This window comes from Rhizobiales bacterium NRL2 (assembly GCA_001664005.1).
GTDB lineage: Bacteria > Pseudomonadota > Alphaproteobacteria > Minwuiales > Minwuiaceae > Minwuia.
Map to the genome: position 1 here is coordinate 511,486 of CP016093.1, position 46,015 is coordinate 557,500.

Below are 46,015 nucleotides of genomic sequence, written 5' to 3' on the forward strand. Positions count from 1 at the left end.
CGGCGCCGCGGCGTGGACGTCGAGCATCGCCTGGATCTGCTCGTCGGTGTGATTCTGGATCATGGTGTTCCAGATATAGCCGGCGTTGTTGACGATGATGTCCAGGCCGCCCAGCGACTGCAGCGCGCCCTGGACCAGGTCGTCGGCCATGCCGGCGGCGGTGACCGATCCCGCCAGCCCCGCGGCGCGGCCGCCCTGCGCCCTGATCTCGTGCATCACCTCGCCCATGGGCTCGGCGTCGAGATCGTTGACGAAGACCGCGGCGCCCTCCGCCGCCAGTTTCAGCGCCACCGAGCGGCCGATGCCGCGCCCCGCGCCGGTGACCAGCGCCACCTTCCCGTCCAGCTTTCCACCCATGTTCCGATCCTCCCCGATAGACATTGGCGGCGCCCTCGGACTTGATCCGAGGGCCCAGGTTTCATTGTTCGCTGAGTGCTCGGGTCAAAGCCCGAGCACGCTGTCCCTTTCCAAGGTTCAGCCCGCTTCCACCACCCCGCACCAGTCGGCGACGAACAGCGCCACGGTCTTGGTCACGTCGAGCGTCGATTTCAGGCTGACGCGCTCGTCGAAGCCGTGGATGTGCTCGGACTTCGGCCCGTAGACCAGCGCCGGTGTGTCGTCGTACAGCATCGCCACGCGGGCATCGAGATAGGCCGGCATGGTGGCGTCGCCCAGTTCGGCCGCCCGGACCTGCCGGTGCGCGTCGGCCAGGCAGGCCTCGGCGTCGGAGCCGGGCGGCAGCGCATAGCCTTCCGCGGCGAAACCGTTATAGGTCACGCTCGGCGGGTGGTTGGAAAGGAACGGGTCGTCCAGCGCCGCGCCGCGGACGGCGCTTTCCAGACGACGCTTGGCCGCCTCGACGGAGGTGCCGGGATAGATGCCGGCGCGCACGTCGAAGCGGCACCAGGCGGGCACCGACGAGGCCCAGTCGCCGCCGGCGATCTTGCCGATATTGATGGTGATCGGGTGCGTGGCGTCCTCGAAATGGGGGTGATCGCCCTTCTCCGCGTTCATTTCCGCCTCGAGTTCCTTCAGCGCCTGGATCAGCTTGTAGGCGGCGATGATGGCGTTGGAGCCGACGGTGGATTCGTAGACATGGGCGGGCCGGCCGCGCACCTCCACCTGGAACCAGAGCACGCCGACATTGGCGCGCACGAGCTGGTCGTGGGTCGGTTCGGTGATCAGGACGGCGTCGGCGTGATAGCCGCGCACCAGACAGGACAGCGCGCCGTTGCCGGTGCATTCCTCTTCGGTCACCGACTGCATGTAGACGGTCGAGGCCGGCTCGACACCGGCGCGGCGGAGCGCGTCGAAGGCGAAGAGGTTGGCGGCGATGCCCGCCTTCATGTCGCCGGAGCCGCGGCCGTAGAGCCAGTCGCCCTCGATCCGCGGCTCGTAGGGCGGCGTCGTCCACATGTCGAGCGGGCCGACGGGCACCACGTCGACATGCCCGTTGAGGATCAGCGAGCGTCCCTTCTCCGCCTTCGGGCGGTACGCCCCGACGACGTTGACCGCATTGTCGTAGGAGACGGTGACCGGCGAAAAGCCCGGATGATCCTCGATCTCGCCCACGTCGATGGACCAGCGGTCCATGGCCAGATCCCGTTCGGCGAAGGCGCGGTAGAGGAAGTCCTGCGCCGTGTGCTCCTGGCCGCGCTGGGAGGGGAAGCGGACCAGGTCCTGGGTGAACTTCACCTGCGCGTCGAAGCCCTGTTCGACCTCCGCCAGGATGCGTTCCTTCAGCGCCGCTTCGACCATCGTCTTCCGTCCTCCATCAAGTTCGCCATCCCCGGTCGGCCGCGGACCGGTCTGCGGTCGACCCGGGGATCGGGTGGTCCGAGAGTCTCCGTTGGACCCGATCCCCGCGTTGCGTGATACGCAAGCGGGGATGACGACATGCGATTCGTCGTATGCGGGCCTCCTAAACCCCCGCCAGCCAGCGGCGCGCGAGCTGATGCGCCAGCGACAGCCGGGGCGGCATGCGCAGCCCTTCGTTCGAATCGCAGTTCTCGATCATCTCGCGGACCTGGTCGCGGGTGAACCACTCCGCGTCTTCCAGTTCGTTCGGGTCGATCTTGATCGCGGTCGTTTCCGCCTCCGCGAAGCAGCCGATCATCAGGCTGGAGGGAAAGGGCCAAGGCTGGGAGGCGACATAGCGCACCTTGCCGACCCGGATGTCGGCTTCTTCCCAGATCTCGCGGCGGACGCATTCCTCGATCGATTCGCCGGGCTCCATGAAGCCGGCCAGCGCCGAATAGGAGCCCTCGGGGAAACGCGGCTGGCGGCCGAGCAGACAGTTGTCGCCATGGAAGACCAGCATGATGGTCACGGGGTCGGTGCGGGGAAAATGCTGAGCGTTGCACGACTCGTCGCTGCACTGGCGCATGTAGCCGGCGTCCCGCATTTCCGACGGCTGGCCGCAGACGGCGCAGAAACCGTGGCGCTGGTGCCAGTCGATCATCGAGCGAGCCTGGGCCAGGATCGCCGCCTCCCCGGTTGGCAGGCCAGGCGCGATGGAGCGCACGTCGATGAACTTGCCGCGCTTGTTCCAGGCGGCGTCACTTGGCGTCCTGCGCGTGTCCGCCTCGATGGCGAAGTGCGCCCGGTCGTCGCGCACGCCCAGCAGAATGGGCCGCGCGTTCTCCAGCAGGTCGATCGCTTCCAGCGGCGAGCGCCAGCCGATCTCGGCGCCGCCGTCCAGGTCGATCAGGGCGCGGAGACGCGACATGGGCAGGAAGCGGCTTTCCGGATCCATGATCCGTTCGCCAAGCCAGTCGCCGTCCTTGCGGCGGTTCTCGGCGCGGTCCATCGACGCGCCCGAGAAGACTATGGGGTCATCATATTCGATCGTCATGGCGGCGGAGATTGGCACGGAGGGCCGGGGGCGGCAACGCCGGAATGGGCATTCCGGGGCTTCGAGAATCGTCTATGTTCCCCGGCATGGCGGCGGGCGAAGTCACACCGATGATGGCGCAGTACCTCGAGATCAAGGAGGCGCACCCGGATTCCCTGCTGTTCTACCGCATGGGCGATTTCTACGAGCTGTTCTTCGACGATGCGAAGAAGGCCGCCGCCAGCCTCGACATCGCGCTGACCAGACGCGGCAAGCACCTGGGCGACGACATCCCCATGTGCGGCGTGCCGGTCCACTCCGCCGACCAGTATCTGGCGCGGCTGATTCGCGACGGCCACCGCGTCGCCGTCTGCGAACAGGTCGAGGACCCGGCGGAGGCGAAGAAGCGCGGCGCCAAGTCCGTGGTGAAGCGCGACGTGGTCCGCCTGGTGACCGCCGGGACGCTGACCGAGGATGCGCTGCTCGACGCGCGGCGCAACAACTACCTGCTGGCCGTGGCGCGCTCGGGCGGGCAGATCGGCCTCGCCTGGCTGGACATGTCGACGGGCGAACTGATGGCGGGCACGGGCGGGGAGGCGACACTGGGTGCGGATCTCGCGCGTCTCTGCCCGGGCGAGATCCTGGTGGCCGACAACCTGCTGGAACGGCTCGGGCCGGAGGGGCCGCTGGCCGGCTGGGACCAGGCGCTGACCGTGCTGCCGGTGGCAAGGTTCGACAGCACCTCCGCCGAGAAGCGGCTGAAGACGGTCTTCAAGGTCGGCGCGCTGGACGGCTTCGGCGCCTTCGGCCGGGCCGAGATCGCCGCCCTGGGCGCCGTGGTCGACTATGTGGAACTGACCCAGAAGGGCAGGCTGCCGCCGCTGCGTGCGCCGCAGCGCGAGGAACCCGGCGCGGCGATGGGGCTGGACCAGGCGACGCGGCGCAATCTGGAACTGGTGGAGACGCTCTCGGGCGAACGGCGCGGCAGCCTGCTGTCGGTCATCGACCGCACCGTCACCGGCGCCGGCGGCCGGCGGCTGGCCGCCGACCTTGCAGGGCCGCTGACCGACCCGGAGGCGATCGACGCCCGGCTCGACATGGTGCAGTTCTTCCATGACGCTGACCGCCTCCGTGAAGATTTCCGGGAGGCCATCCGCCGCGCGCCGGACATTGAACGCGCGCTCTCCCGCCTCGGGCTCGGCCGCGGCGGTCCGCGCGATCTCGCCGCCATCCGCGACGCGCTGGAAGCCTGCGGCCATGCGCGCGACCTGCTCGGCAAGGCCGGGCCGGCCGGCATCCTGGCGGAGGCCGCGAGCCTGGACGGCCACGGCGCCCTGGTCGACGTGCTCACCGCGGCGCTGGACAAAGACCCGCCGCTGCTCGCCCGCGACGGCGGCTTTATCCGTGAAGGTCACGACGCGGCGCTGGACGAGCTCCGGACGCTGCGCGACGAGGGCCGCCAGCACATCGCGGCGCTGCAGAAGAAATACGCCGATCAGACCGGCGTGAACGCGCTGAAGGTGCGCCACAACAATGTCCTCGGCTATTTCGTCGAGATCCCGCAGCGCCATGCCGAGCGCATGGACGGCACCTTCATCCACCGCCAGTCCATGGCCCAGGCCATGCGCTACACCACGACCGAGCTGGGCGAACTGGAGGGGCGCATCCGTTCCGCCGGCGACCGCGCGCAGGCGCTGGAGGAGCGGCATTTCGCCGAACTGTCGGACAAGGTGCTGGCGGAAAGCCGGAAACTCGCGCGGGCGGCGCAGGCGCTGGCGCGGCTGGACGTCGCCGCGGCTCTCGCCGAGCTGGCGCGGGCGGAGAACTACGTCCGCCCGACGGTCGACCGGAGCCTTGAATTCCGCGTCGAGGGCGGACGCCATCCGGTTGTGGAAGCGCTGGCGGCGGGCGAGCAGGCCGGCGGGTTCCAGCCGAACGACTGCGATCTCGGCCCCGAAACCGGTCGGCTCTGGCTGATGACCGGCCCCAACATGGCGGGCAAGTCGACCTTCCTGCGCCAGAACGCGCTGATCGCGATCCTGGCCCAGATGGGCGGCTTCGTGCCCGCCGCGTCGGCCCGCATCGGCGCGGTGGACCGGCTGTTCAGCCGCGTCGGAGCCGCCGACGACCTGGCGCGCGGGCGCTCCACCTTCATGGTGGAGATGGTCGAAACGGCGGCGATCCTGAACCAGGCCGGCGAGCGCTCCCTGGTGATCCTGGACGAGATCGGACGCGGGACGGCGACCTATGACGGCCTCGCCATCGCCTGGGCGACCGTCGAGGGACTGCACGAGAGCAACCGCAGCCGCGGGCTGTTCGCCACGCACTATCACGAGCTGACGGCGCTGGCGGAGAAGCTGGAGCAGGTCACCTGCCGCACCATGCGGGTGATGGAGTGGCAGGGTACGGTCCAGTTCCTCCACCAGGTGATCCCCGGCGCCGCCGACCGCAGCTATGGCGTCCAGGTGGCGAAGCTGGCCGGCCTGCCGCCGGCGGTGGTGCGCCGCGCCGAGGCCGTGCTGAAACGGCTGGAAGAATCGGGGCAGGGCCGCAAGGCCGTCTCCATCGCCGAAGACCTGCCGCTGTTCGCGGCCATGGCCGCCCAGCCGGAAACGCCGCAGCCCGGCGGGCCGTCGGCGGTGGAGCAGGCGCTGGCGGAGATCCTGCCCGACGACATGAGCCCCCGGGAGGCTCTCGACGCGCTCTACCGGCTGAAGGGACTGGCGAATGGCGACGGATAGCGGCGAAGGCGCGCTGGTGCTGTTCTCCGGCGGACAGGATTCGGCGACCTGCCTGGCCTGGGCGCTGGCGCGTTTCGGGCGGGTGGAGACGGTGGGCTTCGACTACGGTCAGCGTCACCGCGCCGAGCTCGACGTCCGCCGCGAGGTGCGCGACGGCGTCGCCGCGGAGATGCCGGAGGGCGAGCACCGGCTGGGCGAAGACCACATGGTCGACCTGGGCGTCCTGGGCGAAATCTCGGAGACGGCGCTGACCCGCGAGAGCGAGATCGCCATGCGCGACGACGGCCTGCCGACGACCTTCGTGCCGGGGCGCAACCTGATCTTCTTCAGCTTCGCCGCGGCAGTGGCATACCGCAGGGATCTGCGCCGCATCGTCGGCGGCATGTGCGAGACGGATTACTCGGGCTATCCCGACTGCCGCGACGACGCGATCAAGGCCATGCAGCTGGCGCTCAATCTGGGCATGAACCGGCGTTTCGTGCTGGAAACGCCGCTGATGTGGCTGACCAAGGCCGCCACCTGGCGGCTGGCGGAGGATCTGGGCGGGCGGATGCTGGTGGAGGTGATCCGGGAGCGGACCCTGAGCTGCTACATGGGCGACACGGAAACCCGCCACGACTGGGGCATGGGCTGCGGCGACTGCCCGGCCTGCGACTTGCGCCGCAGGGGCTATCGGGAGTATCGAGGCGCCGCCGACCAGGCGTGAACCGCCGGAACCGAGTTGAACGAGACCGCCGCCATGGAAAACCGCCGCCGGATCGAAGGCTACCTGTTCCTGATCGCCTTCGGGCTCTGCATTCCCGCCGCCAACTGGCTGATCGGCAATGTGGGCACGGTCTGCGTGCCGAACGGGCCGTGCCTGATCCCCGTGGCGCCGGGGGTCGAGGCGCCGAGCGGCGTGCTGATGATCGGCCTGGCGTTGGTGCTGCGGGACATGGTGCAGCGCCGTCTCGGCGTCGGCTGGGCCTTCGGCGCCGTGGTCGCCGGCGCGGCGCTCTCGGCTGTCTTCGCGCCGCCGGCGCTGGTCATGGCCTCGGCGCTGGCCTTTTTCATTTCGGAAGCGGCCGATCTCGCCGTCTATACGCCCCTGCAGAAGCGCGGGCTGATCCTGGCGGTGGTGGCCAGCTCCCTGGTGGGCCTCGTGATCGACAGCGTGATCTTCCTGCAGGTCGCCTTCGGCAATCAGGACTATCTGCTGGGTCAGGTGCTGGGCAAGGCGTGGATGGTGCTGATCGCCATCCCCTTCGTGCACCTGCTGCGCCGCCGCGACGAGAAGCTGGGCATCGAGGCGGCCTGAGGCCACCGCGCCGCTATTCCACCTCGTGGCCGCGCTTCGGCACCAGCACGGTGCGGCGGTAGCTGATCACCAGCGTGCCGTCCTGCTTGAAGCCCCGGGTCTCGACCGTGACGATCCCCTGGGTCGGGCGCGAGGCGCTCTCGCGCTTCTCCAGCACCTCGGACTCGGCGGTCAGCGTGTCGCCATGGAACACCGGCGCCGGCATACTGATGTCGGTCCAGCCCAGATTGGCGATCGCCTTCTGGCTGACGTCGGAGACCGACATGCCGGTGACGATCGAGAGCGTTAGCGCCGAATTGACGACGGGGCGGCCGAATTCGGTCTTCGCCGCATAGGCGTGGTCGAAGTGCAGGGGGTGCTGGTTCATGGTCAGCAGGGTGAACCAGGTATTGTCGCTTTCGGAGACGGTGCGGCCGGGCCGGTGTTCGTAGATCATGCCCGTTTCGAAGTCTTCGAAGCAGCGGCCGAAGCTTTCCCGGCGGCGGTTCTCTGCGGCCTTGACTGATTCAACGCTCATGTGAACGGCTCCCCCGTCGATTTCGCACCGCGACAACTTGATTCAATTGCCGTTTGCGCCGATATTTGTGACAGAAATCAACACCCGCACAAAGGAGCTTCGGCCCCATGGCCCTGAAAGCCGACACTCGCTACTCCGGCCGCGCGCAGACGCAGACGCAGACGGCGGAGATGGATGCTGGCCTCCGCAAATACATGCTGGGGGTCTACAACTACATGGCGTCCGGCCTGCTGGTCAGCGCGGTGGTCGCCATGCTGGCGTCCAGTTCGCCGGCGGTCATGCAGACCATCTTCGGCTCCGGCCTCGCCTATGTCGTGATGTTCGCGCCGCTGGGTCTGCTGCTGGCGATGAACTTCGCCTTCAACAAGATCTCGACGCCGGTGCTGCAGGGCATGTACTGGGCCTTCGTGGCGCTGTTCGGCCTGTCGCTGTCGACGATCTTCCTCGTCTACACGTCCGCCGACATCGTCCGCGTCTTCTTCATCACCGCGGCGGCCTTCGGCGGCCTCAGCCTCTACGGCTACACGACGAAGAAGAACCTGTCGGGCATGGGCAGCTTCCTGATCATGGGCCTGATCGGCATCATCATCGCGATGGTGGTCAACATGTTCCTGGAATCGACGATGATGAGCTTCGTCATCTCCGTTCTGGGCGTGCTGATCTTCGCCGGTCTGACCGCCTTCGACACCCAGCGCATCAAGTCGACCTACATCCAGCACCGGATGGAAGGCGACGTGGCCACCCGCTCGGCGGTGATGGACGCCGTCGCGCTCTACCTGAACTTCGTCAACATGTTCATGTTCCTGCTGCACCTGTTCGGCGGCAACAGCGAGTAGACGACGCTACATATCGAAATGGGAAAGCCCGGTGGTCCGCCACCGGGCTTTTTCTTTATGCTGACGGTCGGGACAGGACAGGGGAGCCGTCAGCCATGCGCGTCGTCATCGCCATGATGAAGCACGAGACCAACACCTTCTCGCCGGTGGTGACCGACTGGGCGCGGTTCACCGGCTGGGGCAGCTTCCTGGGCGACGAGGCCCGGGCGCACTACGAGGGCACGGCCATGCCCTTCGGCGCCTATCTGGAACTGGCGAAGGCCCGCGGCTGCGAGATCGTCACCCCCGTCGCGGCCGAGGCCATGCCGTCCGGGCCGGTGCGGCAGGAAGCCTACGAGATCATGGCCGGCGCCATCGTCGACGCGGTGAAGGACGGCTGCGATGCGGCGCTGCTGGACCTGCACGGCGCCATGGTGGCGGAACACGATTTCGACGGCGAGGGGCTCCTGCTGGAGCGCATCCGCGCGGCGGCGCCGGACCTGCCGATCGCGGTGACCTGCGACCTGCACTGCAACCTGACCGCCCGCATGGTCGACAACTGCACGGCCCTGATCGGCTACAAGACCTATCCCCATGTCGACATGCACGAGGTCGGCGAGCAGATCGGCCGCGTGCTGTTCGATGCTCTCGACGGCAAGGTCCGTCCCGTCATGCGCTGGGGCAACCTGCCGCTGCTCTCCCAGACGCTGCGCCAGGGCACGGACGACGAGCCGATGAAGACCCTGATCGCCATGTGCCGCGACGCCGAGTGCCGTCCCGGCGTGCTGGCAGCGACCGTGTTCGGCGGTTTCGCGCTGGCCGACATGCCCCAGTCCGGCACATCGGTCGTCATCGTCACCGACAACGATCCGGCGCTGGCCGCGGAAATCCGCGACGAGATCCTGGAAGCCGCCTGGACGCGCCGGGCGGACTTCGTCTACGAACATCATCCGCTCGAGGAGGCCGTCGCCGAGGCGAAGGCGATGGAGCGGGACGGGCCGATCATCCTGCTCGACCATGCCGACAATGTCGGCTCCGGCGCGACCCAGGACGTCATGACGGTGATCGCCGAGGTGCTGAACCAGGGGCTGGAGGACGTCGCCGTCGCCGCCGTCCACGATCCCGAAGCCGTGCAGGAGATGCAGCGCGCCGGCATCGGCAGCACGGTGACCCTCAGCCTGGGCGGCAAGACCGACATGCCCTCGATCGGCCGGGAGGGCGCGCCGCTGGAAATCACCGGCAAGGTGAAGACCCTGACGGACGGCGAATGGGTCTGCCGCGGGCCGATGTACACCGGCGTGACCGTGCGCATGGGGCCGACGGCGGTGCTGGACACGGGGAAGATGCAGATCGTCATCGTCAGCCAGCATCATGAACCCTGGGACACCGGCGTCTTCACCTCGGTCGGCATCCAGCCCGAGCACAAGAAGTACCTGCTGCTGAAGTCGCGCATCCACTACCGCGCGGGCTTCGCGCCGCTGGCGAAGGCGACGCTCACGCTGGACGGGGTGGGGGTCACGACATCCGACAACAGCCTGCTCGACTACGAGCACGTGCGGAGGCCGATCTACCCGCTCGATCTGATCAACGAACGCTAGAGCCAGCCGCCCAGTTCGCGGCGCACGATGGTCTCCATCATGTCGACATGGACGTCCGAATCGTTGAGGCAGGGGATCGTGCGGAAGGCCGTGCCGCCCGCTTCCTCGAAGGTCTTGCGGCCCTCGATGGCGATCTCCTCCAGGGTCTCGACGCAATCGGCTGGAAAGCCCGGCATGACCGCGGCGACCGAGCGGACCCCCTCGGCCGGCAGGGCCGCCAGCGTCTCGTCCGTGTAGGGCTGCAGCCATTCCCGGGGTCCGAAGCGGCTCTGGAAGGTCAGGCGGAACTGGCTTTCGTCCAGACGAAGCCGCTCCCGCAGGAGGCGCGCGGTCTTCGCGCAGTGGCAGTGATAGGGATCGCCCTTCTCGAAATAGTCCTTCGGCAGGCCGTGAAAGGAGGCGACCAGCGCATCCGGGCGGCCACGGGCGGCGAAATCCGCTTCGATCGATTTCGCCAGCGCCTCGATATGGGCGGGATCGTCGTAATAGGGCGGGACGACGCGGATGGTCGGCTGCCAGCGCATGGCGCGGAGCGCCTCGCCGACCTTGTCGACGACGGTCGCGGTGGTCGTGGCGCTGTACTGCGGATAGAGCGGCACCACCAGGATCCGGTCGCAGCCCTGGTCCTTGAGCCGCGTAAGGACGTCCGGGATCGACGGATTGCCGTAACGCATGGCGTGATCGACGGCGACGTGTCCGCCCTCGAAGCGGCGGGCCAGCGCCTCGGTCAGCCGCCGGGTGTGGTAGCGCAGCGGACCCTCGTCGGTTTCCGCCACCCAGACCTTGCGGTAGGCCCGCGCCGTCTTCGGCGGGCGGAGGGTGAGGATGAACAGGTTGAGGATGACGAACCAGATGGCGCGCGGCACCTCGATCACCCGCGGATCGCCGAGGAACTCTCTGAGATAGCGGCGGACGGATTGGACGTCCGTGCCGTCGGGCGTGCCGAGGTTGACCAGCACGACGCCGATCCGGCCCTGATTGATCTCCGGATGCCCTTCGGGCATATGCGTCCGTTCCACCGTCATCGCGCCCTCTTCGTGATCGACATTGCCGCCCTTGCCGTCCCGGACGGGCCACCGGGACATTCTTACGCGCGCCGGAGAAGATCGGATGCCCGAGTTCGACGCCCTGTTCTGGATCATGGCGGGCTTCGCCGCAATGGCCGGGCTGATGCGGGGCTTCGCCGGTTTCGGATCGGCCATGGTGCTCTCCCCCCTGCTGGCGCACTTCTACAGCCCGGCGGCGGCGGTGCTGGCGATCGCGGTGATGGAAGTGGCGGTCAGCGTCCAGCTCGTGCCGAAGGCGCTGGCCGACGTGCAGTGGCGCTTTGTCGGTCCGGTGACGCTGGCGGCGCTCGTCGGCATGCCGCTCGGCGTCTGGGCGCTGGTGGCGGTCGATCCGGCGGTCATCGCGAAGTTCGTCGCGGGCGTCGTGCTCGTCTTCGTCCTGGTTCTGGCCAGCGGCTGGCGCTATCGCGGGCCGAAGCGGCTGCCCGTCACGCTCGGCGTCGGCGCGGCGTCCGGCGCGCTGCTCACGTCCACCAGCGTCGGCGGGCCGCCGGTTCTGATCTACATGATGGCCGGCGACGACCCGGCGCGGCGGGTGCGCGCCAACATCATCGTCTACTTCGCCATCCTGGAGGCGATCACACCTTTCGCGCTGTGGCTGGGCGGGGCGTTCATCACGGAGTACGCCGTGCTCGGCGCCTTGCTCTGCCCGCCCTACCTGGCCGGCGCGTGGCTGGGCGGCCGGCTGTTCCGTCAGTCGTCCGAGCGGCTCTACCGCCGTGTCGCCATGGTTTTCCTGTCGGCCATCGCGCTCTACGGACTTCTCGGTTGAGCGGCCGTGAATGGGCCGCTAATGTCCGCCGCCTGCAAATCGTCCAGCCATCGGGGAACCAGTCATGAGCGACGCCATCGCCGCGGATCAGTTGCGCCAGTTGATCGAACGCATCGAGCGCCTGGAAGAGGAAAAGGCCGCGATGGGTCAGGACATCCGCGAGGTCTACGCCGAAGCCAAGGCCCACGGCTTCGACACCAAGATCATGCGCCAGGTGGTGCGGCTGCGGAAGATGGAGAACGGCGACCGCCAGGAACAGGAAGCGGTGCTGGAGCTCTACAAATCGGCGCTCGGCATGACCGCCCACCACGAGGCGGAGCGGGACCAGGACTAGGACTAGGACTAGGACTAGGACTAGGACTAGGACTAGGAAGGCATCGGCTTCCTGAGCCAGTCCAGGCAGCCGGTGTCCGCCAGCAGGCCGTCGAGAGCCTTGTCGCCGGCGACCGCCGAATATCTGTCCTTCAGCACCTTCAGCGAGCGCGCGTGGTACTTCTGGGGCTGCTGGCGGAAGCGGCCCTTTGGCAGTTCCACCTCCAGCACGTTGTCGCCGCGGGCCAGCGCTTCGGCATTGGCGTCGCTCCAGGGCAGGAACCGTCCGCCGATCTCGCGCTCCAGCAGCGGCCGCAGGCCCTCCGCCGCCTGCTCGTAGCTTTCCCACTCACCGTCGTCGGTCGGATCCAGCATCCGTTCGATCCATTTCAGCGTCCCCGGCGCGATGTCCCGCATGAGCGACCCCGCGGTCGGGTCGGTCGAGGCCTCGTAGAGCTGGGAGAACAGCCCGAAATCGCCCAGGCAGGGCCGCGAACCCATCAGGAAGTCGCGGCCGTCCAGGCGGGCCTCCAGGAACTGAAGCTGCGACTCCAGCGAGGCCTCGATCTCGCCGGCCGTCTCCGCCGAGGAGCCGACGAAGCTCCGCCGCGGCATCATCCGTTCGACGATGGCCACGGCCCGGTCCTTGACCGCCTCGTCGCCGGCGTCGTCGCCCAGCATCTGCCGGGCGATGCGCAGCCCGGTGCTCTCCGCGTCCGCGGCGAAGGCCCAGCGGAAATGGAACATCGGCTTGTTGCCCCACTCGTCCGCATATTCCTCGATCAGGCGGGAGAGGAACTTCAGCCTCGGGTCCGCCGGGTCGGTCGGCGGCTCGGGATGGCGCTTCTCCAGCCTCTCGATGATCGGCGTGGAATCCTGCATCCCCTCGTCCTCTGGGGTCACCACCAGCGGGATCAGCGGCAGCGCGGCGTATTTCTCGAACTCGGCCATGTTGGCCTCGGTCCGCGGCGTCCAGACGTGCGGCAGGCCCTTGTAGCGGAACCAGGACCTGATCTTGACCGAGTAGGGCGAGAGTTCGGAACCGAATATACGATACGTCTCCGGCATGGCTTTGCGGCCGCTCCATTCCTGCTAGTTTGAGTGATCGAACGACTATAACAGCGCGGCCGGGGAGGGACAGCGTGAGCGACGCATACCGGATCATGGGGCAGAACGGATCGCCCTATTCCATGAAAATGAGAGCCATCCTGCGCTATCGGCGCATTCCCCATATCTGGATGCAGCAGACCCCGGGCAATGACCCCGAGACCGCGAACGTGAAGCCGCGGCTGATCCCGATGATGAAATTCCCGCAGGACGGCGTCTGGCGCCTCGATTCCACGCCCATGGCGTACGAACTCGAGGAACTGGAGACCGCGCGTTCGATCCTGCCGGCCGATCCGGTCCAGCGCTTCCTGTCGGATCTGATCGAGGACATGGCCGACGAGTGGCTGACCAAGGCCATGTTCCATTACCGCTGGCACTACGAAGACGACCGCGAATACGCCGCCTTCTGGATCGCCTGCGACAACACGCCCTCCGGCGAGGGCGCGGCGGCAAAGCGGCGTCAGTTCGCCGATTGGATCCGCGACCGTCAGGTCGGGCGTATGGCGCTGGTGGGCTGTACCGACGAGAACAAGCCGGTGATCGAGGAGAGTTTCCATCGTCTGCTGCACGCGCTGGAAACGCGGCTCGGCTACCGCTCCTTCCTGTTCGGCGGGCGGCCGTCGCTCGGCGATTTCGGCCTGTTCGGGCAGCTCAAGACCCTGTCGGACGATCCCACGGGCCGGGCCACGATCCGGCGCGAGGCGCCGACGGTGCTGCACTGGACCCGCCACGCCGACGACCTCTCCGGTCTGGAAGGCGAGTGGATGGACGCCGACGCGCCGCTGCCCGAAGCGGTGACGGGACTGCTCCGCCTCTGCGGCGAGGCCTATCTGCCTTTCCTCGAGGCCAATCTGCGCGGCATCGAGGATGGCGCGGAGGAGATCCGCCTGGAGATCTTCGGCAAGCCTTACGCCCAGACGCCGTTCCGCTATCAGGCGAAATGCTATACGCGGCTGAAATCCCTGCTGGCGCGGCTCTCGCCGGAGGACCGCAGGCGGCTGGATCCGCTTCTGGACGAGACAGGCTGTCTCGCGTTGCTGACGGACTAGATCCAGCGCAGCCAGCGGAGAAGGGCGAGTTCCACCGCGACCAGCGCCAGGAGGCTGCCCAGCAGGTACCAGAACCCCAGCGGATCGTGGGCGAAGGGGATGCCGCCGACATTGGCCCCGAACAGCGCGCCCACCAGGTTGAGGGGCAGGAACACGCCCGCGATCAGCGTCAGTGCGAAGGAGGTCCGGCGGGCCCTTTCCCTGAGTTCCTGATCGGAGCGCTCCTGCAGGATGCGGCTGTGGTCGCGCAGGACCGCGAGGTCGGCGACGATCCGCGCCATGGCGTGGCGCTGTTCGTTCAGCCGCACACGGCCGGCCCGGTCCAGCCATTCGGGATGGGCCGCGCCGGCGTCATCCAGCGCCCGCGCCTGGGGATGGCAGAAGCGGTGCAGCCAGATGGCCCGCCGCCGGAGCCGCGCCAGGTGCTGGGGTTCCGGATTGGCACCGGGAGACTCGATGCGGTCCTCGAGATCGTCCAGCTTGTCCGAGAGTTCGTCCACGGCATCGTTCAGCCGGGCGACGAGGCTCTCGATCAGGTGCAGCACGATCTCGCCCGCGCGCGCTTCCGGATGGGCGGCGACATGGCTTTGGGTCGCTTCGACGGCGCGGACGGGGCGGCGCGCCAGGGTCTCGACGCGGCCATCGGCGATCAGGATTCGCAGCGAGACCATGTCTTCGGGGCGGTCGCCGGTGTTGAAATTGATACCCCTGAGAACCAGCACGTCCGCCCCGGCGAAACGGTGGAAGCGGGGCTCGGCGTCGGCGACGAGCACCGCCTTCGCCGCATCACCGTCATACGCGGCGAGAGCGAGGTCGGGGCGTTCGCCCTCGCGCATCAGATGATGCCGCCAGACCGGTTCGCGGCCGGAGCCGCCAATGGCGGTCACCGGCGGATCAGCGGACGTAGATATGGACCTCGGGCGCCTGGGCGCCGGCGTTGGTGGTCGACGCCAAGGCGATCCGGTCGGCGGGCAGGCCCATGCCGGTCAGGACCTGGAGCACCTCGTCGGCCCGCTTGCGCGCCGTCGAGCGCGACAGTGCCACGTCGGCGGGCGAACCCTGGCTGGGCGAAACCGCGACCAGATCGAAATTGGCCGAGGGCTGCTGGTCCAGGGCGCGGCTGACGGCGGTATAGAGCGCCTGCTGGTACTGCACGTTCTGGCGGTCGAAGCGGATCACCACCAGGGGCCGGCCGGTTGCCGGCTGCGGGGTGACGTTGCGCGCGTTGAGCGCGGCGTTGGACGGCAGGTAGGCGCGGGAGGCGAGGCTGGCGCCGTAGAGTTCGCCGTTCTTGATCGCCAGGGCGAGGGCGCTGAGATTGCGCCGCTCGTTGCCGACATAGGCGGTCTGGCGGCTCACGTCCTCCGAGATCTCGTTCAGCAGGCGGTCGACGACGACCTGCGTCTTGTTGATGTCGTCCTCCAGCACCGAGAGGTTCTGGTGATCCTGATCGACGGCGCCGGAGATGCCGTAGGTGGCGCGGGCCGATTCGAGCAGGAAGGCGGCGAGGCTGGAATCGGAGGCCACGTCGTTGGCGAGCTGGTTCATCTCGGCGATGTCGCGGCTTACCTGATCGAGCTGGTCCTGCGCCGCGTTCCACTGCGCGATCAGCTCGGGATTGCCGGGCGTGGTGCCGACCTGCAGCCGCGCCTCGATGGCGCCGACCGAGCCGTGATAGTCGCGGGCGTTGTCGATGGTCGACTGGCGGATCTGCTGCAGCCGCGCGTTGCGCTGGTTGAGGCGGGTCTGGAGTTCCGCGAGTTCCCGGGCGAGCTGGTTCACCTTGGCGCCCACGACCGTGCCGGTGTCCGTCAGCGGCGAGGTGCCGGGCGCCCTGAAGACGCCGTCGCCGAGGGCCGGCTGGCCCACCGCCGCCGTCCCCGCGGGAGCCACGATGGGTGTAGCGGTCGGCTGCGTCGCGCGCGCCGGCTTCGCTGCGGTGGATTGATCGCCGGATCCGGCGAGGCTCGGCCAGATGTCGTCGGACGAGCAGCCCGCGATCGCGATCGCACCGCCCAATGCGAGGGCCCGCAGGCCGGTCATCAACATTCGTGTCTGTCCGCCTATCACTGTCGTTTCGCTAAGGCTTTGTCGACCATCTCGGTATCGAAACACCACCCACACTTGACCGTACTGCGAATCACACCAGATGTTACCGAAGGCGTCGACAGGCCACAAGAAACCCTTGTTGGCTAAGGGGCATAGCTTTCAAAAGCGCGCTTGCCAAGGGGAAAGGCATCGCGTATAGGTCCGGCCTCGCCCGGGCAGCGTCCGGGCGCACGGCCAACACGGCCCAGGCGCCGGTAGCTCAGCTGGATAGAGCACCAGACTACGAATCTGGGGGTCGGGGGTTCGAATCCTCCCCGGCGCGCCATTCTCCCGACATGCCAGTTCTGCCCTCCGGCCGGAATTCCATTGTGCCGTTCAGCCGCTCTTCGCGCGCTTTTCGGCGGTTTCGCTCAGCGGCCACTCCACGATGCCCGCCGCCGTCACGGCGCAGGCCACGAGGCTGGCGGCGAGCGGAACCCAGATACTGCCCGTCATCGCACGGAAACTCCTTCAGCCGCCGCCGCGCCAGCGGTGTCGCCGGCCCGCTTTCCATCCCTTGCCGCCCTGCGGCCCCTTGCCGTCGTGCTCGCGGGCAAGACAGCGGCGGAAGGCCGGGAGATGGTTGTCGCGGGATGCCGCCTGCAGGCGGCGCATGATGCGGGCCGCATCCGGGGCGTCGATCTGCGCAAGCAGCCGCGCGTACATCGCCTCGTTCTCGATCTCGGCCTTCACGCCCGCCCTGCACGCCGCATCGATCGAGGCCGGCGCCGAGATCCGGGCCGGCCAGGGGTCTTCGGGCACCGGCGCCGCGTGCCGGCGGAGCAAGGCGATCAGCGCCCGAGCGTGGCGTTCCTCGGCTTCGACAATGTTGACGAAGGGACGCACCGGCCCGAAGGCGTTGATCACCGCGCGATAGGTCGCGCGCGCCTTGTACTCGTCGTCCAGCGCCTCGTGGACGGCCCTGAGGGTCGCCGGGGACAGCGACATGACCCTGACCCCGGTCCTATGTGTTGCCGTTCTGGCTGCGCAAGGTGAGGAACATCAACGCCAGGTAGACCGCCGGGACGACGATCAGGACGAGGAACTCCGCGAATCCGGGGGCTTCGCATTCCGCCGACAGCATGCGCGTGGCGATGAAGATGTCGGCGATGATGATGATGATGACGCCGATGACCCAGGGCATCAGCCTCGGGCGGCTCTGGCCGTTCGCCATGTTGTTCTCCTTCGGGAAAGAGGGCGGCGCGGAAGCGATGCCCGCGCCGCCGGTCGATGATCAGGCCACGTCCTTCTTGGAGAAGTACCAGTCGACGTACTCGTAGCCCTCCTTTTCGCGCTTCTCCGCCGCTTCCTGGGTCTGCGGCGGCGGCACGATGACCTTGTCGCCGGGCTTCCAGTTCTCCGGCGTCGCGACACCGTGCTTGTCGCTGGTCTGCAGGGCTTCCAGCACGCGCAAGAACTCGTCGATGGAGCGGCCGTTGGTCATCGGGTAGTAGACCATGGCGCGCAGCGTGCCTTCGGGATCGATGATGAAGGTGGCGCGGACCGCCGACGTGTCGCTCGCGCCCGGCTGGATCATGCCATAGGCCTGCGCGACCTTCATGGACAGGTCCTCGATGATCGGGAACTGCATCTTGACGCCGAAGTTCTTCTCGATGGAGCGCACCCAGGCGATGTGCGCGAAGGTGCTGTCGATCGAAAGACCGAGCAGGTCGCAATTCAGCGTCTTGAAGCGGTCATGGTTCCGCGCGAAGGCCATGAACTCGGTCGTGCAGACCGGCGTGAAATCGGCCGGATGCGAGAACAGCACCAGCCAGCGGCCGCGATAGTCAGAGAGGGATTTCTCGCCATGGGTGGTCTTGGCCGTGAAGTCCGGGGCGGGTTCGTTCAACCGGGGCATGGCCGGCTGCATGGGGGCGGCTGAGTCCATCGGAAATTCTCCAGAAGGTCGAACCGGCAGGAACCGGCTATTTCACATATTCACACTGAGAAAGGATAAGGCTGTGGCCAGGCCACGGCTTGATTCAGGTCAAGCCGACGGAAAATTGACGGTCAGAGCTGTGATTCAGCCGCTCTTCGCGCGCTTTTCGGCCGTTTCGCTCAGCGGCCACTCCACGCTGACCGCGGTGCCGGCGCCGGGGCTGGAACAGATCTCCATGGCGCCGCCCATGATCTCCGCGAAGCGCTTGCAGATGAACAGGCCGAGGCCCGTACCGCGGGGGCCCTCCTGGGCCACATAGGCGCCGGGCTGCAGGAACGGCTCGCCGACCTTTGCCACCAGGGCCGGCGGCATGCCCGGGCCGTTGTCGCGCACGGTCAGCCGTACGCGGCCGCCGGGGCGGAGTGACCATTCCACGCGCACGCGCCCGCCCGGGCCGGTGTGCTTGCAGGCGTTGGCGACCAGGTTGTTGACGACCTGCGCCACGACCCGTTCGTCGGCCCGCGCCGTCGCCGGGAAGCCGGGCGCCGCCTCGACGGCGAGGTCGATATCCTTCGAAGCGACCACCGGTTCGAAGGTCGCCGCCAGGGCGCGCGACAGCGCCTGCAGGTCGACCTCCGTCTCGTCCAGGCGGTAGCGCCCGTTCTCCAGCCTGGCGGTGTCAAGGATGTCGCCGACCAGCCCCAGCAACAGTTCGCCGCTGTACTTGATGGCGTCGATGTACTCCCGGTACTTGCCGTGTCCGACGGGGCCCCAGGCCTCGCTCAGGATCATGTCGGAGAAGCCGATTATGGAGTTCAGCGGCGTCCTGAGATCGTGGCTGATATTGGCCAGGAATTCCGACTTCAACCGGTTCGCCTCCTCCGCCTGCTCCTTGGCGAGACGAAGCTCCTCCTCATGGTTCTTGATGTCGGTGACGTCCACCTGGACGCTGACGAAGCCGCCGCGGCGCATGGGCCGGTCCGTGGTCTTGATCCAGCGGCCGTCCTTCAGGCGGACGATGAAGGAGCCCTGCAGCCGGGCCCGGTACTCCGCCTTGCGCTGCAGATACGCATCGCCGCCGCCGAACTCGTCGCCGACGACGACATTGCCGCGCTCCACGTCGATGCGTCCGAGTTCGGCGAAGTGAACGCCGGGTTTCGCTTCCTCGGCGGTATAGCCGTATAGATCGCGGAAGTTCTGGTTGCAGGCGACGAGCAGGCCGTCGGCGTCGTAGACCACGATCGCCTCGGAGCTGTTCTCGACGGCCTCCGCGAACGTCGCGCCGGCGCGCGCGCGCTCCAGTTCGCGGGCGAGTTCGTCGCGCTCCCGCCGAAGCCGTGCGACGAGGTCGCTGTCAGCCGTCATGCGTCAGGTCGCTCCAGTCGTTCATCTCCCCGTCAAGGAAGATGGCTCAGGTTAACACGGAATGAACGGTTCCGGCGGCCGAACGCCGCATGCCGGCAACCCGGGCCGCTGTGCGTGGAAACAAGGCCCGCGCAGGCCCCGGCGGACGCCGCCGCCGGGACGGGCGCTTCACAGCGAGAAGCGGTAACCCAGGCCCAGGCCGATGATCAGCGGGTCGATGTTCAGTTCGGTGCGCTGGATTCCCGCGCCTGTCGTCAGTTTCACATTGGTGTCGAGATTGATGTACTTCACGTCCAGGTTCAGCACCCAGTTTCCGCCAAGGTCGTAGTCCATCCCGGCCTGCAGCGCCCAGCCGAGCGAGTTCGTGGCGTCGACCGAGGTCGCGCCGACGGCGCGCACGAGGTTCGAGTTCGCCGCCTCGTTGTAGAAGACGGTATAGTTCAGACCCGCGCCCAGATAGGGGCGGAACTCGCCGCCCGGATTGAAATGGTACTGCAATGTCAGCGTCGGCGGCAGCAGCCAGACGTCGGCGGCGTTGCCCACGCCGGCCAGCGCCCCCTGGCCCTTGATCTGGTGGCGGCTGGTCGCGAGGATCAGCTCAGCGGCGATGTTGTCGGTGACGAAATAGGTGAAGTCGAATTCCGGCGTCACGGACGTGCGGGCCGTCAGCGATCCACCGGGGAAGGCCGGCTGCACGCCGCCGGATTCGCCGGTCGGCGTCACGGCGATGCCGCGGAAGCGGACCAGCAGGTCGCCCGCCTCGGCCAGCGCCGGCGCGGCCGGCAATGCGGCGGAGAGGGCGAGCATGGTCAGCGCCGCCGCGGAGTTGATCAGTGCCTTCATCGGTCATTCCCCTTCTGGATGCACGTGAATTACGCGCGACCGATGTAGATTTGCCGATCCTCGGACCAACTATTTGATCTGGATCAAAAATCTCCGTGCACAATGGTCGCAGCCAGGCGCCGGCGCCTAGCGCCCGGCACGCCGCAACCGGGGATCGGTGGCATCGCGCAGCCCGTCGCCCAGCAGGTTGAAGCCGAGCACCGCGGCAACGATGCAGAGCCCCGGCCAGATGGCGAGATGGGGCGCGAGGTAGATCAGGGTCTGCGCCTCGGCCAGCATCCGGCCCCAGGAGGGGATCGGCGGCTGCACGCCCAGCCCCAGATAGCTCAGCGCCGCCTCGGCCAGGATGGCGATGGCGAACTCGATGGTCGCCTGCACCAGCAGGATGGCGGCGACGTTGGGGACGACGTGGCGCAGGGTGATGCGGAAGGTGGTGAGCCCCGTGGCCCGCGCCGCCAGCACGTAGTCGCTGGCCCAGACCTGGTTGGCCGCGGCGCGGGTGATGCGCGCGAAGATGGGCACGTTGATGAAGGCGATGGCCAGCACCGCGTTGGTCAGGGACGGTCCGTAGACCGCCGCCAGCATGATGGCGAACAGCAGGGCCGGAAAGGCGAAGGCGAGATCGGCCGTGCGCATCACCGCCTCTTCGGCGAGACCGCCCCTGGCCGAGGCCAGCAGACCCAGCAGCGCGCCGGCGCTGCCGCCCAGTCCCACCGAAAGCAGGGCGACGAGGACCGAGCTGCGCGCCCCGGCCATCAGCATGCTGAGCAGGTCGCGGCCGAGCTGGTCCGTGCCCAGCCAGTGCTCGCCCGACGGCGGCAGGAAACGCCGGGAGACCTCGATCGCCGACGGGTCGTGCGGCGTCCACAGCAGCGACAGGGCCGCGGCCGCGGCCACCAGCCCGACCAGCAGGGCGCCGGTCCAGAGGCCCAGCTGTTTCACGGCCCGCTCCTGGCGCGCCGCTCGCGCAGGCGCGGATCGATGACGACATAGAGGATGTCGACGGCGAAGTTCACGATCACCACCACGGCGGCGAAGAACAGGACCAGGCCCTGGACCACGAACAGGTCGCGGTTGGTGATGGCCTGAAAGATCAGCCGGCCCAGGCCGGGCAGATGGTAGACGTTCTCGATCACGATCGTGCCGGTGACCAGGTTGGCGAACTGCAGGCCGATGATGGTGATGATCGGCACCAGGGCGTTGGGCAGGACGTGGGCGCGCATGACGCGGCCGCGGCTCAGCCCCTTGGCGCGGGCGGTCGTGGCGTAGTCCAGCCGCATCACCTCCAGCACGCCGGAGCGCGTCACCCGGGCGAGGATGGCCGACTGCACAAGCGCCAGCGCGACTGCCGGCAGGATGAGCGCGGCGAGCGCCGCGCCGGGTCTTTCCCAGCCGGGAAAGCCGCCGGCCGGCAGCCAGCGCAGGTTCACCGCGAAGACGATGATCAGGATGATGGCCAGCCAGAAGGCCGGGATGGCGATGCCGAGCTGGCTGAGCGCCATGACGCCGATATCGCCGGCGCGGCCGTGGCGGGACGCGGCGTAGACGCCGAGCGACAGCGCCAGGACTATCGTCACCGCGGTGGCGATCAGCGCCAGCGGCGCGCTGACCGGCAGGCGTTCGACGATCAGCTCGGCCACCGGTACGCCGAAGCTGTAACTGTCGCCGAAGTCGCCTGTGACCACGCCGCCCAGCCAGTCCAGGTAGCGGGTCAGGAAGGGCGCGTCGAGACCGAGTTCCCGGCGCAGCGCCAGCCGGGCGTCCTCAGTCGCGTCCAGGCCCAGGATGACCATGGCCGGATCGCCGGGCAGGGCGTTCATCACCCAGAAGACGACGAACGATACCGCCAGCAGCGTCAGGAACAGGGTCCCCAGGCGGAACAGCAGGAAGCGGACCATCGGGATCTACCGGGCCGCGTCGGGGCGGCGGGCAGCGCCCGCGCCCGCCCCGCGCCGTTCCGGCGGCTTCAGTTCCAGCGCAGGTCCTTCAGCGGCGCGAACAGCACCGGCGAGGAGGCCCAGTAGCCGGAAAGCGCCTTGCGGTAGACGCCGAGCTTCGGCAACTGGAACAGGAAGCCGTGCACCGCGTCCTCGGCCAGGAAGCGCTGGCCTTCCTTCAGCAGTGCATCGAGCTTCGCCGGGTCGGTCTCGGTCCGGATCCGCTCATAGAGCGCGTTGAAGTCCGGATTGTCGTAGCCGTAGAAATATTCCGGCCCGCGCGCGAAATTGCCCATGTCGTTGGGCGAGGGGTGGGCGATGATGGTCATGTCGTAGTTCTTCTTCTTGTAGACCTCGCCGATCCAGAAGCCCCACTCGACCTGCTCGATGGCGACCGCGATGCCGGCCTTGGCGAGCTGGTTCTGGATGATCTCGGCCGACCGGCGGGCGTAGGGAAAGTGCGGCGTGCGCAGCGTGACCTGCAGATCTCCGGCGCCGGTTTCCGCCAGCAGCGCCTTCGCCTTCTCCACGTCATGGGGATAGCGGCCGGTCAGGTCGACATGGCTCCTGTGGTGCGGCGGGAAGAAGGAGCCGATGGCCTCGCCATAGCCGTAATAGGCGCCCTTGATGACCGACCCGCGGTCCAGCGCATGGTTGACGGCGCGGCGGACCCGGATGTCGTCGAAGGGCGGGCGGGAATTGTTGAGCGCCAGGATCACCTCGGCCTCGGTGGTGCCGACGACGACGTCGAACCGCGGATCGGCCTTGAACTGCTCCAGCACCTCCGGCGCCGGCATGCTGGGAAAGGCGTCCAGTTCGTCGGCCATTAGGGCGGCCACCGCGGCGGCCGCGTCGGCGATGAAGCGGAAGGTGACCCGCTCGATCGCCACCTCCGCCGCGTCGCGGTGGGCGGGGTACTTCACCAGGGACAGCGCGCTGCCCCGGGTCCAGTCCTCGAACCGGTAGGGTCCGGTGCCGACGGGGTCGGTCTTGTTCGCTGCCGCCGACTCCGGCGCGACGATCGCGGCGTCGCCCTGGGCGATGTTGAACAGGAAGAAGGCGTCGGGCTCCGACAGGGTGATGCGGACCGTGCCGGGGTCGACCGCCTCGACGCTCCGGATCGGCTTGAAGATGCCCTTGGTCGGATTGACGCTGTCCTCGGCCATGGCCCGGTCGAAGGTGAATTTCACGTCGGCGGCGTCGAAGGCGGTCCCGTCGTGAAAGGTGACGCCGTCGGCGAGATCGAAGGTGTAGACGCGGCCGTCCGGACTGATGGTCCACGCTTCCGCCAGCGCGGGAACGACCTCGCCGCTCTCGGTGACCGAAGTGAGCGATTCATAGACGTTGTGAGCGAAGATGCCGTCGATGGCGGCCGTGGCGTCGACCGTCGGGTCGAGCACCGTCGGCTCCTGCTGCATGCCGATGATGATGGTGTTCTTCGCCAGTGCGGCCGGCGCGGCGAGCGCCGCGGCCAGGCCCAGGACGAGGCCGGCCGATCGGTATGGAAAGCGGGTCATGGCGAGTGCTCCCTTGCCTGGTCGCGACGGCGGCATGCCGGCGCCGGTCATTCTCTGTCTCGGCTCAGCCCGAGGTTTCCGATGATGGCAAGCTCGAGCCAATCTCAATGGTGGTCGTGATCGTCTCCCAAGATCGGGTTGCGCGCGAGGAAAACCGCTATGAACGCGAACACCAGCGCCATGCCGATCGCGCCCACGACGACGATCAGCGGGTCGGACTGCCACTTCATCGCGGCGAAGGCCGCCAGCACCACTGCATCGAGCGCGATGGCCGTCAGCAGCACCCATCCCCTCGCGCCGATCTCCTCGCGCAGATGCCGGAACACGCCCCAGTGGATGATGATGTCCATCACCAGGTAGAAGAAGGCGCCGAGAGAAGCGATCCGGCTGAGATCGAAGAAGACCGTCAGAAAGCCTGCGATCACGACCGTGTAGACGAGCGTGTGGTCCTTGATCGCGCCCGGCATCCCGAAATGGCTGTGCGGGATCATCTTCATGTCGGTCAGCATCGCCAGCATCCGCGAGACCGCGAACACGCTGGCGATCAGGCCCGAGGCCGTGGCCACCAGCGCGAGCGCCACCGTCAGGTAGAAGCCGGTCTGACCGAGGGCGGGCTCGGCTGCTTCGGCCAGCGCGTAGTCCTTCGCCGCCACGATGCGGTCGAGCGGCAGGCTGGAGCCGACGGCGAAGGCGACAAGCAGATAGACGACGACGCAGATCGCGATGGACAGGACGATGGCCCGGCCGACATTGCGGTGCGGTTCGGTTATCTCAGCGCCGCTGTTGGTGATGGTCGTGAAGCCCTTGAAGGCGAGGATCGACAGCGCCAGCGATGCGACGAAGCCCCCTGCACCGGCATCTCCGCCCGTGGCCTCGAACGAGATGCCGCTCGCCCAGAGACCGGCTGCCCCGAACAGCGCGATGCCGCCCACCTTGAGCACGGCCATGACGATGGACAGAAGTCCGACCGAACGGTTGCCGGAGAGGTTCACGAGATACGCGAAGACGATCAGCCCGACGCCGAGAACGGGCACGAGGACGCTGTCCGGATCGCCGCCGAACGCCTGCAGCGTGTACGTTCCAAAGGTGCGCGCGACGAGGCTTTCGTTGATGACCATCGACAGCGCCATCAGGAGCGCGGCGCCCGCCGCGACCGTCGTCGGCCCGTATGCCTTATTCAGGATCATCCCGATCCCGCCGGCAGACGGAAAGGCATTCGACATCTTGATATACGTGTAGGCGCTGAACGCGGTCACGATGGCGCCGACGACGAACGAGAGCGGGAAGAGCGGCCCTGCAAGCTCGGCGATCTGGCCCGTCAGCGCGAAAATGCCCGCGCCGATCATCACGCCGGTGCCCATGGCCACCGCGCCCGGCAGGGTGACGCTGTTCTTCTCGTAGCCCTCCGCCATCACTTTCCCTTTGCTGGTCTGCGCCGCATCGCCACCCAGACAAGCGGCAACCCGGTCACAAGCCCGAGGCCGAGTACCGCCCATGTCGCCCGGCCGAGGTCCCCGCTGGCCGCCTCGCCGCCGAAATGGGCGAGCAGAAAGCTCGCCGGAATGACGCCGGCCAGTGTCGCAAGCGCGAAACGCCAGGCATGAAGGCGGCTGAGCCCGGCCGCGTAGCTGATCAAGTCGAAGGACACGAAGGGCATCAGGCGGCTGGCAAACACCGTGGCCGTCAATGCGGTCTGCGACCCGAGCAATCCTGCATCGACGCGGTCACCGAACGCCCGCCGCAAGACATCGTGCCCCAGAACCCGTGCCAGACCGAACGCGATCAGCGCTCCGAGTTCGGCGCCAATCACGACCTGCACCGTCCCCCAGAGATGTCCGTAAGCCGCGCCGGCAGCCAGGGCGATCGGCGCGCTCGGAATCGGGCTGGCCACGACCGCGACGGTCATGAGCGAGACGATCAGGACCGGGCCCCAGATGCCGGCCCGCGCGACCAGCGTTTCGAGGTGCTCCTCGTCCAGCAGGTCGCGTGCCGTAGTGAATACAGATGGCGCGAACAGCCAGACGCCGGCCATGGCGATCCCGAGGACTGCCAGCGCGGCAAGTATGCCGGTTCGCGAACTCATTTCAGATTGCGTCGACGGCCTTCGCCGGTGCGGCGAGCGCCGCCGAGAGGTCCGGGACGAGGCCGGCCGATCGGTACGTAATGCGGGTCATGGCGAGGGCTCCCCTGCCTGGTCGCGACGGCGGCATCGTGGCGCCGGCCGGCGAGACCAGTGTGAACCCGACGCCGATGGCAATCATAGCGCAAAAGCGCAGGGCCGGCTCCCGTTCCCGGGAACCGGCCCTGCGGGCCGCGCGATGATGTCCGCGCCGCTACTTGACGCTGTCGACGCTGTCGTCGGGCCGCATCTCGTCGGCGACCTCCGTCGAGGGCAGGACGTCCTGTCCGGGCACGTAGCGCCAGCCGGTCATGTAGCCGCCGCCCTCGCGCCAGCGGGTGATGCCGACCCAGGCGCCCATGGTCGACTGGTGGTCGACCTTGCGGTAGATGATGGTGCCGATCGGCGTCTCGACGCTGAGGCCGCGGAAGGCCTGTACCAGCAGTTCGGTCTTGGTGCTGCCGGCCGCCTCGATGGCCGCCTTGATCGACAGGATGGTGTTGAAGCCGACCAGCGAGCCGGTCATCGGGTCCTCGTCCCAGCGCGCCTGGTAGTCGGCGACGAACTTCTTGTGGGCCGGATCCTGGATATCGTACCAGGGATAGCCGGTCACGATCCATCCGCGCGGGGCTTCCTCGCCCAGCGGCAGCAGGTATTCAGGCTCGCCGGTCAGCAGGCCGACGACCGTCCGGTCCTTGAACAGGCCGCGCAGATTGCCCTCGCGGACGAATTCGGCGAGGTCGGCGCCGAACAGCACGTTGAAGATGCCGTCGGGCTTCGCCGCTTCCAGCGCGCGCACGGTGGCGCCGGCGTCGATCTTGCGCAGCGCCGGCCACTGCTCGCCCACGAACTCGACCTCCGGATTCTGCTCCTTCAGCAGTTTCTTGAAGGCGGCCACCGCGTCCTGACCGTACTTGTAGTTCGGCGCCACGAACGCCCAGCGCTTGGCCTTGCTGGCCGCGGCTTCCCGCGCCAGCATGGCCGACTGCATGTAGGTGGAGGGGCGCAGGCGGAAGGTGTAGCGGTTGCCCTTCTCCCAGACCAGCGCGTCGGTCAGGGGCTCCGAGGCCAGGAAGACCACCTGCTTCTGCAGGGCGAAGTCGCTGACGGCCAGGCCGATATGGGAGAAGAACGTGCCGGCCAGCAGATCGACCTTCTCGCGGCTCAGCAGTTCCTCGGCGATGGTGACCGCGTTGCCCGGCTTGCCGCCATCGTCGCGGCTGATGACCTCCAGGGGCCGGCCCAGCACGCCGCCCGATTCGTTGATCTGCTCCACCGCGAGCTGCCAGCCCTTCCTGTAGGGCTCGGTGAAGGCCGGCAGGGCCGAGTAGCTGTTGATCTCGCCCACCTTGATGGGTTCGCCTTCCTGGCCGACGGCGGCTGTGGACAGCCACGCCGCGGCGCCGATTCCGATCATCACGGAAAGTGCCGATCTGCGCGTGAGCATTAGGTCGCTCCCTGTTTCATTGTAGATGTACGCGGCACGATACCATTCACCGCCCGACAGGCGCGTATTTCGCCGTCTCGCGGCGGCAGGTTCAAGTATTTTCGGTCCCGAAGCAAGGTAGTGGCGGCGCGCGCCCCGACGGGATACTCAGCCGCGGTGGCCGAATATCGCCGTGCCCACGCGTACATGTGTCGCGCCGAAGGCAATCGCGACCTCGAAATCGGCGCTCATGCCCATCGACAACTGTTGCAGATCGTTCCGCTCGGCGATCTTTTTCAGCAGGGCGAAATGAGGGGCGGGCTCTTCATCCAGCGGTGGAATGCACATCAGGCCGGTGACCGGCAGGCCGTGGACCTCCCGGCAGGCCTCGATGAAGCGGTCCGCCTCGGCCGGCGGGACGCCCGACTTCTGCGCCTCCTCGCCGGTATTGATCTGGACCATGACCGACGGGCGGCGGCCCTGCTCGGCCATGGCCTTCGCAGCCGCCTTCGCCACCTTGTCACGGTCGATGGTATGGATGACGTCGAACAGCGCCACCGCGCCATCGACCTTGCGGCTCTGCAGTCCGCCGATCATGTGCAGCTCCAGGCCGGGATGAGCGGCCCGCAGCGCCGGCCATTTTTCCTCCGACTCCTGCAGGCGGTTCTCGCCGAACACCCTCTGACCGGCGGCGATGGCGGGTTCGATGCGCTCGGCCCCGAAGGTCTTGGAAACCGCGATCAGCGTAATTTCGGCCGGATCGCGGCCCGCCTCACGGGCCGCGGCGGCGATGCGTTCGCGGACCTCGGAAAGCCCGGTGGCGATGCTATGGTCCAGTTCCGACATGCGCCCGAGGATTGACGACGGTGTCCCGAACCGCAAGCCGAATTCCCCTGCCCGCGGTCATCATGCCGACCGATCTCGCGCGGCTGTCCGATCCGGCCGCGGCAGCGGCCCGCCTGCCGACCGGCGCGGCGGTGATCCTGCGCGACCGGCATCATCCGGAGCGGCGCGCCTGGGCGGAGCGCCTGCGGCGGGCCACGGCCGCGCGGGGTCAGATGCTGCTGATCGCCAACGATCCCGATCTGGCACGGGCGGTCGACGCCGACGGGCTGCATCTGGCGGAGCGCGAGGTGGGCCGTGTCGCGCCCTGGCGGTTCATCACAGCGGCGGCGCATTCGCTCGCCGCCATCCGCCGCGCCGAGCTTGTCCGGGCGGATGCCGTGCTGCTGTCCCCGGTCTTTCCCACCGCCAGCCATCCCGGCGGGCGGACGCTGGGCCTGCAGCGCGCACGCGCGATCGCGCGCGCCGCAGGCTTGCCTGTCTACGCCATGGGCGGCGTCGATCCGGGCAATGTGCGTCTACTCGGTCCCGCCTTCGCCGGCTTCGCCGCCATCGAGGCCTTCCTCCAGACCCAGTGACTGGGCGATCTCGGTCAGTTGCGCCTCCTCCAGGGTACGGATGCGCAGCGCCAGTTCGTTGGCGACGCGCGTCGCCTCCGGGCTGAGACCGGCGGTGTCGATGACGATCCGGGGGTGGGAGATGCGGGCCAGATCCTGCAGCTCGTCGGCATCGTCCCAGATCAGGTTGAAATAGGTGATGATCCGTTGCACCAGCGCCCAGCTCGGCCGGCTGCGATGACCGTGCTCCAGGGCCGAGAGGTAGGCCGGGGTGACGCCGAGCTCGCCGGCCATGGCGCGGAGCGAGACGCCGCGCGCCTCGCGCAGTTCCCGGACCCTCTGGCCGAAAGGGGTCACGGCTCCCGCCGCCGGCGCAGCAACACGTAGAGCGCGCCGTGCCCGCCATGGCCGGGCGTCGCCGCCGCCGTCGCCAGCACCAGCGGCGCCAGATCCGCCTGCTTCAGCCATTCCGGCACCCGTCGTTTCAGGATGCCCGGGGGTTCCGGATTGACGAAGGGACCGTCGGCGCTTTCCCGCACGCGGCCGCCCTTGCCGGTGATCACCAGCAGACAGCGCTTGCCGGCGGCGTGACACTGGCGGACGAACAGGGCCAGCGTCTGATGCGCCTGGGCCTGGGTCATGCCGTGCAGGTCCAGGCGCGCGTCGATCGGGTACTGGCCGCGCCGCAGCCGTTCCGCCGTCCGCCGGTCGACGCCGGCCAGCCGGCCGCGGCCGGGCGCAGCCGGACGTTCCGGCGGCACGGGCGGCGCAGAGGCAGGGGCAGGGGCGGGCCGCCGCTGCGGAGCCGGTTTCGCGGGTTGCTGCTTCTTCTTCGGGGGAGCCGCCGCCGGTTTGCTTGCCGCCGTGGCGGCCTCGGCTGCGCGGCGCGCCTCCGCCTTCAGCCGCTTCTCGGTGGAGCGCGACGGCTCGATCTCCCGGGCGACCAGCCGCCAGAGCTTCAGGTCGTCGTCGCTGAGACCCCTGCGGCGCGCCATGCGCTCACCCGCCGTCGTCGATCAGCACGATGTGCAGCCGCCGCGGCCCGTGGGCGCCCATGACGATCTTCTGCTCCACGTCGCCGGTCCGCGAGGCGCCGGAGATCATGTTGACCGTGCGCGGCATCCGGCCCTCGCCGAATCGTTCCCGGATCATTGCGAAGGCGTCTTCCATGGCGCGCACCACCTGACCGCGGCGCAGCACCACGACATGGTTGTCGGGCACGAAGTTGAGCGTCGCCGGCGTCGAGGGATCGGAGGTCATGACCAGGGTGCCCGTCTCCGCGATGGCCGCCGCCGCCGGGGTTACCGAAACCTGATCCTCGATGTCCGCGGCGCCGGTCTCCACGTCCAGCATGGGCGCGCGCGCCCATGGCAGGTCCGCCACCTCCGCTGCCGGCGCGAGACGCACCTCCGTCGGCAGGTTGTGCTGCTTCAGCCAGTCGGCGATGGCTTCCGGCGCCAGTTCGGCCGCGCCCACCCGGTCGACGGTGACGCCGAGCTCGGCGCACTTGGCGAGAAACAGCGCCAGCCGCTCCGGCTCCGGCAGATCGGCGCGCGCCGGGATCAGGCCCGGGCGGTGTTCGGCCATGCGTCGGGTGAGCGTTTCCGGGTCCTGGCGGCCGGGAAGACCGGCGGCCCGGTCGCGGACCTTGTTCAGGATCCGGTCGCGGCTGGACATCGTCGGGGCTCCTTCAGGATCGATGTCATGCCTGTATCCGCCAAAAAGGGGCGGACATGCAAGGCGGGGCCGTGAAACAATGACGGCAATGAGGGAGGAGTGAAGCATGGAACTGACCGTCGAATTTCCGTCCATCGCCTACCGCGAGGGCCCCGAGGGCGTCGCCCGCATGGCCAGGGCCATCGAGCGCATCGGCTTTGACCGCATCGACATCTTCGATCATGTCGTCATGGGCTACCCGGCCGAGGGCCGCGAGCCGTCGCCCTATCCGGCGAAGATGCCGATCCTGGAGGCCCTGACCCTCGCCGCGCATCTGGCCGCGCTCACCGAGCGCGTCGGCCTGGGCACGGAAGTGCTGGTGCTGCCTCAGCGCGACGCCGTGCTGGTGGCCAAGCAGATCAGCACCATCGACACGCTGTCGGGCGGGCGCATGCGTCTCGGCGTGGGCGTCGGCTGGCAGCCTTCGGAATACGAGGCGCTGGGCTTCGACTACGCCGACCGCGGCGAGCGGATGGACGAGGCGATCGACCTGGTGCGCGCCTGCTGGCGCGATGAGCGCATCGATCACCGGGGCCGGCACTTCAGGGTCAACGCCATGGCGATGGAGCCGAAGCCGCCGCAGGCGCCCGGCGTGCCGTTGTGGGTGGGCGGCAATTCCGGCCCCGCCTTCCGCCGCGTGGGCCGTGTGGGCGACGGCTGGCTGGCCAGCCGGGTGACGGACGCGGCCTATGCCGCAAGCGCCATGGACCGGATCCGGGAAGCGGCGGTGAAGGCGGGCCGCGACCCGGCGAAGCTCGGCTTCCAGTCCATGATCGCGCCGCCGCCCAGGGAAGGCGACGCCGCCGGCAAGGCGTTCTATGCCGACCACGAACGGGTCGCCGCCCGCGCCGCCGAACTGAAGGACATGGGCTTCGGCGCGGTGGCGCTGAACGCCACGGCGATCTTCCAGGCCGGGGCGCGCAGCGTCGACGCCATGGCCGACGAACTGGAGAAACTGCACGGCGCGATCCGCCGGGCCTGCGGCTGAGACCCGGCGGCGGCGCGGCGGCTACTTGTCGCTGTAGGAGGCGCCGAGGCCGGCGCGGGCGTCCGACTGGATGCCGTAGGGCGGAATTGGATAGCGCAGGCCGTTGGCCGACAGGTGGCCCAGCCCCTCGATCACCTTGGGCAGGAATTTCGGCGGAATGGCCATCAGCAGTTCATCCTCCATCACCCCGCCATAGCGCCGTTCCGCGAAGCAGGGGATCGACAGGCTCGGCTCGCGGGTCTTGAGGGCCCGGCCCCAGCTGTCGGCGCAGGAGCTCTCGCCGACGCAGCCCCATTCCAGCTTGCGGTAGCCGGCCCATTGCAGGCCGTTGATGAACAGGATCATCTGCGCCGGCGTGGCGTAGATCAGCGCGATGTCCGGCGGGTCGAGCCGGCCGGCGGCCAGCGGCGAGACGGCCATCGCCTTGTAGCGGCCATAGGGCACGACCTCCATCGCCGCCTGGTGGGCAGCCGTGTCGGTCTCGGTCTCGTACCAGACGCCCTTCATGCGCTCGCCGCCCAGCCACTCGTCGTCCTGCGGATGCAGGCCGATGACGGCGCCGCACTGGGCGCCGACCAGATCCTCGACGGTGATGCCGACGGTCCAGCCGAGGCGGGACGCCTGGCCGACGATCTGGTCGGTGGTGTGGATCGAGCCCGGGCGGCGGATGCGCTTGATCGCCTCCATCTCCTCGACGGTCTCGAACAGCTTCATGCCGATCGGCGTGGTGCGCAGGCGCAGATAGGTGTTCAGCCCGTCCAGAATGGCGTTCCAGTCGTAGCTTTCGGGCTCGGTGATGTCTTCCCAGGCCTTGGCAGGTGCGGTGTCGGCCATGATCGTCCTCCCCAATGACAAACGGCTTGTGTGGAAAGCATAGGCCCTCGGCGACGGTGGCGCGAGTCCGGCGGTCATGATGCGCCGGTGAATCGACCCCCTCCCGGCCGCAATGGTTCATGCCCGTTCCGGGGCCTGACCCCGGAACCCAGCGAAGAAGGCAGATCAGACTGGACCCCGGGATCAAGTCCCGGGGCGGGGTTCGAAGAAAAGCGATCTAACCGTCGAGCCGAGCCTTCAGCTCGGCGTTCTCCGCCTCCAGCGCGGCGAGACGCTCCAGGAGCTTGCCGTTCACCATCTGCAGCATCGCCTCGTCGTGGCGCGGTGTGATGTGTTGCGGGCAGTTGACGTCCCAGGCCCTGACCTCGAAGACCAGCGCCCGTTCGACTTTCGCCTTGTAGGCCGGGTCGGCCAGCCGCGCCTCCAGTTCCGCATCGCCCTCGACGATCCGCGCCTCGCCCCAGAGCTTCACCCGGCGGCGGTTGGCGTAGTCCATCAGGAAGATGAAGGCCTTCGGGTTGTCCGCCAGATTGCCCAGAGTGATGTATTGGCGGTTGCCGGCGAAATCGGCGATGGCGAGCGTCGCCGGTCCCAGAATCTTCAGAAAACCCGGCGGGCCGCCGCGGTGCTGGATATAGGGCTGGCCGTCGGCGCTGACCGTGCCGAGATAGAAGCTGTCGCGGGCGGCGATGAAGGCGGCGAGGTCGTCGTCGATTTCTGCGCGCCAGCCGCCCTTGTCCTCGATGCGCCGGTAGTTTGCGCGCGATCCGCGCGCCGCCTGCGCCGCCTTGACCGAAGGCGAGAAGGCGATGTCCGTCGAGGCCATCTTCATGGGGCTCGTCCTCTTCCTGCTTGACCGTCGGAGGCATGATCTAGGGCGGCGAAGCGGAAGCCGGAGCCTCGGCCGGTCACATCGCGGCGAGCGTGACCTTTCGGGGACAAACCGGCAGCCGCGATTGCCGCCGCCCGCGCAGCCCCCAGATCAATGTGACGACCCCGAACGAGAACAAGAACACGGGAGAGCGAAGGATGAGACGCTACAAACAGTTGGCCATTCCGCTGGCGTTCGCGGCGGGCCTGGCGATCCACGGCGGCGCGGCGGCGAACGTCGAGGCGGCGCCGGGCTCCCGGGCAGATCTGGAACGCTGCGCGGCCTTCTTCCGCGTGATGTCCGAGAACGCGACGCGGCTGGGCGGCGATACCGAGGAGTCCCGCCAGCTCGGCCTGATGTACCGGAACCAATCGGAATTGCTGGCCACCACGGCCGATGTGGAACGGCTGAAGACCGACGATACCGAACCGCCGGCGCTCGAGCGGCACTACACGCGGCTCTCGGCGGAGCTGGAACAGGCGCTCGCGCCGGACACGCCGGCCGGGGAGGCCCGCCAATGGGTTTCGGGCCGCATCGACGCATGCGATGTGGCGATGCGGGCCGCGGCGGACTGAACGGGCCGTCCTTCGACGCAGACGGACGGGCGGTTCCGATTGCGCCCGGGGCGCGCACGTCCCAGATTCGGATGCAGCATTACCGACCGCTGACCGGAGACGAGAATGATCATGCGACGCCTGTCCTGGATGTTGCCGGCCTTGGCGATGATGCTCACGGCCTGCTCGACCGGGCCGGATGGCCGGCTGCGCTCGACGCTGGGTCACACGGTTCTCGGCAAGCCGAAACCGGAGATCGTCGCCCCGGTGCACGAACTGGAGCGTTGCGCGGCATTCCACGAGCTCATGGCCGCGGAGGCCGGGTCCGGCGATCGCGCCGAGCTGAACGCCGGACAGGCCAGGCTGCTTGCGACCGCCGCGGAACTGGCGCGTCTGCAGACGCGCGAGGAAGGCTGGGACGGCGTGCCCTGGCGACGCGAGCGCCTGGCGGAGGAACTGGCGGCGCGGCGCGGCGACGGCACCGCGGATGCCTGGATCGCCGAGACCTCGGCGCAGTGCGAAGACGTGCTGGCGAAGGTGAGGTCGGCCGCGAAGACGACGGGGTAGACGGCGGCCGGAAACCCGGCCCTGCGGATCTTCAGCCGAAGGTCAGGTCGCCCTTCTCCAGCGGCGCGAAATAGGCGTCCACATCCGCATCGGTTACGCCCTCCAGCGTCGGCGGATCCCATTTCGGCGACTGGTCCTTGTCGACCACGGTCGCGCGTGTGCCTTCATAGAAGTCGTGGCCCGCGATGATGCGGTTCACCATGCGCCATTCCATGACCATGCAGTCGCGGAAGTCGCGGCGGGCGCCCTCGCGCACCTGGCGCAGCGCCACCTTGCTGGAGGTCGGCGACTTGGCGCGGATGGTCTTCGCCTGCTTCGCCGCCCATTCGCCGCCTTCGGACTCCAGCGCGGCGACGATCTCCTCCACCGTTGCGCCGGCGAAGCAGCGGTCGATCACGTCGCGGGCCTCGGCCAGCGGCGCCGCGCCCGGATCCTCGACGAAGCCGGCGATGGTCGCGCCGACATGCTCGTGGCTGCCGTCGGTGCCTTCCAGCGCCGTGGCCAGCGCTTCCAGCTTCGCCGCCGGCACGTAATGATCGGCGACACCGGCGTAGAGGCAGTCGGCGGCCTTCAGCCGCGCGCCGGTCAGCGCCAGATACTCGCCGACGCGCCCCGGGCAGCGCGACAGGAAGAAGGAGCCGCCGACGTCGGGGAACAGGCCGATCCCGGTTTCCGGCATGGCGAACATGACATTCTCGGTGGCGATACGGTGGCTGCCGGGGATCGACACGCCGCAGCCGCCGCCCATGACGATGCCGTTCAGAAAGCTGATCCACGGCTTGGGGTAGTAGTGGATGTCCGCGTTGAGGCGGTATTCGTCGTGGTAGAAGTCGTACGGATACTGTCCGCCCGCGCGGCCCTCGTCATAGAGCTTGCGGATATCGCCGCCGGCGCAGAAGGCCTTTTCGCCGGCGCCCTGAATCAGCACCGCCTTCACGCCATCGTCCCTCGCCCAGTCCCGGACCTGCGGATGCATGGCCACGACCATTTCGTGGGTCAGGGCGTTCAGCGCCTTCGGCCGGTTCAGCAGGATGGTGCCCAGCGCGCCCTTGCGCCCGAAGACGATCTCGTCATCCGTATCGGTCATCGTTTCATTCTCCCCCGACGCCTTCGCGCGGTTTCCCCTTTCAACCTGACGCCCTCGGACCTGATCCGAGGGCCTGTGTCGTGGCGGCTCCGGTTCACAGATCCTCCCCGGAACGGGGTCCGGGGCAGGCTCGTCGAGCCCGAGGACGACAGGTGATTCAATCGCTCGGCGGGCCGGCCAGCCCATCCATCCCCGGCCCGCCTGTTCATTAGCCGTCGAGCAGTTTCCGGCTGATCACCACGCGCATGATCTCGTTGGTGCCTTCCAGGATCTGGTGGACGCGGCAGTCGCGCAGATAGCGCTCGATCGGATGGTCCATCAGGTATCCGTAGCCGCCGTGCAGCTGCAGGGCCTGATTGCAGATGTCGAAGCCCGCGTCGGTGGCGAAGCGCTTGGCCATGGCGCAGGCCTGGGTCTTGTCGGGCGCGTCGGCGTCCAGCTTCGCGGCGGCGCCGCGGATCATGTAGCGCGCGGCTTCCAGCTCGGTCGCCATGTCGGCCAGCCGGAACTGCGTGTTCTGGAAATCGGCGATGGCGCGGCCGAACTGCTTGCGGTCCTTCACATAGTCGACCGTCCGCTCCAGGCAGGCGCGCGCCGCGCCGAGGGAGCAGGCGCCGATATTGATGCGCCCGCCGTCCAGGCCGGCCATGGCGATGCGGAAACCCTGGCCCTCGTCGCCGACGCGGTTCTCGACGGGCACGCGGCAGTCGTCGAACAGCACCATCGCCGTCGGCTGGGAATTCCAGCCCATCTTGCGCTCCTGCGCCCCGAAGCTGATGCCGGGCGCGTCCTTCGGAATGGCGAGGCAGGTGACGCCGCCCGCGCCCTCCTCGCCGGTGCGGACCATGGTGACGTAGACGTCGGCACGGCCGCCGCCGGAGATGAAGGCCTTGGCGCCGTTGATGACGTATTCGTCGCCCTCGCGCACCGCCTTCGTCTTCAGGCTGGCGGCGTCGGAGCCCGCGCCCGGCTCCGTCAGGCAGTAGCTGGCGAAGTGCTCCATGGTGCAGAGCTTCGGCAGGAACTTCTCCCGCACCGCATCGCCGCCGAAGCGGTCGATCATCCAGGCGGCCATGTTGTGGATCGAGACATAGGCGGCGGTCGACGTGCAGCCGGCGGCCAGTTCCTCGAAGATGATGGCGGCGTCCAGCCGGGTCAGCGCCGAGCCGCCATGCGCCTCGCCGACATAGATGCCGGCGAAGCCCAGCGCCGCCGCCTGGCGCAGCGTGTCCTCGGGAAAGATCTTGTCCGCGTCCCATTTCGCGGCATGGGGCGCCATCTCGGCTTCCGCGAAGCTGCGCGCGGCGTCCTGAAAGGCGAGCTGATCCTCGGTCAGCGCCTGCGTCATCTCATCCTCCCCGAATGCCGTCTCTCCCCTGCCGCCACGAAATAGTCGAGCCCGCCGGGGCGGTCAACGCGCGCGGGCGGGCGCCGGGAGATCAACGGGTCGGTGCGGATCTCGCGCAGCAGCTTGCGGCGCATCGCGGCGGCGAAGGCGTCATAGTCGGCCGCCACCTCCACGAAGGCGCCATAGCCGCCGATCACCTGCTCTCGGTAGTAGCGCTCGATACCGGGCTCCTGGCTCAGGATCGGCAGCCCGTTGATGACGATGCCGCCGGCGATGACGTCCTCGCGCGCGCCCTGGACAGCGGGCGCGTCGGTGTTGCGTCCGTCGCCCGATATGTCGATCACCCGCCGGCCGGCGGGCCATGGCAGGTTCTCGAACTGGCTGGCCGCATAGAGCAGGGCCTGACCGATGGCGGTGCCGCCGGCGGAGAAATAGCGCGGCGTCAGCTCCACGTCGCGGGCCAGCGTCTCGATCCCCTCCGGCGAGTCCACCGCGCGCCAGTCCAGCGCCTGACGGACCTGGCCGGGGCCCGACCATTGCACCAGGGTGAAGGCCACGCGGCCGCTGGGCCCCCCGGTGATCGCCCGCGCCACTTCCCCGTCGCGCAGGGCCTGGGCGATGCCGTCCATCTGCAGACCGAACTCGCCATGGCTGACCGAAGAGGATGCGTCGACCGCCAGCACGATCGCCACGTCGACGGTTTCGGCGCGGGCCGCGGCCCATCCGGAAAGAAGAACAGCGATCGCGATCAGAGCCGGGCGGATCATGCGCCGCACTCTAGCACGGCGCGGCGGCCGGGGCCTCGCCCAGTCGCCGCTCCACGCCGCGCAGCGCGAGCGCCACGGCGACGCCCGCGACACCGGCGGCGAGCGTCAGCCAGCGCGCGGCGGTGAAGTCGCCGCCGGCCATGGCCGCCATCCACGCCACCGCCGGCGGCCCCAGCAGGGAACCGAGATTGGTACACTGGACGATGACGCCGTTGGTGATGCCGACCTGGGCGGGGGAGGGGCTGTGCGTCGCCGCGCCGGCGAGCACCGCGCCGGGGATGGCGCCGCCGATGGCCGAGAACAGGCCCGCCAGGACCAGCCGGAACACCGGATCGAGGCCGCTGTCGTAGATCCCCAGGGTGAGCAGGCCCAGCGCCAGGCTGCAGGCGGCGATGATCTTCCAGCGCGCCGCGCCGCGGCTGAGCAGCACGCCGGCAGCGAGATTGCCGGGGATGTTGGCGGCCACTACCACGGCCACGCCGGCGCCCGCCGCCGCCGCGCTCAGGCCGACGCCCTGCAGGATGGTCGGCAGCCAGGTGAGTACGCCGAACCACTGCACCGTATAGAGCATGAAGGCGACGCCCATCAGCCAGGGCCCCGGCCGGCGGACCACTTCGGCCAGGCCGCGCAGCCGGCCCGTGCCCATCGGCCGCCGTCCGAGCCCGCGCGTCATCGTCAGGAAGACCGCGGCATAGATCACGGTCAGGCCGGCGTTGAACCACCAGACCGTGCGCCAGTGCTCCGGCGCGGCGATGAAGGGCGCCGCGGCCATCATCGCGGCGAAGCCGGCCGGCATGTAGGTGCTCCAGACCGACAGCGCCATGCGCACGTCGCGCGGGGCAGTCGCCTCCAGGATCAGGCCGGGGGCTGCGACCGCGATCACCACGAAACTGAAGGCCTCGCAGAGCCGGGACGCGAAGATCTGCGGCGCGCCGGCGGCTGTGGCGCCGAGTACGTTGCCCGCCAGCAGGACCGCCAGCGCCAGCAGCACCGCGCGGCGGCGGCCGGCATTGTCGGCAAAGACGCCGGCCAGAATGCCGGTCGCGACGGCGACGCCATTGATCAGCGACATGAAGAAGCCGGCGGCCACCAGGTCGAGGCCCAGGTCGGCGCGGATCGCGGCGATCATCGGTGGCGCCTTGCCGACCTGCGCGCCCAGCAGCATGCCCGCGCCCACCGCGGTCAGCACGACCGCCCAGCGCGTTGTCGCCGCCTTCTCCGTATCCGCCGCAGGCCCCGCCACGCGCTGTCTCCCGCCCGGTTGCGTCCGGCGGCAGCCTTGGCCGCGGCGCGCGTGAAAGGCAACCGGAATCGCGGCCGGGAGGCGGCAATGCAACCATCCCCTTCCGCGACGAAAATCTGTATGGTTCGCCGGTCAGGCTGGATCAGGAGGCTTGGAACATGACCGGCAGGCTGCGTCTCGGCGTCAACATCGACCACGTCGCCACCATCCGAAACGCCCGCGGCGGGGGCCATCCCGATCCCGTGCGCGCCGCGCGGCAGGCCGCCGAGGCCGGTGCCGACGGCATCACGGCGCACCTGCGCGAGGACCGCCGGCACATTTCCGACGACGACATCGAGCGTCTCAGCGCCCAGATCGACCTGCCGCTGAATCTGGAGATGGCGGCGACCGAGGAGATGCTGGGCATCGCGCTCCGCCACAAGCCGCACGCCGCCTGCCTGGTGCCGGAGAAGCGCGAGGAGGTCACCACCGAAGGCGGCCTGGACGTCGCCGCGCACCACCGGCACCTGACGCCGGTCGTGCGCAGCCTGGTCGACGCCGGCATCCGCGTTTCGCTGTTCATCGATCCGGAGCCGGTACAGCTCCACGTCGCCAAGGCGCTGGGCGCGCCGGTTGTCGAGCTGCACACCGGGGCCTATTGCGACGCCGAGGGCGCGGACCGGGAAGGCGAGCTGGCGCGCATCATACATGCCGCCGAATACGCTGCCGACCTGGGGCTCGAGGTTCATGCCGGCCACGGCCTGACCTTCGACACCGTCTCGCCGGTGGCCGCGATCCCCCAGGTCGTCGAGCTCAACATCGGCCACTTCCTGGTGGGCGAGGCGATCTTCTCCGGCCTCAACTCCGCCATCACCCGCATGCGCAGCCTGATGGACAAGGCGCGCGCCGCCGCCACGGGCAGCGCCAGCGCATGAGCAGCTCATGATCGTCGGCATCGGCGCCGATCTGTGCGACATCCGCCGGATCGAGCGCTCCATCGAGCGTTTCGGAAAGCGCTTTCTCGACCGCTGCTTCACCGCCGGCGAGCAGGCGGCCTGCGGCGACCGCGCCGACACTGCGGCCCGTTTCGCCCGCCGCTATGCCGCCAAGGAGGCCGCGGCCAAGGCGCTCGGCACGGGCATCGGCGAGTTCGCCGGCCTGAAGGAGATCGAGGTCGTCTCCCGTCCCAACGGCAAGCCCGACCTGATCCTCAGCGGCCAGGCGGCGGCGACCCTGGCGGGGCTCTGTCCCGCCGGCGCGGCAGGTTTTGCGCATCTGTCCATCAGCGACGAGGCGCCCTATGCACTGGCCTATGTAGTGCTGGAGGCGCGGCCGGCGGCGGCGGATCGCAATTGACTAACGGCCGCCTTTCAGCTTCAACACGGCGTCGCTCCGCCAGGCGTCGTCCGAACGACGCAATCCCCCGGCAAGACAAGGCGTTCTAATGGCTTCCAGATCCAAGGGTGGCTTCAAAGAGACCATCAAGACCGTCATCTATGCCGTGGCGATCGCGATGGTATTCCGTACCTTCGCCTTCGAGCCCTTCAACATTCCGTCGCGGTCCATGGTGCCCACGCTGCTGGTGGGCGACTTCCTGTTCGTCTCCAAGTTCTCCTACGGCTACAGCCGCCACAGTCTTCCCTTCAGCCCCGACCTGTTCGGCGGCCGCGTCCTGCAGAGCGCGCCGGAGCGGGGCGACGTCGCCGTGTTCAAGACGCCGCTGGACAACGAGACCGACTTCATCAAGCGGGTCATCGGCATGCCCGGCGACCGCATACAGATGCGCGAGAGCGTGCTGTACATCAACGATCAGCCGGTGAAGCGCGAGCGCGTGGAGGACTTCGAGTACATCGACGGCACGGGCCGGCTGCGGTTCATTCCGCAGTACCGCGAGACCCTGCCGAACGGCCGCAGCTATCTCACCCTGGACGAGAGCGCCCGCCGGCCCCTGGACAACACCGCCGTCTATACGGTGCCCAAGGGGCACTACTTCATGATGGGCGACAACCGCGACAACTCCACCGACAGCCGGGTCTCCGTGCGCAACAGCGGCGTGGGATTCGTGCCGGCGGAGAATCTCGTCGGCCGCGCCGATGTGCTGTTCTTCTCCATCGACACGGACTTCCGCTGGTGGCAGATCTGGAACCTGGTCACCAACATCCGGTACTCGAGACTGGGCGACGTGATTGAATAGACCTCCGGAGGCGATGGCAGAACTCGAGCGGGCCCTGGGCCACGCCTTTGCCGATCGCGGGCGGCTGCAGGAAGCCCTGACGCACCCTTCGGCGCTGCAGCGCGGTCGCGCGGAGCGCGGCGACTACGAGCGTCTCGAATTCCTGGGCGACCGCGTGCTGGGTCTGGTCATCGCCATGGCCATCTTCCGCGAATACCCGGACGCCAATGCCGGCCACATGGCGCGGCGCTACAACGAGATGGTGCGCAAGGAGACGCTGGCGGAAGTCGCGCTGGAGACGGGCCTCGCCGGGTACATCCGCATGTCGCCCGGCGAGCGCGAGACCGGCGGGCTGGAGAAGCCGGCCATCCTCGCCGACATCTGCGAGGCGGTGATCGGCGCGCTCTATCTGGACGGCGGCTTGCCGGCTGCGGAGCGGTTCATCGGCGAGCGCTGGCGCGTGCGCATCGCGGGGCTGGAGAAGGCGCCGAAGGATTCCAAGACGGCATTGCAGGAATGGGCCCATGCCCACGGCATCGAGCCGCCGGAATACGAACTCGTCGCCGCCCGCGGCCCCGATCATGCGCCCGAGTTCACGGTCAGGGCGCGGTTCGCGCGCGGCGAGGCCGAAGCCACCGGGTCGTCGAAGAAGGTAGCGGAACGGCGGGCGGCGGAAACATTGCTCGGCAAGGTGGAGAACGGCCGTGACGGCTGAGACGGAAGGCGACAGGCAGCAGGAGAGCCGGGCCGGCTTCGTCGCCCTGGCGGGCGCGCCCAATGCGGGCAAGTCGACATTGCTGAACCAGCTGGTCGGAACCAAGGTCTCGATCGTCAGCCCCAAGGTGCAGACGACGCGCGCCAGGGTCGTCGGCATCGCCCTGGAGGGCGCGGCGCAGATCGCCTTCGTCGACACGCCGGGCATCTTCCGGCCGAAGCGGCGGCTGGAGAAGGCGATGGTGGATGCCGCCTGGGGCGGCGTCGCCGACGCCGATCTGACTGTCCTGCTGATCGACGTCGAGCGGGGTCTCAACAGCAATGTGCGCGAGATTCTGGCGGGTCTCGACAAGCTGGGGCGCCGGATCTGGGTGGTGCTGAACAAGATCGACCTGGTGCGCAAGTACAGCCTGCTGGCGATGACGGCGGAACTGGGCCAGTCGGGTTTCGTCGACGAGGTCTTCATGGTCTCGGCGCTGACCGGCGACGGGGTCGCGGACCTCCGTGAGGCCCTCGCCCGGGCCATGCCGCCGGGGCCGTGGCTCTATCCGGAGGACCAGGTCTCGGAGATGCCGGAGCGGCTGCTCGCCTCCGAGATCACCCGCGAGAAGCTGTTCCTGCGCCTGCACCAGGAACTGCCCTATGCGCTGACCGTCGAGACCGAGAACTGGACGGAACGCCCCGACGGCTCGGTGCGCATCGACCAGGTGATCTACGTCGCCCGCGAGGGCCACCGCGCCATCGTCCTTGGTCACGGCGGCCAGACCATCCGCCAGATCGGCAGGATGGCGCGCGAGGAGCTGTCGGAACTGCTGGCGCGGCCCGTGCACCTTTTCACCTTCGTCAAGGTGCGCGAGAAATGGCTCGACGACCCCGCCCGCTACAGGGAGATGGGGCTGGAGTTCCCGAAGGGCTGAACGCGACGGCGGCGGGACCGGACGGTCATCACGCAGAAATGCGGTGAACCGGTGCGGCGCCGCCCCGTATGTTGGACGCCATGCCTCGCACCTACCGCCGCAGGTTCACCCACGCCTTCGATCACCCCGTCGAGACGGTCTGGCCGGCGCTCGCCGACACGGCGCGTTTCAACGAGGCTGCCGGGTTCCCGAAACACCGCATCCGCGAGGAGGAGCAGCCCGACGGCTCGATCCGGCTGTTCGCCGAGGGCGCGGTCAATGGCGTCGAGCTGGCCTGGGAGGAATTTCCCGTCGAATGGGTGATGGGCCAGTGGTTCTGGCACTGGCGCGTGTTCTCGAAGGGGCCCTTCGCCACCATCGGCGCCATGGTCACCTTCGAGCCGCGCGAAGACGGCCCCGGCTGTCTCTGTCACTACGAGGTGGGCGCGACGCCGCGCACCGGCTTCGGCTGGGTGATCCTGAACTGGGGCTTCTTCGCCCGCGCCGAGAAGGATTTCCGGAGCCTCTGCGGGCAGGTCGCCGAATGGGCCGAAGGGGTCGCAAGGGTGCCCTACCGGGTGCCGGGGCACGCGCCGTCGGCGGCGGAACGGATGCGGATCGAGGCCATGGTCCGGCGGCTGGAGGAGAGCCCCTACGGTCACGGCCTGGGGCAGACGCTGGTGGACTGGGTGCTGGCGGCCCAGGAGGTCGATCTGGTGCGTATCCGCCCGCTGGCGCTCGCCCCCCAGCTCGGCGCCGGACCGCGGGCGATGGTCGAAACCATGCTGCAGGGTGTGCGCGAGGGCCTGCTGCAGCAGCGCTGGGACCTGCTCTGTCCGCGCTGCCGCGGCGCCAAGCTCTCGGCCGACGGACTCGACAGGCTGCCCGAGCGCGCCCATTGCGCGGCCTGCAATGTCGACTACGAACGCGATTTCGCGCGCAATGTGGAGCTGACCTTCACGCCCGCCCCGGCGCTCCGTCCGGTCTATGACGGCGAATACTGCCTGGGCGGGCCGATGTCGACGCCGCACGTCATGGCGCAGGTGCGCCTGGATCCCCGGGCAGCGCGGGACTGGCCGGGCGAACTGCCGCCGGGTCCCTACCGCGCCCGGGAACTGCGCGGCGGTCCCTATGCCGAGTTCGAACATGATGGCGGGGCGCTGCCCACCGTGGCGCTGGCCGAGGATGCGGTGACGCTTGGCGCGCCGGCGCCGACGGGGCGCATCGCCTTCCGCAACGACGACAGCAGCCTCCGCTATGCCCTGATAGAGCGCCGCGACTGGGCCATCGATGCGCTGACGGCGGAGCGCGCGACGGCGCTGCATGCTTTCCGCGACCTCTGCGCCGCCGACACACTGCGTCCCGGCGACGGCGCCGGCATCAGCCAGGTGGCGCTGATGTTCACGGACCTGAAGGGTTCCACCCGGCTCTACCGCAGCGCCGGCGACGCGCCCGCATACGCCGCCGTGCGCAGCCATTTCGTCTATCTCGCCGATCATGTCCGCCGCCATGACGGCGCGGTGGTGAAGACCATGGGTGACGCCGTTCTCGCCGCCTTCGCCGAGTCGCGCGACGCCCTCGCCTGCGCCGTCGCCATCCAGCGCGGCATGGATGCCTTCAATCTCCGCGAGCAGTCGGCGCTGGTGGTCAAGATCGGCATTCACGCCGGGGCCTGTCTGGCGGTGACGCTCAACCGCCGTCTGGACTATTTCGGTCAGACCGTGAACCTCGCCGCCCGCCTGCAGGACCAGTCACGGGGCGGCGACATCGTCTTTTCGGAAGCGGTGCGGGCGGATCCCACCGTCCGGGCGATGGCCGATGCGCTCTCGCCGACGCACGAATGCGCCGAACTGCGCGGCATTGATGAGGCGATCGCCTTCTGGCGCGCCGCCGCACCCTGAATTCGCTCCTTTTTAAGGGCGTGAGCGTTCGAATCGTCCGCCCGGGGCTGTTATACAGGGGCCATGGATGACCCTTTCGATCTCGGCGCCGCGGAGCCGGCCGGACGCGGCGAGGCGCGCTTTCCCTATCTGGAAACGCTGAATCCGCCCCAGCGCCAGGCGGTGGAGGCCCTGGACGGGCCCGTTCTGGTGCTGGCGGGCGCCGGCACCGGCAAGACGCGCGTGCTCACCACGCGGCTGGCGCACCTGCTCAATCTCGGCAAGGCCCGGCCCTGGGAAGTGCTGGCGGTGACCTTCACCAACAAGGCCGCCCGCGAGATGCACGACCGCGTCGGCCAGCTCATCGGCCAGGCCGTCGAAGGCGTCTGGCTGGGCACCTTCCACGCCATCGGCGTCCGCATCCTGCGCCGCCACGCCGAACTGGTGGGCCGCACCTCGGGCTTCACCATTCTCGACGACGACGATCAGCAGCGCCTGATCAAGCAGTTGCTGGAAGCCGAGGACATCGACGTCAAGCGCTGGCCGCCCAGGGCCTTCGCCTCGGTCATCGACGGCTGGAAGAACAAGGGGCTGACGCCGGCAAAGGTGCAGGAAGGCGATTCGGGCTTCGCCGACGGCAAGGCGAAGGCGCTCTACAAGCTCTACCAGGACAGGCTGCAGACGCTCAACGCCTGCGATTTCGGCGACCTGCTGCTGCTGACGACCGAACTCTTCCTCAACCATCCGGACGTGCTGGCCGACTATCACCGCCGCTTCCGCTACATCCTGGTCGACGAATACCAGGATACCAATGTCGCCCAGTATCTCTGGCTCCGGCTGCTGGCCCAGGGCGCGCGGAACATCTGCTGCGTCGGCGACGACGATCAGTCGATCTACGGCTGGCGCGGGGCGGAGGTCGGCAACATCCTGAAGTTCGAGACCGATTTTCCCGGCGCGAAGGTGATTCGCCTGGAGCAGAACTACCGCTCGACGGGGCCGATCCTGGAGGCGGCCAGCGGCCTGATCGCCAACAACGAGGACCGCCTGGGCAAGACGCTCTGGACCGACGTGCCCGACGGCGAGAAGCTGGTCGTGCAGGGCGTCTGGGACGGCGAAGAGGAAGCGCGCCAGATCGGCGAGGAGATCGAGGCGCTGCAGCGCAGGGGCGAAAGCCTCAGCCAAGTCGCCATCCTGGTCCGCGCCACCTTCCAGATGCGCTATTTCGAGGACCGCTTCATCGAGATCGGCCTGCCCTACCAGATCGTCGGGGGGGTGCGCTTCTACCAGCGCCAGGAGATCAAGGACGCCACCTGCTATCTCCAGATCATAGCCCAGCCGGACAACGACCTAGCCTTCGAGCGCATCGTCAACACGCCGAAGCGCGGCCTGGGCGACGCCACCGTCCAGAAGCTTCACCAGATCGCGCGGACGGCGCGCCAGTCCCTCTACCGCGCCGCCGAGGCCATCGTGGAGACCGAGGAACTGGGGCCGAAGGCCCGGGGCAGCCTGAAGCGGCTGATGGAGGATTTCGCCCGCTGGCGGCTGCAGGCCCCGGACCTCTCGCCGGCGGAGCTGGCCGAGGTGGTGCTGGAGGAATCGGGCTACACGGAGATGTGGCAGCGCGACAAGAGCCCGCAGGCCCCGGCGAAACTGGACAACCTGAAAGAAATGGTCTTCGCCATGGAGGACCATGAGACGCTGGCGAGCTATCTCGAG

Annotated in this window: 48 protein-coding genes and 1 tRNA gene (2 of these 49 running past the window's edge); 20 read left to right on the forward strand and 29 right to left on the reverse strand. The window is 68.6% G+C overall.

The features are described 5' to 3' along the window. The 3 genes from TEF_02330 to TEF_02340 all read right to left on the reverse strand — a co-directional run. On the reverse strand, positions 1 to 357 hold the start of the coding sequence (locus TEF_02330) for a 3-oxoacyl-ACP reductase (protein ID ANK79757.1). 480 nt of this gene lie to the left of the window's left edge; 357 of the gene's 837 nt are visible here — the first part of the coding sequence; the start codon lies at positions 355 to 357; its stop codon lies off the left edge, out of view. A 117-nt stretch (positions 358 to 474) separates the two neighbouring features. Continuing rightward, the gene (locus tag TEF_02335; protein ID ANK79758.1) at positions 475 to 1,758 is read right to left on the reverse strand and encodes an acetylornithine deacetylase; all 1,284 of its coding nucleotides are present in this window, start codon (positions 1,756 to 1,758) and stop codon (positions 475 to 477) included. 163 nt (positions 1,759 to 1,921) lie between these two features. Next, entirely contained in the window at positions 1,922 to 2,854 is a 933-nt protein-coding gene (locus tag TEF_02340) for a hypothetical protein (protein ID ANK79759.1), read from the reverse strand. 110 nt (positions 2,855 to 2,964) lie between these two features. On the opposite strand from TEF_02340, the gene TEF_02345 reads away from it, so the two are divergent. Genes TEF_02345 through TEF_02355 form a run of 3 tightly spaced genes read left to right on the forward strand, consistent with a single transcriptional unit; the run spans position 2,965 to position 6,871 of the window. Beyond that, positions 2,965 to 5,574, forward strand: a complete 2,610-nt coding sequence (locus tag TEF_02345) for a DNA mismatch repair protein MutS (protein ID ANK83227.1) — start codon at positions 2,965 to 2,967, stop codon at positions 5,572 to 5,574. Then, complete coding sequence (locus tag TEF_02350; protein ANK79760.1) at positions 5,561 to 6,280, forward strand: 7-cyano-7-deazaguanine synthase QueC; 720 nt, start codon at positions 5,561 to 5,563, stop codon at positions 6,278 to 6,280. The genes TEF_02345 and TEF_02350 overlap by 14 nt, the downstream gene beginning before the upstream one ends. Positions 6,281 to 6,313: 33 nt before the next feature. Beyond that, positions 6,314 to 6,871, forward strand: a complete 558-nt coding sequence (locus TEF_02355; protein ID ANK83228.1) for a beta-carotene 15,15'-monooxygenase — start codon at positions 6,314 to 6,316, stop codon at positions 6,869 to 6,871. Positions 6,872 to 6,884: 13 nt separating this feature from the next. Here the strand turns inward: TEF_02355 and TEF_02360 are convergent, their stop codons facing one another. Further along, on the reverse strand, positions 6,885 to 7,388 hold the full coding sequence (locus TEF_02360) for a dehydratase (GenBank protein ANK79761.1): 504 nt from the start codon (positions 7,386 to 7,388) through the stop codon (positions 6,885 to 6,887). A 107-nt stretch (positions 7,389 to 7,495) separates the two neighbouring features. Here TEF_02360 and TEF_02365 point away from each other — a divergent pair, with 107 nt between their 5' ends. Both TEF_02365 and TEF_02370 read left to right on the forward strand, forming a co-directional pair. Further along, a complete protein-coding gene (locus TEF_02365; GenBank protein ANK79762.1) occupies positions 7,496 to 8,224 on the forward strand; it encodes a hypothetical protein in 729 nt (242 codons plus the stop codon). Positions 8,225 to 8,319: 95 nt separating this feature from the next. Continuing rightward, positions 8,320 to 9,801 (forward strand): microcystin degradation protein MlrC, encoded by a 1,482-nt coding sequence (locus tag TEF_02370; GenBank protein ID ANK79763.1) that lies wholly within the window; start codon positions 8,320 to 8,322, stop codon positions 9,799 to 9,801. Here TEF_02370 and TEF_02375 read toward each other — a convergent pair. Then, the gene (locus TEF_02375) at positions 9,798 to 10,886 is read right to left on the reverse strand and encodes a ferrochelatase (protein ANK79764.1); all 1,089 of its coding nucleotides are present in this window, start codon (positions 10,884 to 10,886) and stop codon (positions 9,798 to 9,800) included. The genes TEF_02370 and TEF_02375 overlap by 4 nt on opposite strands. A 25-nt stretch (positions 10,887 to 10,911) precedes the next feature. On the opposite strand from TEF_02375, the gene TEF_02380 reads away from it, so the two are divergent. Together TEF_02380 and TEF_02385 are read left to right on the forward strand one after the other, a co-directional pair. Beyond that, on the forward strand, positions 10,912 to 11,640 hold the full coding sequence (locus TEF_02380; protein ANK79765.1) for a hypothetical protein: 729 nt from the start codon (positions 10,912 to 10,914) through the stop codon (positions 11,638 to 11,640). A gap of 64 nt (positions 11,641 to 11,704) precedes the next feature. Continuing rightward, positions 11,705 to 11,974: a hypothetical protein gene (locus TEF_02385; GenBank protein ID ANK79766.1), complete on the forward strand. Its 270-nt coding sequence runs from the start codon at positions 11,705 to 11,707 to the stop codon at positions 11,972 to 11,974. A 32-nt stretch (positions 11,975 to 12,006) separates the two neighbouring features. Here the strand turns inward: TEF_02385 and TEF_02390 are convergent, their stop codons facing one another. Beyond that, positions 12,007 to 13,020: a hypothetical protein gene (locus tag TEF_02390; protein ANK79767.1), complete on the reverse strand. Its 1,014-nt coding sequence runs from the start codon at positions 13,018 to 13,020 to the stop codon at positions 12,007 to 12,009. A 95-nt stretch (positions 13,021 to 13,115) separates the two neighbouring features. On the opposite strand from TEF_02390, the gene TEF_02395 reads away from it, so the two are divergent. Further along, positions 13,116 to 14,108, forward strand: a complete 993-nt coding sequence (locus TEF_02395) for a hypothetical protein (protein ID ANK83229.1) — start codon at positions 13,116 to 13,118, stop codon at positions 14,106 to 14,108. Here the strand turns inward: TEF_02395 and TEF_02400 are convergent. Together TEF_02400 and TEF_02405 are read right to left on the reverse strand one after the other, a co-directional pair. Next, complete coding sequence (locus TEF_02400; protein ANK79768.1) at positions 14,105 to 14,995, reverse strand: hypothetical protein; 891 nt, start codon at positions 14,993 to 14,995, stop codon at positions 14,105 to 14,107. The two genes, TEF_02395 and TEF_02400, sit on opposite strands and share 4 nt — an antisense overlap. A 7-nt stretch (positions 14,996 to 15,002) precedes the next feature. After that, positions 15,003 to 16,157 carry a hypothetical protein gene (locus TEF_02405; protein ID ANK79769.1) on the reverse strand — a complete coding sequence of 385 codons (1,155 nt, stop codon included), beginning with the start codon at positions 16,155 to 16,157 and terminating at the stop codon, positions 15,003 to 15,005. A gap of 248 nt (positions 16,158 to 16,405) precedes the next feature. Between TEF_02405 and TEF_02410 the strand changes: the two genes are divergently transcribed. Continuing rightward, positions 16,406 to 16,482, forward strand: a tRNA-Arg gene (locus TEF_02410). A gap of 185 nt (positions 16,483 to 16,667) precedes the next feature. Here TEF_02410 and TEF_02415 read toward each other — a convergent pair. The 12 genes from TEF_02415 to TEF_02470 all read right to left on the reverse strand — a co-directional run bounded on the left by TEF_02415 (position 16,668) and on the right by TEF_02470 (position 28,128). Continuing rightward, a complete protein-coding gene (locus TEF_02415; GenBank protein ID ANK79770.1) occupies positions 16,668 to 17,144 on the reverse strand; it encodes a hypothetical protein in 477 nt (158 codons plus the stop codon). 16 nt (positions 17,145 to 17,160) lie between these two features. Continuing rightward, the gene (locus tag TEF_02420; protein ANK79771.1) at positions 17,161 to 17,370 is read right to left on the reverse strand and encodes a hypothetical protein; all 210 of its coding nucleotides are present in this window, start codon (positions 17,368 to 17,370) and stop codon (positions 17,161 to 17,163) included. Positions 17,371 to 17,430: 60 nt separating this feature from the next. Next, positions 17,431 to 18,084: a peroxiredoxin gene (locus TEF_02425; protein ID ANK79772.1), complete on the reverse strand. Its 654-nt coding sequence runs from the start codon at positions 18,082 to 18,084 to the stop codon at positions 17,431 to 17,433. Positions 18,085 to 18,219: 135 nt separating this feature from the next. Then, positions 18,220 to 19,440 (reverse strand): hypothetical protein, encoded by a 1,221-nt coding sequence (locus tag TEF_02430; GenBank protein ANK79773.1) that lies wholly within the window; start codon positions 19,438 to 19,440, stop codon positions 18,220 to 18,222. Positions 19,441 to 19,608: 168 nt separating this feature from the next. Continuing rightward, positions 19,609 to 20,247, reverse strand: coding sequence for a hypothetical protein (locus TEF_02435; GenBank protein ID ANK83230.1), 639 nt, complete (start codon positions 20,245 to 20,247; stop codon positions 19,609 to 19,611). A 162-nt stretch (positions 20,248 to 20,409) separates the two neighbouring features. Next, on the reverse strand, positions 20,410 to 21,225 hold the full coding sequence (locus TEF_02440) for a peptide ABC transporter permease (GenBank protein ANK79774.1): 816 nt from the start codon (positions 21,223 to 21,225) through the stop codon (positions 20,410 to 20,412). After that, the gene (locus TEF_02445; protein ID ANK79775.1) at positions 21,222 to 22,181 is read right to left on the reverse strand and encodes an ABC transporter permease; all 960 of its coding nucleotides are present in this window, start codon (positions 22,179 to 22,181) and stop codon (positions 21,222 to 21,224) included. Before TEF_02445 ends, TEF_02440 begins: the two co-directional genes overlap by 4 nt. A 68-nt stretch (positions 22,182 to 22,249) precedes the next feature. Next, complete coding sequence (locus tag TEF_02450; protein ID ANK83231.1) at positions 22,250 to 23,737, reverse strand: ABC transporter substrate-binding protein; 1,488 nt, start codon at positions 23,735 to 23,737, stop codon at positions 22,250 to 22,252. A 104-nt stretch (positions 23,738 to 23,841) separates the two neighbouring features. Beyond that, complete coding sequence (locus TEF_02455) at positions 23,842 to 25,149, reverse strand: amino acid permease (protein ID ANK79776.1); 1,308 nt, start codon at positions 25,147 to 25,149, stop codon at positions 23,842 to 23,844. Then, positions 25,149 to 25,820 carry a hypothetical protein gene (locus TEF_02460; GenBank protein ID ANK79777.1) on the reverse strand — a complete coding sequence of 224 codons (672 nt, stop codon included), beginning with the start codon at positions 25,818 to 25,820 and terminating at the stop codon, positions 25,149 to 25,151. The genes TEF_02455 and TEF_02460 overlap by 1 nt, the downstream gene beginning before the upstream one ends. A 250-nt stretch (positions 25,821 to 26,070) precedes the next feature. Then, entirely contained in the window at positions 26,071 to 27,303 is a 1,233-nt protein-coding gene (locus TEF_02465; protein ANK79778.1) for a hypothetical protein, read from the reverse strand. A gap of 147 nt (positions 27,304 to 27,450) precedes the next feature. Then, entirely contained in the window at positions 27,451 to 28,128 is a 678-nt protein-coding gene (locus tag TEF_02470; GenBank protein ID ANK79779.1) for a YggS family pyridoxal phosphate enzyme, read from the reverse strand. A gap of 11 nt (positions 28,129 to 28,139) precedes the next feature. Here TEF_02470 and TEF_02475 point away from each other — a divergent pair, with 11 nt between their 5' ends. Then, positions 28,140 to 28,703 carry a hypothetical protein gene (locus TEF_02475; GenBank protein ID ANK79780.1) on the forward strand — a complete coding sequence of 188 codons (564 nt, stop codon included), beginning with the start codon at positions 28,140 to 28,142 and terminating at the stop codon, positions 28,701 to 28,703. Here the strand turns inward: TEF_02475 and TEF_02480 are convergent. Genes TEF_02480 through TEF_02490 form a run of 3 tightly spaced genes read right to left on the reverse strand, consistent with a single transcriptional unit; the run spans position 28,644 to position 30,359 of the window. Further along, on the reverse strand, positions 28,644 to 29,039 hold the full coding sequence (locus TEF_02480) for a transcriptional regulator (GenBank protein ID ANK79781.1): 396 nt from the start codon (positions 29,037 to 29,039) through the stop codon (positions 28,644 to 28,646). The two genes, TEF_02475 and TEF_02480, sit on opposite strands and share 60 nt — an antisense overlap. Next, positions 29,036 to 29,677, reverse strand: coding sequence for a hypothetical protein (locus tag TEF_02485; GenBank protein ID ANK79782.1), 642 nt, complete (start codon positions 29,675 to 29,677; stop codon positions 29,036 to 29,038). Before TEF_02485 ends, TEF_02480 begins: the two co-directional genes overlap by 4 nt. A 4-nt stretch (positions 29,678 to 29,681) precedes the next feature. Then, positions 29,682 to 30,359, reverse strand: coding sequence for a hypothetical protein (locus TEF_02490; GenBank protein ANK79783.1), 678 nt, complete (start codon positions 30,357 to 30,359; stop codon positions 29,682 to 29,684). 106 nt (positions 30,360 to 30,465) lie between these two features. On the opposite strand from TEF_02490, the gene TEF_02495 reads away from it, so the two are divergent. Then, positions 30,466 to 31,386, forward strand: coding sequence for a hypothetical protein (locus TEF_02495; protein ID ANK79784.1), 921 nt, complete (start codon positions 30,466 to 30,468; stop codon positions 31,384 to 31,386). Positions 31,387 to 31,407: 21 nt separating this feature from the next. Here TEF_02495 and TEF_02500 read toward each other — a convergent pair whose 3' ends face one another. Then, positions 31,408 to 32,220, reverse strand: a complete 813-nt coding sequence (locus TEF_02500) for a hypothetical protein (GenBank protein ANK79785.1) — start codon at positions 32,218 to 32,220, stop codon at positions 31,408 to 31,410. 217 nt (positions 32,221 to 32,437) lie between these two features. Further along, positions 32,438 to 33,052 carry a pyridoxamine 5'-phosphate oxidase gene (locus TEF_02505; protein ID ANK79786.1) on the reverse strand — a complete coding sequence of 205 codons (615 nt, stop codon included), beginning with the start codon at positions 33,050 to 33,052 and terminating at the stop codon, positions 32,438 to 32,440. 215 nt (positions 33,053 to 33,267) lie between these two features. On the opposite strand from TEF_02505, the gene TEF_02510 reads away from it, so the two are divergent. Both TEF_02510 and TEF_02515 read left to right on the forward strand, forming a co-directional pair. After that, positions 33,268 to 33,666: a hypothetical protein gene (locus TEF_02510; protein ANK79787.1), complete on the forward strand. Its 399-nt coding sequence runs from the start codon at positions 33,268 to 33,270 to the stop codon at positions 33,664 to 33,666. 105 nt (positions 33,667 to 33,771) lie between these two features. Then, entirely contained in the window at positions 33,772 to 34,212 is a 441-nt protein-coding gene (locus TEF_02515; protein ANK79788.1) for a hypothetical protein, read from the forward strand. A 31-nt stretch (positions 34,213 to 34,243) separates the two neighbouring features. Here the strand turns inward: TEF_02515 and TEF_02520 are convergent, their stop codons facing one another. The 4 genes from TEF_02520 to TEF_02535 all read right to left on the reverse strand — a co-directional run bounded on the left by TEF_02520 (position 34,244) and on the right by TEF_02535 (position 38,657). Continuing rightward, positions 34,244 to 35,299 (reverse strand): enoyl-CoA hydratase, encoded by a 1,056-nt coding sequence (locus TEF_02520; GenBank protein ID ANK79789.1) that lies wholly within the window; start codon positions 35,297 to 35,299, stop codon positions 34,244 to 34,246. A 208-nt stretch (positions 35,300 to 35,507) separates the two neighbouring features. Next, a complete protein-coding gene (locus TEF_02525; GenBank protein ANK79790.1) occupies positions 35,508 to 36,647 on the reverse strand; it encodes an acyl-CoA dehydrogenase in 1,140 nt (379 codons plus the stop codon). Further along, complete coding sequence (locus TEF_02530) at positions 36,644 to 37,414, reverse strand: hypothetical protein (protein ID ANK79791.1); 771 nt, start codon at positions 37,412 to 37,414, stop codon at positions 36,644 to 36,646. The genes TEF_02525 and TEF_02530 overlap by 4 nt, the downstream gene beginning before the upstream one ends. 10 nt (positions 37,415 to 37,424) lie before the next feature. Next, positions 37,425 to 38,657, reverse strand: coding sequence for a hypothetical protein (locus TEF_02535; protein ANK79792.1), 1,233 nt, complete (start codon positions 38,655 to 38,657; stop codon positions 37,425 to 37,427). 158 nt (positions 38,658 to 38,815) lie between these two features. On the opposite strand from TEF_02535, the gene TEF_02540 reads away from it, so the two are divergent. From TEF_02540 to TEF_02570, 7 genes are all read left to right on the forward strand, one after another. Beyond that, complete coding sequence (locus tag TEF_02540; protein ID ANK79793.1) at positions 38,816 to 39,571, forward strand: pyridoxine 5'-phosphate synthase; 756 nt, start codon at positions 38,816 to 38,818, stop codon at positions 39,569 to 39,571. Positions 39,572 to 39,578: 7 nt separating this feature from the next. Beyond that, positions 39,579 to 39,992, forward strand: a complete 414-nt coding sequence (locus tag TEF_02545; GenBank protein ID ANK79794.1) for a holo-ACP synthase — start codon at positions 39,579 to 39,581, stop codon at positions 39,990 to 39,992. A gap of 88 nt (positions 39,993 to 40,080) precedes the next feature. Then, the gene (locus tag TEF_02550) at positions 40,081 to 40,830 is read left to right on the forward strand and encodes a signal peptidase I (GenBank protein ID ANK79795.1); all 750 of its coding nucleotides are present in this window, start codon (positions 40,081 to 40,083) and stop codon (positions 40,828 to 40,830) included. A 13-nt stretch (positions 40,831 to 40,843) separates the two neighbouring features. After that, positions 40,844 to 41,524 carry a ribonuclease III gene (locus tag TEF_02555; protein ANK79796.1) on the forward strand — a complete coding sequence of 227 codons (681 nt, stop codon included), beginning with the start codon at positions 40,844 to 40,846 and terminating at the stop codon, positions 41,522 to 41,524. Next, a complete protein-coding gene (locus tag TEF_02560; protein ANK79797.1) occupies positions 41,514 to 42,440 on the forward strand; it encodes a GTPase Era in 927 nt (308 codons plus the stop codon). Before TEF_02555 ends, TEF_02560 begins: the two co-directional genes overlap by 11 nt. A gap of 68 nt (positions 42,441 to 42,508) precedes the next feature. Continuing rightward, positions 42,509 to 44,320, forward strand: a complete 1,812-nt coding sequence (locus TEF_02565) for a hypothetical protein (GenBank protein ID ANK79798.1) — start codon at positions 42,509 to 42,511, stop codon at positions 44,318 to 44,320. Positions 44,321 to 44,383: 63 nt separating this feature from the next. Further along, a protein-coding gene (locus tag TEF_02570; protein ANK79799.1) for a hypothetical protein crosses the window boundary here: on the forward strand, positions 44,384 to 46,015 show its 5' portion. 678 nt of this gene lie beyond the right edge of the window; the window shows 1,632 of its 2,310 coding nt (coding positions 1-1,632); it begins with the start codon at positions 44,384 to 44,386; its stop codon lies beyond the right edge, outside the window.

Excerpts from the sequence above, each read along its gene's own strand:
- TEF_02565 (ANK79798.1), top strand. The coding sequence starts at position 42,509 with ATGTTGGACGCCATGCCTCGCACCTACCGCCGCAGGTTCACCCACGCC.
- TEF_02550 (ANK79795.1), top strand. The coding sequence starts at position 40,081 with ATGGCTTCCAGATCCAAGGGTGGCTTCAAAGAGACCATCAAGACCGTC.
- TEF_02350 (ANK79760.1), top strand. The coding sequence starts at position 5,561 with ATGGCGACGGATAGCGGCGAAGGCGCGCTGGTGCTGTTCTCCGGCGGA.
- TEF_02345 (ANK83227.1), top strand. The coding sequence starts at position 2,965 with ATGATGGCGCAGTACCTCGAGATCAAGGAGGCGCACCCGGATTCCCTG.
- TEF_02375 (ANK79764.1), bottom strand. The coding sequence starts at position 10,886 with ATGTCCCGGTGGCCCGTCCGGGACGGCAAGGGCGGCAATGTCGATCAC.
- TEF_02390 (ANK79767.1), bottom strand. The coding sequence starts at position 13,020 with ATGCCGGAGACGTATCGTATATTCGGTTCCGAACTCTCGCCCTACTCG.
- TEF_02450 (ANK83231.1), bottom strand. The coding sequence starts at position 23,737 with ATGACCCGCTTTCCATACCGATCGGCCGGCCTCGTCCTGGGCCTGGCC.
- TEF_02460 (ANK79777.1), bottom strand. The coding sequence starts at position 25,820 with ATGAGTTCGCGAACCGGCATACTTGCCGCGCTGGCAGTCCTCGGGATC.
- TEF_02430 (ANK79773.1), bottom strand. The coding sequence starts at position 19,440 with ATGACGGCTGACAGCGACCTCGTCGCACGGCTTCGGCGGGAGCGCGAC.
- TEF_02385 (ANK79766.1), top strand. The coding sequence starts at position 11,705 with ATGAGCGACGCCATCGCCGCGGATCAGTTGCGCCAGTTGATCGAACGC.
- TEF_02525 (ANK79790.1), bottom strand. The coding sequence starts at position 36,647 with ATGACGCAGGCGCTGACCGAGGATCAGCTCGCCTTTCAGGACGCCGCG.
- TEF_02340 (ANK79759.1), bottom strand. The coding sequence starts at position 2,854 with ATGACGATCGAATATGATGACCCCATAGTCTTCTCGGGCGCGTCGATG.
- TEF_02530 (ANK79791.1), bottom strand. The coding sequence starts at position 37,414 with ATGATCCGCCCGGCTCTGATCGCGATCGCTGTTCTTCTTTCCGGATGG.
- TEF_02415 (ANK79770.1), bottom strand. The coding sequence starts at position 17,144 with ATGTCGCTGTCCCCGGCGACCCTCAGGGCCGTCCACGAGGCGCTGGAC.
- TEF_02405 (ANK79769.1), bottom strand. The coding sequence starts at position 16,157 with ATGTTGATGACCGGCCTGCGGGCCCTCGCATTGGGCGGTGCGATCGCG.
- TEF_02355 (ANK83228.1), top strand. The coding sequence starts at position 6,314 with ATGGAAAACCGCCGCCGGATCGAAGGCTACCTGTTCCTGATCGCCTTC.
- TEF_02365 (ANK79762.1), top strand. The coding sequence starts at position 7,496 with ATGGCCCTGAAAGCCGACACTCGCTACTCCGGCCGCGCGCAGACGCAG.
- TEF_02335 (ANK79758.1), bottom strand. The coding sequence starts at position 1,758 with ATGGTCGAAGCGGCGCTGAAGGAACGCATCCTGGCGGAGGTCGAACAG.
- TEF_02380 (ANK79765.1), top strand. The coding sequence starts at position 10,912 with ATGCCCGAGTTCGACGCCCTGTTCTGGATCATGGCGGGCTTCGCCGCA.
- TEF_02490 (ANK79783.1), bottom strand. The coding sequence starts at position 30,359 with ATGTCCAGCCGCGACCGGATCCTGAACAAGGTCCGCGACCGGGCCGCC.
- TEF_02495 (ANK79784.1), top strand. The coding sequence starts at position 30,466 with ATGGAACTGACCGTCGAATTTCCGTCCATCGCCTACCGCGAGGGCCCC.
- TEF_02465 (ANK79778.1), bottom strand. The coding sequence starts at position 27,303 with ATGCTCACGCGCAGATCGGCACTTTCCGTGATGATCGGAATCGGCGCC.
- TEF_02370 (ANK79763.1), top strand. The coding sequence starts at position 8,320 with ATGCGCGTCGTCATCGCCATGATGAAGCACGAGACCAACACCTTCTCG.
- TEF_02420 (ANK79771.1), bottom strand. The coding sequence starts at position 17,370 with ATGGCGAACGGCCAGAGCCGCCCGAGGCTGATGCCCTGGGTCATCGGC.
- TEF_02485 (ANK79782.1), bottom strand. The coding sequence starts at position 29,677 with ATGGCGCGCCGCAGGGGTCTCAGCGACGACGACCTGAAGCTCTGGCGG.
- TEF_02515 (ANK79788.1), top strand. The coding sequence starts at position 33,772 with ATGATCATGCGACGCCTGTCCTGGATGTTGCCGGCCTTGGCGATGATG.
- TEF_02395 (ANK83229.1), top strand. The coding sequence starts at position 13,116 with ATGGGGCAGAACGGATCGCCCTATTCCATGAAAATGAGAGCCATCCTG.
- TEF_02435 (ANK83230.1), bottom strand. The coding sequence starts at position 20,247 with ATGCTCGCCCTCTCCGCCGCATTGCCGGCCGCGCCGGCGCTGGCCGAG.
- TEF_02505 (ANK79786.1), bottom strand. The coding sequence starts at position 33,052 with ATGAAGATGGCCTCGACGGACATCGCCTTCTCGCCTTCGGTCAAGGCG.
- TEF_02540 (ANK79793.1), top strand. The coding sequence starts at position 38,816 with ATGACCGGCAGGCTGCGTCTCGGCGTCAACATCGACCACGTCGCCACC.
- TEF_02360 (ANK79761.1), bottom strand. The coding sequence starts at position 7,388 with ATGAGCGTTGAATCAGTCAAGGCCGCAGAGAACCGCCGCCGGGAAAGC.
- TEF_02520 (ANK79789.1), bottom strand. The coding sequence starts at position 35,299 with ATGACCGATACGGATGACGAGATCGTCTTCGGGCGCAAGGGCGCGCTG.
- TEF_02500 (ANK79785.1), bottom strand. The coding sequence starts at position 32,220 with ATGGCCGACACCGCACCTGCCAAGGCCTGGGAAGACATCACCGAGCCC.
- TEF_02455 (ANK79776.1), bottom strand. The coding sequence starts at position 25,149 with ATGGCGGAGGGCTACGAGAAGAACAGCGTCACCCTGCCGGGCGCGGTG.
- TEF_02555 (ANK79796.1), top strand. The coding sequence starts at position 40,844 with ATGGCAGAACTCGAGCGGGCCCTGGGCCACGCCTTTGCCGATCGCGGG.
- TEF_02545 (ANK79794.1), top strand. The coding sequence starts at position 39,579 with ATGATCGTCGGCATCGGCGCCGATCTGTGCGACATCCGCCGGATCGAG.
- TEF_02425 (ANK79772.1), bottom strand. The coding sequence starts at position 18,084 with ATGGACTCAGCCGCCCCCATGCAGCCGGCCATGCCCCGGTTGAACGAA.
- TEF_02445 (ANK79775.1), bottom strand. The coding sequence starts at position 22,181 with ATGGTCCGCTTCCTGCTGTTCCGCCTGGGGACCCTGTTCCTGACGCTG.
- TEF_02470 (ANK79779.1), bottom strand. The coding sequence starts at position 28,128 with ATGTCGGAACTGGACCATAGCATCGCCACCGGGCTTTCCGAGGTCCGC.